General features: G+C 37.5%; 39 protein-coding genes and 1 tRNA gene (1 of these 40 only partly in view). 14 read left to right on the top strand and 26 right to left on the bottom strand.

Features of this window, described 5'->3' with window-relative positions:
• Positions 1-198 carry the 5' portion of a hypothetical protein gene (locus BMX24_RS09055; RefSeq protein WP_089791746.1) on the bottom strand. Its footprint begins 6 nt before the window's first position, so the window shows 198 of its 204 coding nt (coding positions 1-198); it begins with the start codon at positions 196-198; the stop codon falls past the left edge of the window.
• 614 nt (positions 199-812) lie between these two features.
• Here BMX24_RS09055 and mobC point away from each other — a divergent pair.
• From mobC to BMX24_RS09080, 5 genes are all read left to right on the top strand, one after another.
• Positions 813-2,813, top strand: a complete 2,001-nt coding sequence (gene mobC / locus BMX24_RS09060) for a conjugal transfer protein MobC (protein WP_089791747.1) — start codon at positions 813-815, stop codon at positions 2,811-2,813.
• A gap of 333 nt (positions 2,814-3,146) precedes the next feature.
• On the top strand, positions 3,147-6,143 hold the full coding sequence (locus BMX24_RS09065; protein ID WP_089791749.1) for a type I restriction endonuclease subunit R: 2,997 nt from the start codon (positions 3,147-3,149) through the stop codon (positions 6,141-6,143).
• On the top strand, positions 6,136-7,416 hold the full coding sequence (locus BMX24_RS09070) for a restriction endonuclease subunit S (RefSeq protein WP_089791751.1): 1,281 nt from the start codon (positions 6,136-6,138) through the stop codon (positions 7,414-7,416). The genes BMX24_RS09065 and BMX24_RS09070 overlap by 8 nt, the downstream gene beginning before the upstream one ends.
• 3 nt (positions 7,417-7,419) lie before the next feature.
• Positions 7,420-8,565 (top strand): AAA family ATPase, encoded by a 1,146-nt coding sequence (locus tag BMX24_RS09075; protein ID WP_089791752.1) that lies wholly within the window; start codon positions 7,420-7,422, stop codon positions 8,563-8,565.
• On the top strand, positions 8,562-10,193 hold the full coding sequence (locus tag BMX24_RS09080; RefSeq protein ID WP_089791754.1) for a type I restriction-modification system subunit M: 1,632 nt from the start codon (positions 8,562-8,564) through the stop codon (positions 10,191-10,193). The genes BMX24_RS09075 and BMX24_RS09080 overlap by 4 nt, the downstream gene beginning before the upstream one ends.
• A gap of 113 nt (positions 10,194-10,306) precedes the next feature.
• On the opposite strand, the gene BMX24_RS09085 is transcribed toward BMX24_RS09080, so the two are convergent.
• The 9 genes from BMX24_RS09085 to BMX24_RS09120 all read right to left on the bottom strand — a co-directional run bounded on the left by BMX24_RS09085 (position 10,307) and on the right by BMX24_RS09120 (position 24,740).
• The gene (locus BMX24_RS09085) at positions 10,307-15,730 is read right to left on the bottom strand and encodes a helicase-related protein (protein WP_089791756.1); all 5,424 of its coding nucleotides are present in this window, start codon (positions 15,728-15,730) and stop codon (positions 10,307-10,309) included.
• Entirely contained in the window at positions 15,717-16,154 is a 438-nt protein-coding gene (locus BMX24_RS09090; protein WP_089791758.1) for a DUF1896 domain-containing protein, read from the bottom strand. The genes BMX24_RS09085 and BMX24_RS09090 overlap by 14 nt, the downstream gene beginning before the upstream one ends.
• A 146-nt stretch (positions 16,155-16,300) precedes the next feature.
• Positions 16,301-18,385 (bottom strand): type IA DNA topoisomerase, encoded by a 2,085-nt coding sequence (locus tag BMX24_RS09095; protein ID WP_089791760.1) that lies wholly within the window; start codon positions 18,383-18,385, stop codon positions 16,301-16,303.
• Positions 18,386-18,467: 82 nt separating this feature from the next.
• Positions 18,468-19,934 carry a DUF3945 domain-containing protein gene (locus BMX24_RS09100; RefSeq protein WP_089791762.1) on the bottom strand — a complete coding sequence of 489 codons (1,467 nt, stop codon included), beginning with the start codon at positions 19,932-19,934 and terminating at the stop codon, positions 18,468-18,470.
• 105 nt (positions 19,935-20,039) lie between these two features.
• Positions 20,040-20,318 (bottom strand): helix-turn-helix domain-containing protein, encoded by a 279-nt coding sequence (locus BMX24_RS09105; RefSeq protein WP_228404806.1) that lies wholly within the window; start codon positions 20,316-20,318, stop codon positions 20,040-20,042.
• Entirely contained in the window at positions 20,263-20,424 is a 162-nt protein-coding gene (locus tag BMX24_RS21175) for a hypothetical protein (RefSeq protein ID WP_170835628.1), read from the bottom strand. The genes BMX24_RS09105 and BMX24_RS21175 overlap by 56 nt, the downstream gene beginning before the upstream one ends.
• 256 nt (positions 20,425-20,680) lie before the next feature.
• Positions 20,681-21,523: an RteC domain-containing protein gene (locus BMX24_RS09110; protein ID WP_089791766.1), complete on the bottom strand. Its 843-nt coding sequence runs from the start codon at positions 21,521-21,523 to the stop codon at positions 20,681-20,683.
• Between the two features lie 337 nt (positions 21,524-21,860).
• Entirely contained in the window at positions 21,861-22,790 is a 930-nt protein-coding gene (locus tag BMX24_RS09115) for a UbiA family prenyltransferase (protein ID WP_089791768.1), read from the bottom strand.
• A 99-nt stretch (positions 22,791-22,889) separates the two neighbouring features.
• A complete protein-coding gene (locus tag BMX24_RS09120) occupies positions 22,890-24,740 on the bottom strand; it encodes an ATP-binding response regulator (protein ID WP_089791770.1) in 1,851 nt (616 codons plus the stop codon).
• Positions 24,741-25,366: 626 nt separating this feature from the next.
• Between BMX24_RS09120 and BMX24_RS21480 the strand changes: the two genes are divergently transcribed.
• Positions 25,367-25,492: a hypothetical protein gene (locus BMX24_RS21480; RefSeq protein WP_317040876.1), complete on the top strand. Its 126-nt coding sequence runs from the start codon at positions 25,367-25,369 to the stop codon at positions 25,490-25,492.
• A gap of 433 nt (positions 25,493-25,925) precedes the next feature.
• Here the strand turns inward: BMX24_RS21480 and BMX24_RS09135 are convergent, their stop codons facing one another.
• Both BMX24_RS09135 and BMX24_RS09140 read right to left on the bottom strand, forming a co-directional pair.
• A complete protein-coding gene (locus tag BMX24_RS09135) occupies positions 25,926-27,347 on the bottom strand; it encodes a site-specific integrase (RefSeq protein ID WP_089791776.1) in 1,422 nt (473 codons plus the stop codon).
• 274 nt (positions 27,348-27,621) lie between these two features.
• Positions 27,622-27,706, bottom strand: a tRNA-Ser gene (locus BMX24_RS09140).
• Positions 27,707-28,107: 401 nt separating this feature from the next.
• Between BMX24_RS09140 and BMX24_RS09145 the strand changes: the two genes are divergently transcribed.
• Together BMX24_RS09145 and BMX24_RS09150 are read left to right on the top strand one after the other, a co-directional pair.
• Positions 28,108-29,166, top strand: coding sequence for a 3-oxoacyl-ACP synthase III family protein (locus tag BMX24_RS09145; protein ID WP_089791778.1), 1,059 nt, complete (start codon positions 28,108-28,110; stop codon positions 29,164-29,166).
• 285 nt (positions 29,167-29,451) lie between these two features.
• The gene (locus BMX24_RS09150) at positions 29,452-29,646 is read left to right on the top strand and encodes a cold-shock protein (protein ID WP_089791780.1); all 195 of its coding nucleotides are present in this window, start codon (positions 29,452-29,454) and stop codon (positions 29,644-29,646) included.
• Between the two features lie 210 nt (positions 29,647-29,856).
• On the opposite strand, the gene BMX24_RS09155 is transcribed toward BMX24_RS09150, so the two are convergent.
• The 10 genes from BMX24_RS09155 to BMX24_RS09200 form a co-directional block, all read right to left on the bottom strand.
• Entirely contained in the window at positions 29,857-31,047 is a 1,191-nt protein-coding gene (locus BMX24_RS09155; protein ID WP_089791782.1) for a glycoside hydrolase family 88 protein, read from the bottom strand.
• Positions 31,048-31,159: 112 nt separating this feature from the next.
• Positions 31,160-32,152: an SDR family oxidoreductase gene (locus BMX24_RS09160; protein ID WP_089791785.1), complete on the bottom strand. Its 993-nt coding sequence runs from the start codon at positions 32,150-32,152 to the stop codon at positions 31,160-31,162.
• Between the two features lie 128 nt (positions 32,153-32,280).
• Positions 32,281-32,508 (bottom strand): glutathione synthase, encoded by a 228-nt coding sequence (locus tag BMX24_RS09165; protein ID WP_089791787.1) that lies wholly within the window; start codon positions 32,506-32,508, stop codon positions 32,281-32,283.
• 239 nt (positions 32,509-32,747) lie between these two features.
• Positions 32,748-33,026 (bottom strand): hypothetical protein, encoded by a 279-nt coding sequence (locus tag BMX24_RS09170; RefSeq protein WP_089791788.1) that lies wholly within the window; start codon positions 33,024-33,026, stop codon positions 32,748-32,750.
• Between the two features lie 21 nt (positions 33,027-33,047).
• Positions 33,048-34,397: a S41 family peptidase gene (locus tag BMX24_RS09175; RefSeq protein ID WP_089791790.1), complete on the bottom strand. Its 1,350-nt coding sequence runs from the start codon at positions 34,395-34,397 to the stop codon at positions 33,048-33,050.
• A 13-nt stretch (positions 34,398-34,410) separates the two neighbouring features.
• Positions 34,411-35,151, bottom strand: coding sequence for a hypothetical protein (locus BMX24_RS09180; RefSeq protein ID WP_228404761.1), 741 nt, complete (start codon positions 35,149-35,151; stop codon positions 34,411-34,413).
• Positions 35,152-35,338: 187 nt separating this feature from the next.
• The gene (locus BMX24_RS09185; protein WP_089791795.1) at positions 35,339-36,256 is read right to left on the bottom strand and encodes a T9SS-dependent choice-of-anchor J family protein; all 918 of its coding nucleotides are present in this window, start codon (positions 36,254-36,256) and stop codon (positions 35,339-35,341) included.
• Between the two features lie 72 nt (positions 36,257-36,328).
• Entirely contained in the window at positions 36,329-37,648 is a 1,320-nt protein-coding gene (locus BMX24_RS09190) for a hypothetical protein (protein WP_089791796.1), read from the bottom strand.
• A 301-nt stretch (positions 37,649-37,949) separates the two neighbouring features.
• A complete protein-coding gene (locus BMX24_RS09195) occupies positions 37,950-41,237 on the bottom strand; it encodes a TonB-dependent receptor (protein WP_089791799.1) in 3,288 nt (1,095 codons plus the stop codon).
• A 56-nt stretch (positions 41,238-41,293) separates the two neighbouring features.
• A complete protein-coding gene (locus BMX24_RS09200; protein ID WP_089791801.1) occupies positions 41,294-42,244 on the bottom strand; it encodes a FecR family protein in 951 nt (316 codons plus the stop codon).
• Between the two features lie 241 nt (positions 42,245-42,485).
• Here BMX24_RS09200 and BMX24_RS09205 point away from each other — a divergent pair, with 241 nt between their 5' ends.
• The 4 genes from BMX24_RS09205 to BMX24_RS09220 all read left to right on the top strand — a co-directional run bounded on the left by BMX24_RS09205 (position 42,486) and on the right by BMX24_RS09220 (position 48,253).
• Complete coding sequence (locus BMX24_RS09205) at positions 42,486-43,106, top strand: RNA polymerase sigma factor (RefSeq protein ID WP_089791803.1); 621 nt, start codon at positions 42,486-42,488, stop codon at positions 43,104-43,106.
• Positions 43,107-43,234: 128 nt separating this feature from the next.
• Positions 43,235-46,246, top strand: a complete 3,012-nt coding sequence (locus BMX24_RS09210) for a sensor histidine kinase (RefSeq protein ID WP_089791804.1) — start codon at positions 43,235-43,237, stop codon at positions 46,244-46,246.
• A complete protein-coding gene (locus BMX24_RS09215; RefSeq protein ID WP_089791806.1) occupies positions 46,243-46,857 on the top strand; it encodes a response regulator transcription factor in 615 nt (204 codons plus the stop codon). The genes BMX24_RS09210 and BMX24_RS09215 overlap by 4 nt, the downstream gene beginning before the upstream one ends.
• A gap of 268 nt (positions 46,858-47,125) precedes the next feature.
• Complete coding sequence (locus tag BMX24_RS09220) at positions 47,126-48,253, top strand: hypothetical protein (protein WP_089791808.1); 1,128 nt, start codon at positions 47,126-47,128, stop codon at positions 48,251-48,253.
• Positions 48,254-48,591: 338 nt separating this feature from the next.
• Here BMX24_RS09220 and BMX24_RS09225 read toward each other — a convergent pair whose 3' ends face one another.
• Positions 48,592-50,022 carry a tetratricopeptide repeat protein gene (locus BMX24_RS09225; protein WP_089791810.1) on the bottom strand — a complete coding sequence of 477 codons (1,431 nt, stop codon included), beginning with the start codon at positions 50,020-50,022 and terminating at the stop codon, positions 48,592-48,594.
• Positions 50,023-50,489: 467 nt separating this feature from the next.
• Between BMX24_RS09225 and BMX24_RS09230 the strand changes: the two genes are divergently transcribed.
• Together BMX24_RS09230 and BMX24_RS09240 are read left to right on the top strand one after the other, a co-directional pair.
• Positions 50,490-51,182: a hypothetical protein gene (locus BMX24_RS09230; RefSeq protein WP_089791812.1), complete on the top strand. Its 693-nt coding sequence runs from the start codon at positions 50,490-50,492 to the stop codon at positions 51,180-51,182.
• A gap of 413 nt (positions 51,183-51,595) precedes the next feature.
• Complete coding sequence (locus BMX24_RS09240) at positions 51,596-53,047, top strand: tetratricopeptide repeat protein (protein ID WP_089791816.1); 1,452 nt, start codon at positions 51,596-51,598, stop codon at positions 53,045-53,047.
• Positions 53,048-53,115: 68 nt separating this feature from the next.
• On the opposite strand, the gene BMX24_RS09245 is transcribed toward BMX24_RS09240, so the two are convergent.
• From BMX24_RS09245 to BMX24_RS09255, 3 genes are all read right to left on the bottom strand, one after another.
• Positions 53,116-55,911, bottom strand: a complete 2,796-nt coding sequence (locus BMX24_RS09245) for a M4 family metallopeptidase (RefSeq protein ID WP_089791818.1) — start codon at positions 55,909-55,911, stop codon at positions 53,116-53,118.
• Between the two features lie 470 nt (positions 55,912-56,381).
• Positions 56,382-57,065 carry a hypothetical protein gene (locus BMX24_RS09250; protein ID WP_089791820.1) on the bottom strand — a complete coding sequence of 228 codons (684 nt, stop codon included), beginning with the start codon at positions 57,063-57,065 and terminating at the stop codon, positions 56,382-56,384.
• A gap of 60 nt (positions 57,066-57,125) precedes the next feature.
• Positions 57,126-57,473, bottom strand: coding sequence for a transposase (locus BMX24_RS09255; protein WP_089791822.1), 348 nt, complete (start codon positions 57,471-57,473; stop codon positions 57,126-57,128).
• Positions 57,474-57,671: the final 198 nt, after the last annotated feature.

The raw sequence follows: 57,671 nt of genomic DNA on the forward strand, positions 1-57,671 counted from the left end.
CTTTACTTTTTTTGCAATATAGTGAATCACAAAAGCAACCGCTGCCAGGATAAAAATACCACGAATAACGCCTCCCGGATCATTATAGTATTCATGCTTAAATTCTTTACATCCTTCCCCCAACAGCAGGACTACACCAAATATGGCAAGGATTACTGCAATTACTATAAAACAGCCGCCGGAATCATTTGAACTCATGGTAAATTATATATTGATTTTCCCTAAAATTCTTGATTATTGCTACAGTCTTTACTGTGGTTTATGATGGCTAATTATCGTCAAACCAGTCAAACCAATCATCTCCATAACTTTGAATCAATCGACCGAACAAAGCCACTAAAAGTCCCATGCCTCCAAAGACGAGATGACGGGTTTCATGTATCTCGGGTTTTGTCATCATAAAATAAACTGTTAATCCACCCACTAATTGTAGGAAAACTCCCAGATTGCGATATTTTATCTCAGCTTTCAATTTTTTTGGGATATTATAAGAAGGTATTATTAAGCCTATGAGGTTCTTTGATTTTCTTCGAGGTTGTCAGTCACTTTGTTTCTTTACCCTGATCTTTTCGGTGGTGCTTATATCGAATATAACATAATTATAAAAAATAACAGGATCTCTTTCTGAAATAATATACATCAGCGCGTTTTATTGAGTTGTTGACTGGTTCTTTAAAAGATGCCAATCGATTGTAATCAGAAACTTAGATGCCATAGCGCCAAATACTACCCCTCAGTGCCAAAGACTTCCCCTTTCTAATACCCTATCTCTTTGACTTCTACATTGTCTTCTCACTTTCAATAATAAAATTATGCAAGGAGAAGACGATCTAAGAGGACTGGCCAAGATACTGGCGTTTATGCGTGCGGTAAGCATTCTGCTGTTACTGATGCATCTCTATTGGTATTGTTATAGTTTCTTTCTGGAAAAGAAATGGACACTCGAAATTATCGGGAAAATACTCACGGGATTTGACAGAACTGCGGGACTGTTTTCTCATCCGCTCTATACCAAAGTATTTGCTTTTGTACTACTCGCTTTAAGCTGTTTCGGAACGAAAGGAGTAAAAAATGAAAAGATAACCTGGACGAAAATTAATACCGTTCTTATGATCGGTTTTGTCCTGTTCTTTCTTAATACTCCGCTGTTGAAGCTTCACTCAGATACAGCAGCCTTTTTTTATATCCTGACATTGGGTTCAGGATACATTGCTCTGATGGTGTCAGGAACGTGGATGAGCAGGCTATTGAAGAATAACCTCATGGATGATGTTTTCAATAATGAGAACGAAAGCTTCATGCAGGAAACCAGATGCATCAACAATGAGTATTCCGTTAACCTGCCTACCCGGTTCTATTATAAAGGAAAATGGAACAAAGGATGGATTTCTGTAGTCAATGTTTTTAGAGCAACAATCGTCTTAGGGACACCCGGTTCCGGAAAATCCTATGCTATTGTTAATAATTATATCAAACAGCATATTGAGAAAGGTTTCGCAATATATATTTATGATTTCAAGTTCGACGACCTTTCTACCATCGCGTATAATCATTTACTGAAGCATACAGACAAATACAAAGTAAAGCCGAAATTTTATGTTATCAACTTTGATGATCCCCGCTTCAGCCATCGCTGTAATCCAATCAATCCTGATTTTATGACCGATATATCTGATGCCTATGAATCTGCCTACACTATCATGCTAAATCTCAATAAATCGTGGATTCTTAAGCAGGGGGATTTTTTCGTCGAGTCTCCAATTATACTCCTCGCCGCTATCATTTGGTTTCTGAAAATATATGATAACGGTAAGTATTGCACATTTCCCCATGCCATTGAGCTCCTGAATAAAAAATACGCAGATGTTTTCACCATTCTTACTTCATATCCAGAGCTCGAAAATTACCTGTCCCCATTCCTCGATGCATGGGAGGGAGGTGCGCAGGACCAGTTGCAGGGACAAATAGCGTCAGCTAAGATTCCATTATCCAGAATGATCTCACCACAACTCTACTATGTCATGTCAGGAGATGATTTTTCACTGGACATTAATAATCCCGAAGAACCAAAAGTGTTGTGTGTAGGCAATAACCCTGACCGTCAGAATATTTACAGTGCAGCATTGGGTTTGTACAACTCGCGTATTGTTAAACTCATTAATAAAAAGGGTCGGTTAAAAAGCTCAGTGATTATCGATGAATTACCTACTATTTATTTCAGGGGATTAGATAACTTGATCGCCACCGCACGAAGCAATAAAGTGGCCGTATGTCTGGGTTTTCAGGATTTTTCGCAGCTAACGCGTGATTATGGAGACAAGGAAAGTAAGGTCATACAAAATACGGTGGGAAATATATTCAGCGGACAAGTCGTTGGCGACACCGCTAAAAGTCTTTCGGAACGTTTCGGAAAAGTATTACAGAAACGCCAAAGCATGACCATTAACCGAAATGATAAATCTACCTCCATATCCACACAACTTGACAGCCTTATCCCTGCATCAAAAATATCGACCCTCACACAAGGAATGTTTGTAGGAGCTGTAGCAGATAACTTTGATGAGCGTATCGAGCAAAAGATATTCCATGCAGAAATAGTTGTAGACAATGATAAAGTAGCTGCTGAAACAAAAGCCTATAAAAAAATCCCTCAGATTCGTTCTTTTCTGAACGAAAACGAAGAGGATATCCTGAAACAGGAAATTGAAGCAAATTACAGGCAGATCAAACTGGATATTACCCAAATCATTGAAAAGGAAAAAGAGCGGATTAAAAATGATCCTAATCTGCAGCATTTAGTACAACAGAGATAAGTAATTCAGCTTTTTTTCATTAGCATTTTGAATTGTAAACATTTTATACCTCAAACATTGTGACTTATATACATTTATACTATCAATATTTAAGCCCTTTAATAGTGTATTTTTACTATATTTGACGGTACAAATGTAGCTAAGCTTTGGTTGTATTCGAACAAATGACATTGCAAAAGAGAACGCTATCTCACAAGCTTACCTTTTGAAATAATAAGGCAAAAGCTATAAAACAATTAATTAATATGTCCGGATTATGAATAACCTAATATTGAAGATGTGTCAGAACTATGAAATTCTGGAAATTAATGTATAAGATTTATTGAAAGAAGAATGAATAAAGAATACCAAATAGAAGATAATTTAATTGAACTGCTAAAAGGGCTTAAATATGTTTATCGACCTGATATTGTCGATAGGAAAACACTCGAACAAAACTTCAAAACTAAATTCGAAGCTCTTAATCGTGTTCGATTGACGGACAATGAATCTTTGAGGTTGCGTGAAGAGATAATAAATCCTGACGTTTTTGCTGCTTCTAAATTGTTGCGCGAAAGACAATACTTTCAGCGTGACGATGGAACGCCTTTGCATTATACTTTAGTTAATAACAGAGAATGGTGCAAGAATGACTTTGAAATCATCAATCAATTGCGAATCAATACTGAAAACAGCTATCAACGGTATGACGTTCTTTTGTTAATTAACGGAATACCTGTCGTGCAAATTGAATTAAAAAAAGGTGATATTTCACATCGGAAAGCGATGCAGCAAATTGTGGATTACAAAAATGAACCTGGCAATGGTTATGGCAATTCCTTACTTTGCTTTATGCAATTATTTATAGTAAGCAACGGAGGAAGAACTCTTTATTTTGCTAATAATAAAAATCAGCATTTTGCTTTTAACGCAGATGAACAATTCCTGCCGGTTTATGAATTAGCAGACATAGACAATAAAAAAATTAACCATTTACATGATTTTACCGAAAAGTTTTTGACCAAATGTACCTTAGCTGAAATGATTAGCAAGTACATGGTGCTTGTTGAGAGTGAACAAAAATTGCTTGTTATGAGACCATATCAAATTTATGCAGTAAAAGCAATTGTTAGCTGCATAAATGACAATAGAGGCAATGGCTATATATGGCATACTACGGGTAGTGGAAAAACATTGACTTCGTTTAAGGCATCAACATTGCTAAAAAACAATCCAGATATAGAAAAGTGTCTATTTGTTGTTGATAGAAAAGATCTTGACAGACAAACCAGAGAAGAATTTAACAAATTTCAGGAAGGAAGTGTAGAAGAAAATACGAATACCGAAACATTGGTAAAACGTTTGCTATCTACCGATTATGCCAATAAGGTAATTGTTACCACCATTCAAAAATTAGGATTGGCGTTGGATGGTACTCAAAAGAAAAATTATAAAGAGCGTTTAGAGCCTTTAAGAAATAAACGTATAATTTTCATCTTTGACGAATGCCACCGTTCGCAGTTTGGTGATAATCACAAAGCAATTAAAGAGTTTTTTCCTAATGCTCAGCTATTTGGTTTTACAGGTACGCCTATTTTTGGTGAAAATGCTACTTATAATATTAGGGAAGGAGAATATGGTTCATACAAAACCACCGAAAGTATTTTTGAAAAGCAACTGCATGCCTATACTATTACACATGCTATTGACGATAAAAATGTGTTGCGTTTTCACATTGATTATTTCAAAGGCAACCAGGATGCCAAACCTGGGGAAGCAATTGCTCAACAAGCCGTGGTGGAAGCTGTTTTGGAAAAGCATGACGTAGCTACTAATCAACGAAAGTTTAATGCGGTATTAGCGACAGCTTCTATCAACAACGCTATCGAATATTACCAACTTTTTAAAGAGGTTCAGAAAAAGAAACAAACTGAAAACCCAGCCTATCTCCCTTTTAATATTGCTTGCGTATTCTCACCTCCTGCCCAATTAATTGCCAAAGATGGTGATCAGCAGAGTCAGAAAAATGCGGCAGATATTAAACAGCTTCAAGAAGATCTGAATCAGGAAAAGGAAGATAACAAACAAAATCCTGAAGAAAAGAAAAAAGCATTAACAGAAATTATTGCCGACTACAATAAACAATTTAACACCAGTCATAGTATCAATGAATTTGACTTGTACTATCAGGATGTACAAACACGAATTAAAAACCAGAAATATAGTAATAAAGACTATCCACATAAAAATAAAATCGACATTACTATAGTGGTGGATATGCTGCTTACGGGTTTCGACAGCAAATACCTGAATACTTTGTACGTAGACAAAAATCTGAAATACCATGGACTAATACAAGCTTTTTCACGTACCAACCGTGTGCTGAACGATACCAAACCTTATGGCAATATTTTAGATTTTCGCTCACAACAGGAAACTGTTAACCAAGCAATTGGTCTTTTCTCAGGAGTGGACAAAGGACGTGCTAAAGAAATTTGGCTAGTAGATTCGGCACCTGTAGTGATGGATAAATTTAAAGAAGCTGTAGAAAAATTGTCCATTTTTATGCAGGAGCATAATTTGCTGAATAAGCCGCAGGAGGTGTATAATCTCAAAGGTGATGCAGCTCGAATTGCTTTTGTAAAAAATTTTAAAGAAGTACAAAGACTCAAAACTCAATTAGATCAATACACAGATCTGGAGGAAGAACAGAAAGAAAAAATTGAGGCCATTCTGCCAAGCCAAACTTTGCAAGCTTTCAGAAGCTCTTATATAGAAACAGCAAAACAATTACGGGAGAAACAGCAAAAAGAGGGCGATCAAGCATCACTCGAAATCCAGCAGTTAGATTTTGAATTTGTCTTGTTTGCTTCTGCAGTAATTGATTATGACTACATTATGAACCTCATTGCGGATAGTACGCAAAAAAAACCTGCTAAACAAAAAATGACCAAAACACAAGTAATCGGTTTATTGAGTGCCAATTCCAATCTAATGGATGAGCAGGAAAATTTAACTGAGTACATCAATAGTTTGGATTGGAACAGCGGTCAAGATGTTGACACTTTGCGCAAAGGTTATGAAACATTCAAAGACGATAAATACAACCAGGAATTAGCTGATATTGCTCACAAATATGGTTTACCAGCCACTGACCTAAAAACCTTTGTAGAAAAGATTATGAGCCGGATGATTTTTGATGGTGAAAAATTAACAGACTTACTAGAACCGTTAGAATTAAGCTGGAAAGAACGAAGAAAAAAAGAATTAGCATTAATGGAGGACTTAACACCACAATTAAAAAAATTAGCCCAAGGGCGTGAAATAGCAGGATTGGCAGCTTATGAATAACAAGAATAAATTAATACCGGAATTGCGTTTTCCAGAGTTCTCAGAAGTTCGGAAATGGGAGATGAAGAGAATTTCTGAGCTTGGTAAAATTATTAATGGATTGACCGGAAAAAGTGGCGAAGACTTCGGAACGGGTAAACCGTTCGTGACCTATAAGCAAGTTTTTGACAATTCTGTTATCGATTTTCAGAAGTGCGCAAGAGTCCAAATTGGTGAAAATGAAAATCAAAACTCATTGCAGAAAGGTGACATTCTATTTACTACCTCTTCCGAAACACCTAGTGAAGTGGGGTTCGCATCTGTTTTGATTGATTCACCGAAAGAGGAAACTTACTTGAATAGTTTTTGTTTTTCATTAAGACCATTTTCTTTAGAAGAAACTCAACCTCAATTTTCTCGGTATCTCTTTCATAGTTCTATTTTCCGAAAAGCCATCATTTCTCTAGCTCAAGGGAGTACTAGATACAATATTTCGAAAGCTGGATTTTTGAATATAATGGTCCCAGTCCCAAAATCCAAAGAACAACAAAAAATTGCTTCCTGCCTTTCATCTTTAGATGAGGTAATTGTAGCCCACAGCCGAAAGTTAGAATTACTCAAAGACCACAAAAAGGGCTTGATGCAAAGCCTTTTTCCGCAAGGGGGTGAGAAAGCACCTAAGTTTAGGTTTAAGGAGTTTGAGAAAGATGGGGAATGGATTGAGAGAAAATTGGAAGAATTAGCAAAAAGAGGATCTGGACATACACCAAATAAACAAGTCTCTAACTATTACAATGGGGGAATAAAATGGGTTTCACTCGCTGATTCAAACAAACTTGATAGTAGGTATGTATACGACACTAAAATTCAAATATCAAAAGAAGGAATTGAAAACTCTTCTGCCGTACTTCACCCCGCAGGTACTGTAATTCTTAGCCGTGACGCTGGAGTAGGCAAAAGTGCTATTCTGCATTCCGAAATGGCAGTAAGCCAGCATTTTATTGTATGGGTTTGTGATGAATCCAAACTATCAAATTGGTTCCTATATTACGTTTTTCAAATTTTAAAACCTGTGTTTGAAAGCATTGCTGTTGGAAGTACAATTAAGACTATTGGCCTACCATATTTCAAAGAATTATTAATTATAATTCCCTCAGTCAATGAGCAACTAAAAATCGCTTCCTGTCTTTTTTCTTTAGATGAACTTATCACAGCACAAGCAGAGAAAATAGAACAATTAAAACAGCATAAAAAAGGATTAATGCAAGGGTTGTTTCCAAAAATGAATGATTAGAAAATGAGTACAATAACTAATTTTGCCACCCTGGGAGAGATAGCCCAACACTTTCGAAAAGATTTAGTTGGCGATCATCGTCCAATGAAAGATTTGGTGCTATTCTTTGCTCACAACGGCACAGGTAAAACCAGGCTTTCCATGGAGTTTAAACAGGCAGGAAAAGTGTTTGATAGTGAAGGAAATGTAACTAGTAGGGATACTTTATATTTTAATGCTTTTACAGAAGATTTATTCTCTTGGAACAATGACCTAGAAAATGATACCAATAGAATACTTACACTAAATTCGGATTCTGCATTTTTTAATGGGTTACATGAATTAGATTTAGATGTCAAAATCGAATCTTTCTTTAGTAACTATGTCGATTTAAAATTTGACATTGATTATGATAAGTCAACCGTGGCTTTTTCAAGAAGTATAATTGTCGATGGCAATGAACAAACAATAGAAAATATTAAAATTTCTAGAGGTGAAGAAACTTTATTTATTTGGTGTTTTTTTCTTGCTATTTGCCAATTAGCTATTGACAAAGACCCGGCGTACAGTTGGGTAAAGTATATTTATATTGATGATCCAGTATCCTCGCTTGACGAAAACAATGCCATTTCTGTAGCATGTGATTTATGTAATTTGCTTACCGTTGAAGGGAACGATATCAAAACAGTAATCTCAACACATCACAGTCTATTTTTTAACGTACTCTACAATGAGTTCGGCAGAAAGGTTAAAAATAAGCGTTACTTTTTGCACTGTAAAAGTGCTAATAGATATGCTTTACAAGATACAAATGACACGCCTTTTTTTCATCATATAGCAATGTTAAGCGAACTTAAGAAAGTTGTTAAATCTAATAAAATCTATACATATCATTTTAATTCCCTGAGGAGTATTTTAGAAAAGACAGCAACTTTTTTTGGTTATGAAAAGATTGATAAATGTATCGATGGTTTAGAAGACGAAGTACTTTTTGAGCGAGCATTACAGCTATTTAGTCATGGAAAATATTCAGTATTTGACCCGGTAGAAATGGGTGATGATAACAAAGAACTTTTTAAACGAATCTTAGATGGATTTCTTAATAAGTATGAATTTTATTTTCCAGAAATATTTAATGAAGAAGTTCGAACAGAAACAGAATTAAGATGACACAAAAAGAACAACAACAATTAGGAAAAACCCTTTGGAATATAGCTAACGAGTTACGTGGAGCGATGAATGCGGACGACTTTCGCGACTATATGCTTTCTTTTCTTTTCTTGCGATATCTATCTTTTAATTATGAAGAAGCAGCAAAAAAAGAACTTGGATCAGATTATCCAAACTTAGCAAAAGATGATAGCAGAACGCCACTATCTGTATGGTATGACGCCAATCAAACCGATATCAAAGAGTTTGAAAAGCAAATGCGAAGAAAAGTACATTATGTAATTCAGCCGCAACATTTATGGAGCAATATTACAGAACTAGCACGTATACAAGATGATAAATTATTAAAAACTTTAGAAGAGGGATTCCGTTATATAGAAAACGAATCCTTTGATAGTGCATTCCAGGGGTTATTCTCTGAGATTAATTTAAATTCCGAGAAATTAGGTAAAACCAATACCGAAAGAAATAATAAGTTATGCACAATCATTAAGAAAATTGCAGATGGTATTGCTGATTTTACTACCGACTCAGATACCTTGGGTGATGCTTATGAATATCTGATTGGTCAATTTGCTGCCGGTTCCGGCAAAAAAGCAGGTGAGTTCTATACGCCTCAACAAATTTCAACCATATTGTCTAAAATTGTTACGTTGGACAGTCAAGACCCCACAACAGGACCGAAAAAAAAATTCGATAAAATCCTTGATTTTGCTTGTGGATCAGGTTCTTTACTATTAAATGTCAGGCATCGAATCAAAGACAATAATGGCGCTATAGGAAAAATTTATGGACAAGAAAAAAACATTACTACCTATAACCTTGCACGGATGAATATGCTGTTGCACGGAATGAAAGACACCGAGTTTGAGATATTTCACGGGGATACTTTGCTTAACCATTGGGAGCTGCTCAACGAAATGAATCCATCCAAAAAGATAGAGTTTGATGCTATTGTTGCTAATCCTCCTTTTAGTTTACGGTGGGAACCAAACGAAATTTTGGCAGAAGATTTTAGGTTCAATGGTTATGGTTTAGCACCTAAATCAGCTGCCGACTTTGCTTTTTTATTGCATGGTCTTCACTTCTTAGGAAAAGAAGGAACCATGGCTATTATTTTACCGCATGGTGTTTTATTTAGGGGTGGCACAGAGGCTCTTATTCGAGAGAAGTTGTTAAGAGATAATCATATTGACACCATAATTGGCTTACCATCTAATTTATTCTACTCTACAGGCATACCTGTCTGTATTTTAGTCTTGAAAAAATGTAAAAAGTATGATGATGTATTATTCATTAATGCTGTAGAACATTACAAACCAGGAAAAAGACAAAATACACTCCGAGAAGGAGAAGATGGAGAACCTAACGACATTCAAAAGATTGTAGATACCTATCAATTCAGACCAGCATATATTGAAAAGTATGCGCGTAGGGTTTCAATTGAAGAAATCGAAAAAAATGGTTATAACCTGAATATCGCTCGCTATGTTAGTATTGCACGAGATGAAGTACAAATTGACTTGAAAGAAGTAAATAAAAATTTAACCTCGATAAATGACAGCATTAAAACTTATACTGATAGACACAATAATTTTTTAAGAGAATTAGGTTTAGATCCCATTTAATGCAATATTAAATAATGTTTAAATTAGTATTTATTATGATACTCTAATAAAACCCTCTGAGTAATTATAGAGGGTTTTATTTTGTTCAATCAAAAGGTAGGAAATCACAAGAACTACAATATTCCTCTTGGCAAATGGATTCCTTTAACCCTAATAATATCCTCTGAAGAATTAGAACCTTGTTTCTGCTGTTTGTTCTCCTCGCTTTTCTCTTCTGTTGGAACTGGTGCCAGAGATAACTGAATTTTTCGCTCAACAGCCGTCAGCTCAGTTTTTAGTTCGCTGAGCTTATTCTCTTTTTTCCATACGCCGTTAATGACTTCCTGATACACAGGAATGTCTTTTTCAAGATCAGAAATTTTCTGCTGTTCTAGTTCGATAAATTCTGGCAGTTTATTAATGGCATTCAGAAAATTTAGAGAAGCTGTTTTAGGATCAGAAGCCATAATACCATTGTTATAGGTATACTTGATATTACCTTCACCCTGTACCATAAAACGGTTGATATATATATCATCCTGCCCGTCTTTTTGATATACACCTGTTTTAACGAGTAGGGTAAAACCATACAAACTCCCTATTTCTTCATAACTGCCTCCCGTCCGTGCGTGATCAACTAACTCACCTAGTTTTGCCCCGATCTGCTTCACGCTGGGGTCAGGTGATAATCCTATTAATTGGACCGGATTAACTATCGTACCATCCTGTTTTCTTTGGAGTCGTTTCTGAAAGTTATCCCAATCCAGTTGCATCCGATCAAGAAGGGATTTTGAAGATTCAAGTGACGTTAGACTATACTCTAATCTGTAATTAGAGGTTGCTTTGGAACGGTGAAAGGCCTGGCGTTCACTCTCCAGCCCTGCAATCAGTTTTTCGAGCTTAGCCTTATCCAACAAATCGGTATTACCTGATAAAATTGCCACATATTCAGAATAGCTCATCCCTGTTTTTTCATCCATGCTTCCTTCATCAATAGTTCGTTTACCCAAACTGTTAGTCTTCAATTGCTCGATAAACACCTGTTTGTTATAAAGTGTGTTGAATTTATAGCTGTCTAAGGATTTCTCAACAGCATATATGAAAATATCCACCTTATTATCCGCAAAGAACTTCGCAATCTCATTTCCGGTTCTTATTGCCCTGCCATCTCGCTGTGCAAGATCACTAGGGCGCCAAGGAATATCTAGGTGATGGATCGCAACCGCACGTTTTTGAGCATTAACACCAGTTCCCAGCATTTCAGTGGAACCAAACAGAACTCGAATCTTACCGTCATTGACAGCTTTAATCATCTCCTTACGCTGTTTCTCGTTCTTTGCTTCCTGGATAAAGCGGATCTCATTGGCAGCGATACCATAATCTTCTACAAGCTTACGCTTGATCTCTGAATAAATATTCCATTCGCCGGGTTTATAGGTACCTAGATCAGAAAAAACGAACTGTGTCCCTTTCTGGGCGTCGAACTTCTTATAATATTTCGCAATGTTGGCAGCACAATGGGAGGCTTTATTATCGGGATGATCTCCATACTTAGTACTGATCAGCCTCATATCGAGTGACATTTTGCGCGCATAGTCCGTTGCAATAAGCATCTTTGCCTTTTCTTCACTTTCTGAGAGCTTTGCTCTTCCGAGTAAAGTGGCATCACCGCTTTTGGCAAACTCCATCAACTTTTTTATAAAAACTTCCTGATCGGGAGTTGGGGGAATATGGTACAGGATTTCGTTTTTCTCAGGGCGGTCAATCCCGATACTTTTAGCCGTGCGATAGTCGGTTATTTCGGCATAGAACTGTGCCAGTTCGGGGACTTTGATAAAGTAGCGGAAGCGCTCTTTAGCTACTATGGTATTGGCAACTGAAAATTCGTAGTCTGTTGTTTTTCTCGCAAAGATCGCCGCCCAGGCATCAAAGCAGTTGATGCCCTGTTTTTCAAGGGCTTTGGGACGAAGGTATTTGAACAAGAGATATAACTCCGTAAGTGAATTACTGATAGTGGTTCCCGAAAGGAAGGTAGCCCCCAAATCCTTCCCCGACCTTTCTTGAATCGTGCGGATCGCAAACAGCAGGTTCATTGCTTTTTGACTACCTGCCATATTACCCAAACCTGCCACGCGGTCGTGGCGGGTATTAAACATCAGATTTTTAAAACGATGAGATTCATCTATAAATAGATGATCGATCCCCATCATCCTAAAGTCCACCATATCATCCTTGCGGTTTTCGATATCATGCTCCAGGGTTTTGAGCTTAACTTCCAGGTTCTGCTTACGAACAATAAGTCCTTTAAGCATCGCTCTGGAAACCTCTTTTCCCTGAGATTGGAGGACGGAAAGATTCTCCTCTACACTATCCAACTCTTCCTGCAGGATTTCTTTCTGCAGTTCCGGAGATTGCGGGATCATCCCAAACTGGTCATGGGTTAAGATCACACAATCCCAGTCATTGTTTTTAATATCCCCGAAAATTCTTGCTCTTTTTTGTGGCGTAAAATCTTCTTTGCCGGGATATAAGATCCTCGAATGTGGATAGGCTTTCCTGTAGGTTTCTGCTATTTCATGCACATTCGCCTTCAAGGCCAGGATCATCGGTTTGTGTGCGAACCCCAAACGTTTCATTTCCTGAGCCGCCGTACACATGATCAATGTCTTACCGGCGCCCACCTCATGGTCACAAATTCCCCCGCCATTCATTTTTATCATCCATACCGCATCTTTCTGGCTTGGATACAAATCTTCTATACCCAACGCCTTCCGATCAAGACCGGGGAATTTCTGATGGCTGCCGTCATATTGTGGCCGGACAAAACAATTGAAAGTATTGTTATAAGTGTCAGTAAGCTTCTCTTTAAACTCTTCATTCTGCTCATGCAACCAGTCGGTGAAAGCGGTTCTGATCTCATCGATTTTCGTACCCGCCATCTGGATCGCTTCCATATCCCTGACCTTGATCTCCTGATCGCCTATTTTTACTTTCTTTGTGATATCAGGAGTCGTATTAACCAGCGCATGTTTCAAAAGGGCAATCCCATCAAAAGTGCGGCTGTCGGATTTAATGGCATACTTTTCCGTGATATGGACATTCCAGCCTTTATTTTGTATGGAAAAATCATCCGTATTTTCAACATATTGAATACGGACTTCTGTTTGAAACAAATGAGAGGCAAAACGGCTGTAGATGTCAGCGGGTATCCACCGTTCCCCAAGGTTAAAATCCAGCTCTTCGAACCCGATGCGGATCGGTATGGATTCTTCCAAAGCCTTCAGGCTTTCTATTAATTCTTTATTATCGGAATTAGACGCCAAATAGCCCCTGACCTCTTCTGCTTTTTCAACCACATTTCCTGAGAGCCAGCGTTCTTTTATTTCATAGCTGTCTTCCAGTGGATTATAGTAAATACGACTGTGGAGTGCTTCTTTCAAGCCTTCAGAAGAGATACCGCTGATCTCAGACATAAATCCCAGGTTCACTGTCCCATAGGTATTAAGGGAAGCCGCCAATGCTTCATCTGGATTATCTGCTACAAGTGCAGAGGTTGAAAAACTTACGGGCTGATGGAAGATATCGGCTCTATGAATCACGCCACCCACCACCCGTTCCAAATAAGGAATTTCCTTCCCGGCACTGTCCGTTTTTATAAGTTTGATATTTTCCGCAGCATTCAGGTAACCATATTTTTTGACAAAGGCATCATAGAGAGTGTTCAGATTTTCCCTTTCTTGACGGTATTCCTTCCGGTATTCGGCTTCTTTTCCGTAAAGGTCATGATAGGTGTCACGGACGCCGATATAAGATGCCGCTCTTGCTTTCTGCGATGCATTAAGTGCAAGCGGTTGGAACATAGCCTGCCTTTTTTCGGACTCGATGATCTTTAGATACCCGACCTGCTCATTACAAACGACCAGACAGTTATCGCGGTGGAAAGGCTGCAAAGAGTAAGAATATGCTACCGGTTCAGTGATCGGATTGACAGTTTCCTTCAGTTCACCTGGTTCAGGATTTTCTGATCCTGAAAATAAATCACCGATAATTTCCTCCGGAGATTTGGCTTCGTTTTGAGGTTTAGAAACGGGCGGCAGATGCTCAGTAGGGATTTGTGGTCGTTGCAGTATGCCACTGAACAAATCACCCTGGTAACCTTTAACAGGCTTCTTCTGCTTGGTAGTTTGTTTTTTTGTTTTGGTGATAGCACGTGAGGCCGGAACTGGTAAGAGTTTTTCGGGAGATTCAAACAGATCGAAAATGCTCAGTTGCTTTTCTGCGTGGGGTTTATTATTAATGGTGACCTTGACTGATGAGGTTTGAACGGACTCCGATATGGGGGAAGGTTCGGCTTCAATTATTGTATTACTAGGCGAAACAAGAATTTGAAAGACGGATTTGTTGCTGTTTTTACCTAGATACAGTTCTTGATCCAGATGAACCAAAAAATCTTCTGCAAGCATCCGTTTAAGATCTCTGGCAATACCTGAAATACCACCCTCATGCTCAAAAATCATTGCGGGTTGTCCATATGGGTTAGTAGCTTTATAAGCTTTAGTATAAACGATAAGTCCGGGATTGTCCAACAGCAGGTTTTTCGATACACCATCACTATCTGTTAAGGATTTGCAAAAATCCTGTTCTCTGTGTGACATTGACTTTTTACCCAAATGCTTTTGCAATACAATAAGGTCACTGCCTACTTCCGTACCGGCATAATCAGTAAACAAGTTATTGGGAAGTCTTATCGCTGAGACGAGCTTATGATCCTTCATCAGTGCTTCTCGGATGATCTGGTTCGAAGGACTATTGAGAACACCCTGCGAAGTAATGAAAGCCAGTATTCCACCGTCACGAAGCGTGTCGCTTCCCTTTATGAAAAAGTAGTTGTGTATACTTCTAGCAGCACGTTCCCGAGCGGGATCTTTACTTCTGGAATAGGAGAGGTCAAAAACGGAAGTATCCCCGAAAGGGATATTGCTGGCAATGACGTCATAGCTTCCGAGTTCCCTGTCAGGGATTTCTTCAAATCCTTTAATCCGGATATCGCTATCAGGATAGAGGTTTCTGAGTATTTTCCCTGTCAACAGGTCTTTTTCGTAAGCTGTTGCCTGGATTTCACTACCTTCTGAAAACGACCGTATAAAGTCGCCGATTCCGCCGGAGGGCTCCAAGAATTTCTGAACAGAAACACCTCTTTCTTTTATCACACCGGATATAGTATCAATAATTTTAGGTGGTGTATAAAAGGCTGTGAGAACGGAGTTTCGCATACTGTCCACATACCGCCGGTACTCTTTTTCATCCACCGAATTATCACGTAACAACTGAAACAGCTCCCAGGTAAGCGAAAACAATTCCTTCTCCGACTTCCAGGACTTTATATCATCCAGATCTTCTGCACGGTTAAGAATTGACTTGAGCCCACCAAATCCACTGTACTGCTGTAATAGAAGCTTTTCACCAGTGGTTGCTTTTCGTTTCTCCTTTTCCAGTGTAAAAGCAATCCGAAGGGCATCGATGTTCTGTTGGAGGTGAAACCTCTTACTGAAGCCCATGATCTTCGATCCATAGTTGGATAGTACCGATCAGCTCCGTATACAGAAGATCGTAGTCCGTTGTATACGCAAAGTCATCGGTAAGTTCGTAACCACCGAAAACGGGTTCACATACAGACATCATTTTTAGGGCAAAAGGTCGCAGCTCTTCATCTGCCATGATTGTATCAAATTCTTCACACACCACCTGGAATATCGTATCAAATTTGGAAAAATGAAGTCCTTCAAATAAGACGAAATCAGCAACCATATCACATTGCTCTATCGAATTTCCTGATTTGAAAGCTTCCTGGTAGGTGAATGCAGCATCTTGGGACCGCTGGTCTATAAATCCTGTATTACCCCGTAGTTCAGGGTAACTGGTATCAAGTAGTTCCTGTAGTCGTAATCTGAAGTACGACAGCTCTTTTTTTTCTGTTTCCATAATGTATTATTGTATAATAAAAAGCTAAATTAGGATGTGTGCGAAAGGAATTCTTTTCTGGGGAAGGGATTGGCGCCGGAATGCCAGTATTTGGCTAGTGCCTGTTTTAAGCCAAGAGTCAATAAAAAATCACCGTCAATTATTTATTATTTCCTTCGCCCTTTGTTTTGCGGAAATTCAAAGGACGATTCTGCTTTTTCATTAAGAATAATATACGCATCGAACTTTTTGCCTGCTGCACTTTTCATTCCTTTAATAAGTGATGTTCTACCCCTTAAAACAAGAGATTCAATATCGGAAAGACTAATGCTAATGCCACAGATTTTTCGGTACTGTAACCAGCGGCAATCTTCACCCGGGCATTTCACAACAGTATCCCTTATAAGAAGTCTATGACCCTTGCATTTTGGGCAGGTGAGATCAGGCTGTAGATCAGTATGAATTGAAGCAGTCAGCAGTTCATGAGTAATACTATCGGTATATTGTTCAATATCCTTCTGAAACATTGACGCATCGGCTTCTCCATTTTCTATTTTTTGCAGAACCAGTTCCCACTCTGCTGTCATTGCTGCATTCGCAATCTTTTTGTCAGCAACCAGCTGGTACACCTGAAGCCCCTTTTCAGTAGGAATCAGGGATCTCTTTTCTCTTGTAATGTAATTCCTGGCAAAAAGTGTTTCTATTATAGCCGCCCTTGTGGCGGGTGTGCCGATCCCAATGTTTTGCAAGGCTTTACGTTCCTCTTCATTTTCGATTGCCTTGCCTGCAGTTTCCATAGCTGTGAGCAGTGCTGCTTCATCATACAAGACTGGAGGCTTGGTCTTTTTTTCTAGTACCTTGGCATTTTTTATCTTCAGTTCTTCACCCTTTTGAAACTTAGGAAGTTCTTGTACCAGTTCAGTAACTTCATCTGATGAACTTCCCTGAACACTGCGCCAGCCGGGTTGGATAGTTTTAGAACCTTTTACAATAAAATCGTAATGTAGCACCTGAACATGGGCTTGGGTAAGTTCTTTCAGACAAGGTTGTGATACGGCTTCAAGCAATCTCAGAGCGATCATATCGTAAATGGTATTCTCCCTGGCGGGTAAATCAGATGGTAGCTTTTCAGTGATGAGCAGCCCATGATGATCCGTTACTTTCAAATCATTGACAATGCGTTTATTAAAACGTCCCCACGGAATATCGTTCAAGGCCTCCTTGAAGGATTCTCTGTCTGTCAAAGTGCGAACAAGACCCGGTATCTCCGGCCACACGTCTTCAGAAATATAATTACTTCCGGTGCGGGGATAGGTTATGTACTGCTTTTCGTAAAGGCTTTGAGCGATTTCCAATGTTTCCTCCGCTGAGAGTCCGAGGCTTTTATTGGCTGCTTTCTGAAGACCCGTTAAATCAAATAACAAAGGTGGCTGCTCTGTAACAGCTTTTATCTCTACAGCAGTGATTGTGACTTTTTCTTCACGACCGATAACCCTCAGCGCATCCTCGGCCTGTTTTTTATTATCCCATCGGGTTTGGGAAAGGCTTTTAAATTCTGTATAGTCCTTTCGGTGGTCAAGTTCAATCTGAAAGTAATCTTTAACCGTAAAGTTCTTGTGATCAAAATATCGAGTACATATGAGTGCCAGTGTCGGGGTCTGTACTCTTCCAAGCGAATATGAGCCACTTCCGGCGGAAATAGAAAGCGCTTGTGAGGCATTGATCCCTACCAGCCAGTCAGCACGGCTCCGGCTTTCCGCTGCCCGATACAACCCTTCAAATTCACTTCCCGGTTTAAGATTCTCAAAACCTTTTCGGATAGCTTTCTCTGTCAGAGAGCTGATCCAAAGTCTTTCAAATGGTTTGTTGCATTTCAGATATTCGTATATGAAACGGAAGATAAGCTCACCTTCCCGACCTGCATCAGTTGCAACGATAATACTGTCTGCGCGATTAATTACCTGACCGATAATCTTCAGTTGTTTTAAAGCCGCCGGATCGGGTGCGTATGTTTTATCCTTTTTTAGTTTTCGTACTGTTAATATAAAGGGATCAGGCAGGATAGGCAGGTTTTCCTTTTGAAATCCAGATAATCCATAATCTATGGGCATCCCCAGTGCCACTAAATGGCCCAAAGCCCAGGTGATTAGATAACCATTTCCTTCCAGATACCCATCTTTTTTTTCCGAAGCACCCAGAAGGAAAGCTATTTCCCTTGCTACACTTGGTTTTTCTGCTATTACTGCTTTCATAGATTTATTATTTAGAGTTTTTACTGAATAGAAATGGAATGCCTAGGCATTCCACTTCTGAATACTTAAGTAGTATTTGTATTTAGAGTTTTTGTTTCACCTTATTACGAGGTTTTTCCTGCTTTTGTTGTTGCTTTTTGCTGTCAGGTTCAGTTTGACCGGTCTTTAGTGGTTCCTTTAGGTTTTTAGTTGCTTCATTCGTTTTTCCCTCTGAGTTCACGGCTACTTGCGTTTTATGCCCTTCAACAGGCACAACTTTCTCTTTCAGCATATTGGCATTCTTGAAAGAAAAATCAATATTGCCGGTTGCTTTATTAAATGTGATATACCCATCATACGATTTTCCTTTTTTGTCGGTAAGCCCCTCAACATAAACAGTCTGGCCGGTTTTAAACTTCTCATATTGCTCTTTATCAAGTTCCTTTTCTCTAAAGTACCTTGGGGCCACATATTCATCGCCAATCTTGACCTGCTCTCTTTTGGCAGCAGTCCTGTCGAAGAGGAACTCTACTAATCGTTTATCCGCATTGAATTGAATAGTAGCATCGAAGGGTTCTCCTTTTTTAGAAATCATATCTTTGACAAGAAGTGGCTCTCCTTTCATTAAACTTTGTTTCTGCTCATCATTAAGTTTCACCCCTTTTATCTCATCCGGAATTTTTATCCAGTCTGTTCTAAGTGCCACCAGTTCATTGGTCATCCGGTCAACGCTGATGATTGACGGAATTTTTTCTTTGGTCTTGGGATGTGTCAGGTCAACAACCCGACCCATATTGCCTGTGGCCTGGAGCTTTTCTTTGTCTTCAGGGGTAAATTCGTGACCAAAGAATGGATAGTTTAGGTTGGGCTCTTTGCGAATGCCATGGATTCCCATTACCACTTTTCCATCTCCACTTTCCTGCAAGGAGAGTCGCGCATCCAGGCGGATAATGGAACTCCCTAGATTGAGACTGACCGGAACCAGTTCATTCGTCTTATATCCCTTTAATAGGGGTTCCAGGAGATTCATCCTTTCCAATTTCTCCCTGTTTAACCCCAGATTAGACATCGTTTCCCAATCGATCTGTTCAGGTTTATAACGATATTCACTGGTTTCCTGCGTAACGGCAGCTTTCTGCGTAGTTTGAGTTGTTTCCATTGTATTTTGTGTTTGTTTTTGATCTTTTTTTTGAGTTTCCTCAGGAACTTTTACCTCATGATCTGCAAGAATCTTTTTATTTTTCTCATCAGGATTATCAACCTGCTTCTGCATTTTCCCAGCGGTTTCGACGGCTTCGGCTATCGGTACCTTAAAGAATGAGAAACGTGTAGGGTCTTTCAGCTGTCTAAAGAAATTCGAAAAGAAATTGGTAAACGCATCACCATTTAAGTCGATCTTCATAAATTGGTTCTGGTTCTTCTTTGTCGCATCTACAGTATTTAACTTACCGTCTTTATCGATACCTGTTACTGCCTGTATTTTGTTTTGTTGTTTGTCCAGCACCAGAAGGATTTCTGAGAGCTGCCCGTCTGCGGACACTCCTGCTTTTGGATTGATTTCTTCATTCATAACTTATTCTTTTTTTCTTCGAATGTATCAGAATGAAATACATGAGGCATCATCTTGTCGCATTGGTGAATACTTTGGCACGGTCTGGCACTAGGTCATAAGAAACTATCTCTTCACCGGATGCGAACATCTTTCGCGAACAAACTGCCGGACATCGGAAAGCTTGTAATAGAGCTTTCCACTTAATGTATAATAAGGAAGCTGCCCAGCACTACGAAACCGCTGTAAGGAACGGTTGCTTATTTTAAGCATCAAAAGCACATCCTGGTTATCTAAGAGTTGGTCTCCGTCCGAAATCGCACTGAACTTCTGCGATGATTTCATCTTTTCACTGATTATATCCAGCCGGTCCGTAATGCGTTTCATCCAGGAAAGGAATTCCATTCTGTCCACTGAGTCTAAATTCATTGTTTTCAGGTTTTGGGTTAGAGTACAAAGCTCGTTTCCCTGTACCTCGACTCCTACCCAGCTTCACCCATTGACTTTTCAACTTTTTTAATCCGACTAAAAGAGCTGCCAACACCTGAAAAATGGCGTTTGCAGCACAATGAAGAAAAATTATCCAATTACATCCACAGGCCTAAAGCCAATGGGCAGTCATGGGTATAGCAATGGCATAAAAAATGGCGTGAAAACGGATATATTTAAACCGCAAAGAATTAAGAGAAATATGGATCAAAAAATATGACAATAGGAAAATCCCTGCTATTGATCAATAGCAGGGATTTAAAGAGTTAATACAATTCTTATAAATGTTCAGAAATATAGGAATCCAGATCTGCTTTCAACCGGTCAAGGTAGGTAGGACCACTACGGTATTTCATACGATGGAAAGCATGGTGAATATCGCCAAACTGTACATCGAACATACGTTGGAATAAAGTAGCAATCTGCCGGATACCTAATTTTCCATGGCCCACTGATCTCGAAATATGAAGGGCATAGATCAACTCAATGAGTGCATTTTTAGATTCTGTCCATTGGATTTTATTATTGTTGGGATTTCTAATACTTGTTGCTTCAGTACTATTGCGAAAAGTTTCAATTCGATAATAAAGATATTCGTACAACAGGTCAAATGCCAAGATACGGGCCACTTCATAATCATAGTATGTAGAGAAGTGGATGTCAATTTCAAATACCCTGTTACTCAGTCCTTGTTCCCAGTCTATTTGACCTCTCATAAAGTAAATCGTATCCTTATTTCTACGACCGGATCGATAGTACCTGTAAAATTCGGAATCTGACAGTGCGCCCATATAGTTATTTTCTGCTTTTGTCAATTTTTCCTTAAAGTACTTTCTTGATACACTACCTAGTTCAGAAGGACGACCGGTTTCGATCCTGAATAATTTGTTGTAAAATAAAAGCTTGCTGCAGACAGAAGGTTTTATTTCTCTAAAAAATTCAATTTCATCATGGTCATTCTCAAATCCGTTTTTTTGAACATCGGCTTTTAAAAGCTGCAGCTGCTCATTTAAAAGAATGACCATGTTACGGGAATCTTCGACAACGGTTTCAACGCTCAGAGAAAGCTTCTCCTCCGCTTCTTTGATCTTAGTGCGGATAGTTCGGTAAAAGTTTTTCATAGTTATTTAGTAATTGGGGTTAGACAAACGGTTGATTGATACCGTTTTACTATTGACAACAAAAATATATATTTTTTTGCATAGAATCACTATGCTGAGGATGAATAATATATTGATTATCAAATGGTTATAAATAACCATTACTTATCAATACATAGTACTAAAAAAACAAGTAAACCACCTTCTTTCAACCCTATAATTACGATCTCTTTAAAAGCTATACAGCAATTTCTTTCTTATTCTGAATAACTTTTGACACCAATCAATTTTCGTACTGTTTCAGTTAATTTTCGCAGTTTATTTGGAAAATTTTGTGAGCAAATTTTTATCTGTATGATTAAATAATGCAGGCCAAGGGAATAGCTGACACAAAGAGAAGTACATAGATATGATACGTTTTATGGTCTTCCTTAGGAGATTTGTAAAGAAGTACCCGTATCGCAACAGTCCAGTGAACACCCATTTGAATGATGAAAATAATAAGGTCGGTCTGTTCTGTAAAAATATCCCGCAGAGAATCTACCGTAAGCATGATACATAAAAATAGGAGGGGTAAAAAAAACAAATACTCAATACTAAGCAGTATCCTGGCTTTATGATCACCAACAACAAGGGGAAGGGTTTTACGACCTGCCTGACGATCCCCTTCTATATCCCGAAGATCCTGGATAGGAAGTGCCAATCCGGCCCAGGCACTCATTAAAAAAAAATAATACTGAAGGTTAGTCGTGATTGAAGATTCGGGGGATAGTGCAATATGCCACTGTACATTAAACAGAATAAAAGTTCCTAGGGTCATTCCCACAAGGTTTTTTGTTGCCCAATGTTTACTTCCTCCCCATAGATTAAGGTAATAAGAAACCGCAATCCAGGCAACGGAAAACCAGAAGATACCTAGAACAAAACCATACAGCGCATAGATACTGTTATAGATATAAAATCTACTGTAAGTTGCCTTGATTGTGACCAAACCTGTCACAAGTGGACGGTAAGGTTTATTGATCCTATCTTCCTCGATTCCGTCCAGTTGATTGCCGATAGTGAATGTATATATATAGAGGACTGCATAGGAAAGCGAGATCACAAAATGGAGGGGCAATTCGCTCCATGACCGTCCCTGATAAATCCATCCCGTGAAGAAGATCATAAGAGATGGCAGTATGGTATCCCAAATGTCATTGTTGATAAACTCCCAGGTAATATGGAGTTCACGGATGACTGCCCTAAAGACAGTTAGGGCGGGATTTGAGGATGTAATGAGTGGCATGAGTCAACTCTCCTTGACATAAATGTACTCAGAAACACCTCATTTGTTTTAGGAGGAAGAGCTTTTTTGGACAAAAATTGAAAATGAAGAGATAATATTTTATGAAATAACGGAATGCTTTACCAATATATCCGATAAGGTTGCTATAAGTGAGGTATTGTTAAGGGGCTTCAGGACATAGCTCACAGCTCCAGCTTCGATAAAAGTTTTACAATGGTCTTTATCCGCACATGCGCTGGCAATGACAACCGGAATGGGAATAGACTGAAGTTGAATATATTCTAGCAATCCCATGCCTCCCATACCCGGCATGTTATGATCTGAGATAATAATGTCCGGACTGAAATCTGATAGATGAGCGATCGCTTCTTCCGCGCTTTTGGTTGTCAAAACTACCGCGCCTTCCTGAAGTAGAATCCTTTCCAACATGGCACAGCTCATAGGATCATCTTCAGCAATAAGTATTTTGACCTGATCAAATCGTTTATCTCCCAAGACTTGTATAGATTCATTAACAGTGGTGAATATTATTTCGTTTGGGACTGTTTGCTCTTTTTGAGTAATAGCTTTTGAGCTTATCTTCATCATAGCAGGCATATAGGGTAACCTAACCATAAAACTTGTATGAGCCCCGGCTCTATGTACAGTAACGGAACCTCCTAGTTGTTCTATTAATTTCTTTGTAATCACCAACCCTAATCCCGTACCGACAAATTGTGCATTTCTTTCAGAAACATACTCCTTAAAGAAAGAATCTGCTTTCTCTTTGGAAATGGTGCTGCAGTTCTTAAAATTGAATACTATATGACCATCTGTCAGCGTGGATGAAACAACAACTTCACTTCCTTCTTCTGTAAACTTAATCGCGTTGGATAAAAGATTGTTGACAATTTTAATGAGAAACAGTTCATCACTTTGGATATGATTTACCTGTTCATCATGATCAAAAACAATAGTTACATTTCTCCGTTTTGCAAAAGTGGTATTGTAATCGATACAGGTTTTAAAAACAGAAATAAGTGAAAACGATGTGATATATGTTTCATCAAATTTCCCGGCTTCTATTTTTGCCATATCAAGCTGATTGTTGATGATATCAGTCATGATTTTACCCGCAGCATTCACATCTGTAAGAATTTTCAGAAGGTCATCACCGTCTTTAAGGGATTGAAGCTGATCTTTGAAATCAAGCAGGAACTGTGAATTCCCTATAATCGAGTTTAATGGAGTCCTGAGTTCGTGTGAAGTCTCATTTAAATATTGAGTTTTATTCAGATTCGCTTTTTCCATTTCTTTCGTTAGCTTATCATTCTGACGGATCATACTAATAGTAACATAAACTATTAATGAAAGCATACCGCCACACGACAAAATCGTAAATAAGGGCAAATACTCCGATGGGAAATGCTGTACCGGAATGAATTGCACTGACCGGTTTACATATACGATCATCGACAAAACAATAGTGGCAGCAATAAATCCACATCGGGCTTTCCATGATTTGTAAGTCAGACAACTCGAACAGGTTAAGTAGATAAAGAGAAAAACAATAACCATGTCTACTGGAAGAGCTTCCCCTAACCAGGCTCCAAAATAGATGGCACTACAGGAATGAGCCGCATAAAGACCTACCTTGGCATATTCAAATTTTCCTCTGTGATTCAGATAAATGAGCATGGCAAAAGCACCGGTTTCAAGCAGCAGTGCGATGAGGAATGATGTAGAAGGCACCAATGAGTACATAATACCACCAAATACAATGACCATTATACCCATCAGCGCTGAACCTGTATTGAAATTGCGTAAAATCGGTCGCTCTTTCTCAGGTACAGAAGCTTCGCCTGCAGACCGTATGGCAATGAAAACATTTTTGAAGGTTACCGGAATTTTTGCGGCTAACTGATACAGTGGTAATAAGTATAAATGAAAAATCTTTTCTCCGTTTAGCATCAATGGGAGCGTTTTGGTTTGGAATTATTTTGAGTTTTCCGGGATTAACACCTCTTTCTATGATTTTCATAAACACCAAGCTCGCGGTATAGCCCTATGTCCGGGAATCGTTGTGCTGTTAACAATTTAGCACTTTTAGAAGTTTCAACAGTTAATGAGATGTTAATTATGATGCATAAGAATTTTTCTAATGTAATTCCTCGTTATTATTAAAATATTGGCTTCCTAGGCATTTTTATTTCCCATCATTATTTGTTTCATACTCTTAGATCATTAATCTCATTTATGTAAACTTACGATTGTCCATTTTAGCTTTTTTTATACCAGATTATTTCTTAACCTAACTGTGATTATCATTTTCTTCTTTAATTGTCGATCGCCGTTCTAAAGATGGGGATATAGATTTCGCCATACACTACTGCTTCCTGCCAAAGACTACACAATACTCAACCTGCCTCTTTTCAGTCTCTACTTTTGCGACATGAATTTAAAGAGAACAAAAAAATGGAACAGATTACGAAAGACGATTTACGGCAATTTAGGATGCTGTTATTAAATGACTTTGAGGAGATACTTAAAAAATTATCTGCGAGATCAGGTAATAAACCTGACGAAAAACCTCAGGAATGGCTTCGAAGCAAGTCAATCAGAAACATATTGAATATTTCACCGGCATCACTTGTAAACCTCCGTATATCAGGAAAGGTCCGCTTCAGGAAGCTGATGGGATCATATTATTACAACAGGTTTGACTTAGAAAAACTTTTTGAAGATGATACGAATTACTGAAACTCAGTGGATCAATTTTCTAAAGGATTTATCAAATGATTCACGATTGAATGTATGGCATCTGGCCTTGCTCTATGCTCTAGTACAGTTGGCCTACTCCCAGAATGAGACTAAAATCATACATGTCAGCGGAAGCAGACTTATGGCAATGGCACATATTAAAACGGAACCGACTTACTACAAGTATTTCAAACAGATTCAAGATTTTGGATACATCAAGTATACTCCTTCCTATCATCCAGGCTATCGAAGTACAGTAGAACTTTTGACTCTAAAAGAGTCATCTTCAATTTACACCAAGAAATAGGTTCAAAATATTTTAAAAGAAAGTCAAAAAATAGTGAAGGCTCTGATTAAATAAGAATCAGAGCCTTCACTGTTTATAAAATCAAAATTTTACTTGTCCATCGAGGCCCTCAGCTTTGTAATCTTCTGTTGAAGGGAATATAGCCCAACCTTTACACGATCTTTCCCTATTATCGATTGGTCTTTTTTAAGTTCCTTAAACTCTTTTTCAAGATTCTGAAACAATGTATCAATATCCTCTTCATCAGCGTTTTCAGTAGATAATTTTTGCTTAAGGACTGTCATCTCTTTGTTTATAGATTCCTGAGTTGTGGTTGCGTAATGCTCAGTTTGTTTTACTGAGCTATGCCCTAACAATTCTTTGACAACGTTGATTGGAACACCATTATTAAGGGTAACCGTACTTGCAAAAGTATGTCGTGCTTTATGCGTGGAAAGTTTACTGTTAATGCCGCACAGGGCAGCAATTTCTTTCAAATATCCATTCATGTTTTGGTTGGACTTGACTGGCAAGATTGATCCTCTTGGAGAGCATTCTGGATCGTCCTTATATTTATCCATAAGTTCCAACGCTTTCGGCAGCAGTGGGATATCAGTATTTACTCTGCATTTCTTTCTGCGATTCATAATCCACAATTTTCCATCTATTCCTTCTTTAATATCTGTCCTTTTTAAGCGGAAAATATCAATATAAGCTAGTCCCGTATAGCACTGAAACACGAATATATCACGTACCCTGGATAACCTGTCAGTGGAAAATTGCTTATTTTCAAGACTACGCAGCTCTGCCCATGTCAGAGGTCTATTTAAAATTTTAGTTTTCTTCCCTTTAAATTGTACAAAGGGATCACCAGGAATAATGCCTTTTTTGATAGCAATGCGAACAATCTTTTTAAAATTACTGATATATTTCAGCGTTGTATTATTAGCACAGTTTCTGACAGTTTTTAAGTAAAAGTCATAATCCTTAACAAACTCATAATTCAGCTCACGGAACTCCAGATCATCTCTCTTGTATTTGAACTGTATAAATTCCTGAACGTGACTTCGTGCGGTCACATATCGTTTCCAGGTGTCAAGGTCAAATCCCTTATTATCATCCTGCTCATTATCAATTTCTTTACTTTTCTTTCCCTTATTTCGTACTAAAGCATACATTTCATCATTATGCTTCTGAAATTCCTCAAGCACTTTAACTGTTGACTCATCATTACCATTTATGTAATTGATGACACACCTTGAGGTAATTATCTTATTTAAATTTTCCTCTTTGGTGATAAAGTTACTGACTTTATTAACCACTGAATCCAAATAGAAATTTAGAGTCCTTGCATCTTCCTTGGTACCAATAGCTCTTTGAACTTTCTGGTCCCATCTGCGTACATCCCATTTTTTCTTCGTTGACGTTTCCATTGGAATACCACCAATCTTTACTCTCACATGGACAGCTCTTAGCATGTCCCCTTTCTTTTTAGGGCTTTTTAAAAAAAATGTTAGCCTGTTCTTTACCATAATTCGACAATTTTTTTTGAGTTATTAAATGTCGAAATAGTATGCTCTTAAACCAAGTCCTTAAAGGATTTTAGTTGTTGATTATCAGATAGTTAAATAAATTTTGGTGGCATTTTTTTTTAATAAAAAGAAGCGCCACAAATGCGCCATAAACTTTTGGAGTATTTTTGAAAATTTTGAAATTCTTTCAGAAACAAAAAAAGCCTGCAATTTCAAAATTGCAGGCTTTATCGGCTTTAAATGCGCTTACAAGATAAGTTCTTTTACGCTCTCGCGGAGAGTGAGGGATTCGAACCCCCGGACCTGTTACAGTCAACAGTTTTCAAGACTGCCGCAATCGACCACTCTGCCAACTCTCCTGAATATCGACGCTACCGTCGTTTTCAGTGGTGCAAATATAGAAAGTTTTTTGATTCTGACAAAATATTTTCTTAACGATCTATAGAAAAAAATATTGATTTAAAATTTCAACACATGAAAATTCTGGAAGCACGAAATGAAGTTTATATAATACTGTAATATAGGAAGATAAAATTTCAGATTATTCATCTAAAAAATTCCTCACAAAAAATAAAATTTATACTTTATCAAAAAAAAATTAAATCTTATTAAAAACCTTTTATTGAAAACCAAATCTTATGCAAAACTTTATTAAATTTTCTTAACTTTTTCGTCATAAATACAATTATTAGCATTTTATGCCTATCTTTACTGAACAATTTCAGCTTAAAAAACACAACCCGCTGAAAATCAATAGTAAATGACAAGCAAAATCATCGGAGTAGGCAATTATATACCCTCAGAAACAATCACAAATTTATTTTTCGACCAACACATTTTCCTCAATTCAGAAGGAGATTTACTAAAAGAAAATAATGCATCGATCACCAATAAACTTCAGAAAATTACAGGTATCGTAGAAAGACGTTATGCAACTAGTGAGCAGGTGACTTCAGACCTTGGACTGATAGCCGCTCAGACAGCAATCGAAAACGCAGGAATCGACCCGGAAACTTTAGATTATATCATATTTGCACATAACTTTGGTGATGTAAAATTCGGTACGGTACAATCTGATACGGTTCCGAGCCTTGCTGCAAGAGTAAAACATTTATTAAAAATAAAAAATAATTTCTGTGTAGCATATGATGTCCTTTTCGGCTGTCCGGGATGGATAGAAGGTGTAATACAAGCCAATGCTTTCATCAGATCCGGCATTGCCAAAAGATGTCTGGTGATCGGAGCAGAAACTCTTTCGCGTGTCGTAGACATTCATGACAGAGACAGTATGATTTATGCAGACGGAGCCGGCGCTGTAGTCGTGGAGACCAGCAATGACGAATCGGGAATACAATCCCATTTGTCGGCATCATATACTTATAAGGAAAAAGATTATTTATATTTCGGAAAATCGTACAACAATGAAAGCTGTCCGGATACGAAATATATCAAAATGGATGGAAGAAAAATCTACGAATTTGCCCTTATTCACGTTCCTGAAGCTATGAAACAATGTCTTGACAACAGCGGATATTCTATCGATCAGCTAAGCAAAATCATTATTCACCAGGCAAATGAAAAAATGGATGAAGCCATTGTAGAAAGGTTCTACCAGCTCTACAACACTCCTCTTCCACCCAACATCATGCCGATGGTGATCGATAAGCTCGGTAACAGCAGTGTTGCTACGATCCCTACTCTATTGGCCATGATTTTAAAAGGTGAAATGGAGGCTCATAGCATCAAAAAAGATGATATCGTTTTATTTGCATCGGTAGGTGCGGGAATGAACATTAATGCGTTCGTTTATAAGTTTTAATGTCTTAAAAAACAACTCAATCTGAATAAATCGCAGCCATAAAAATAATTTTCTGACAATCAATTAATTAAAACCGCTTTTTATTCGTTTATTTAATGTATCTTTGCTTCATATATAATAAATAGGTTTCTGCCTTTGCGCTTCTGCTTTAGTTTAAAAATCACCATTTTTTTCCTTTCAGTACTGCTTTTTCAGCCGCCCAATTTTTTAGATAATTTAAAATAAATCAATTAAGATTTTTTTTAATAATAAATAAGTAATACAACAATTTTTAATATAATTACAATGCAAGAAGGCACAGTAAAATTTTTTAACGAAGCAAAAGGCTTCGGATTTATTTCTCCGGCAGACGGAGGAAAAGACGTATTCGTACATTCCTCAGGATTGATCTCAAGAACAATTCGTGAGAATGACAAAGTAGTTTTTGAAACACAGCGTGGAGAAAAAGGTTTAAATGCTATTAACGTAAAATTAGCATAGAATCCTTTTGAATGGATAAACTATAAAATCAATAGTTGAATATTCCATAAAAACTTTTAAATAGTAACAAGCAACTATCAAATCATTATTTATACAGTTCATCTGCTACAATTTTATTTAAAAGAACAATTTTTTGGAATATATTCAATTTTGAATAATTTAAAAAGTTTCGGCAAATCTTCGATTTGCCGAAACTTTTCTTTTATAGCATTACTGTAAATACCAGTCTTTATATCTCTTCAAAGCTTCCAGAAAATAATAATCTGCATAGATCAGCGGAACATCGATCTCAGAATTCAAAGGCAATCCTCCGGTACTGTGCATCAATAAAAATCCACCGTTTTCGTTCAGTTTTGCGTGATATTTTTCACCTGAAAGACTGACCAACATTTGTTTTGCTGCTTCTACACAAGTTTTCTTTTCATCACCATTTGTATATTGTCCCAATTCCAACAGCGCGGAAGCCATGATCGCAGCTGCGGAAGCATCTTTCGGGACATTGGGAATCTTCGGATCGTTGAAATCCCAGTACGGAATTTTATCTTCCGGCAGAGTCGGATTATTGAGAATAAATTTTGCAATATTTCGCGCCTGATCCAGGTATTCTTGATCTTTTGTAAAACGGTACATCATCGTATATCCGTACAAAGCCCAAGCCTGACCTCGCGCCCAAGCCGAAGAATCAGAATAGCCCTGAAATGTTTTTTTGCCAAGAACTTCCCCGGTATTCACATCATAATCAACAACATGATACGAACTGTAATCCGGTCTGAAATGATTTTCTATCGTTGTATTGGCGTGAGCAACAGCAATTTCCCTTATTTTTTGATCGCCTCCGTTTTGTGAAGCCCACATCAGCATTTCAAGATTCATCATATTATCGATAATGACAGGCCCTTTGAAATCCGCCATTTTATCCCACGACAGAATAGCCTGCATTCCCGGTCGAAACCTTGTAGAAAGGGACTTTGCTGAAGTGAGGATAATTTCTTTATATTTTGGATCTTTGGTGATTCTGTACGCATTTCCGAAACTGCAAAACATCATGAACCCCAGATCATGATCTCTCGTAAAAGTCTTGTTAGGCTCTATCAATGCAAGTCTTTTCTCTGCCTCTGCTTTTATTTCCGGATCATTGGTCTGCTCATAAATCATCCACAACGAACCCGGATAAAACCCGGAACACCACCACGAAATATCCCTTGTCACCAAACGATTTTCCGATGCATTGTAAGATTGTGGCATTTTATCCTTCGGAACAGATTTCATTAAAAAACGGTATTGCTTTTCAGCAAAATTAAATTCATTCCGAATCAAAGCGGACATTTCTTTTTTACTCTGTGCGTAAAAAGTGATATGTAAAACTGTAAAAACAGCAATGGAAAGCTTGTGCAAAGTCATCTGTTATGGATATTCTTTGTACAATTTATTAATTTTTATGTTTGTTATGGAAAAATTTAATCTAAAAAAGCTCAGGGATAATTATTTTTAATTTAAAACTAAATTTTACGGGTTATTTATTGGAATTTTTAGATCCTAAAAACATATACGCCAAACCCAGTCCCAATCCTGCCAACGCCGCCAGTTTCGTTTTTCTTGAAAGAACCGGAAGCATGGTTTCTCCGTAAATCCGGTGAGGTTCTGATGAGGGTTCCAGAACATTTCCCGGCTCAGAAGGTGCATTTTTCACTTTCATCATCAGTCTCATGGCTGCAGAAGCTGTATTGATAATCGGTTTTGGAAATAAACTGTAAATATTCACAAGGAATCTTGAGGCGATATCCGGGAATAAATCTTTTTTTGGATTTTTGGCTAATTCTACAATTTTTGCCGCCGTATCTCGTGGATCTGCTGCAAACGGAGGAATTTTAAAATCTAATCCTGAATATTTTGCAGAGTGCATATTTCCCGTTGAACGCTGAATCTGCGGGTAAAGATTACAAATATGAATATCCGGAAAATCGGAAATCTCACCATGAAGACATTCCATCATCCCGCGAATACCGAATTTTGTGGAAGAATATACCGCACTGTACGGCGCCGGCATAAAACCTCCGATAGAAACATTATTGATTAAAATACCTTCATTCTGTCGTTTAAAAATAGGCAAAACACTGTACGCTCCGTGCATATAACCGAAAAGATTCGTTTTGATAACCTGCTCGTTGAGCTCCATCGGGATTTCTTCAAATTTTCCGCTGGCCATTACTCCGGCATTGTTTACCCAGATATCAATCCGGCCGTTGAACTGCAGGGCTTTATTTGCAAGATTCTGAACATCGGAAGCTATGGAAACATCCGTTGGCACAGCCACCGCCGCCACTTCCAGATCCCTGCACAGCTGTACCGTCTCATCCAGTCCATCCTTTCCTCTCGCTGCAACTACAATATTGCACCCTTCCAAAGCAAATGCCTCGGCGATAGCTCTTCCTACTCCACTGCTTCCTCCTGTAATGACAACGGTTTTTCCTCTCAGGGTTCTTTGTAAATTATTATCTGATTTCATTTCGTGATGGTTTTGGTTAATAGTTTAAAGTCAACCTATTATTATGCCATAGGAATTATTTTCAGAATTAATTTCAATACAAAGAATAATTTTAATTCAAATTTAACTTTAATAAAAATCATTCGAATTTATTCATCAAATATCACTCTTCCGTCAAAGGGTTCGCTCCAGCAGACAAAAATACTTTTGTTGTGTCTTTTGATCTCGGCTGAAAGTACTTCGTAATCTCCGTCTTCTTTTTTTCTTTCAACGATCAGGTCGGAACCTTCGCCAATATTTCCTTCACGAAATTCCACTCTGTAATCTCCGGATGGATCTTGTACAAAATCCTCTTTTTTAAAATTCTGATGTGCCATGATTTTAAAATTTTTAAGTTATTTATACAACAGAATAAATTATGCCAAGATCGAATTTTATTATTTTTTCTTAAAAACTCTTAAATAACCTTAATAAATTTCTCTCAGGGAATTATTGGCACAATATTTTAATTACACAAAACAACTCATAGTTAATTTGAGTTTTCATGGTTATTAGTTTTTTATCCTCGGAAATTTCTGGGGATTTTTTATTTTATTTTTTAGTCACAAAAGACTATTCATTTAGTTTGATTTCTCGCTTTTTTCTTTACATCCCGCAGTTTTATAGTCAATGTTTTCCGGAGGTCGTCGTGAAAATCCTTATAGTTTTTGATGCTTTCCTGGAGTTTCTTTTTATTGCTTAAATAATCTTCGTAAAGCTCGCACAATTCAGAACCTTTCGCAATCACCTCACAAGACTCAATGTCTGATTCGTCGGTGGTTTTTTGCAATAAATACCTGTAATATTCCATGCGTTCCGTAAGGCTGTTATGAAATTTTGGTTCTATTCCCTGCATTGCTTACTATTTTATTTAAACTTAATTTGAAAAACCGATATACGGACTGTCGCTTTGATATAAAACTTTCACATCCTGAGGCTGTGTTCCATTGTATATTGATTTTGAATAAATTTGATGTAAAACCGACGAAAGCAAAACCTCATCGGGATCACCCAGAGTTCGCAGCGGCAAAGCAGAATATTCATTAACCTGAATTTGAGGAGCAATCCCGTTGGTGTAATTGCCTTCACCGCTCGCATTGAAAACTTTATAAATCACAGGATGCATCTGCCACGTAATTTTCTTCGGTTTTCTTCGGTCTTCCACCACAAATCCGGCCATATCTTTTCCTAATGTTGCATCACCAACCTGAATGACCTGCAGATAAGGCTTTAAATTATTAATAACAATTTCAGAAGCGGAAGCGGTACTTTTCGATGTGATGACGTATACTTTATTCAATCCTAACGAATTAGCATGCAAAACACTGAAATCAAGCGCGTTGGAATCATAGGAAATCTGTTGGGAAAATGTTCTTTTTACTTCACCCCCGTTTTTGTTTCCTTTGTAAATGATGAACGGCGAATTGGCAGAAATCCCTGCTGGAATCAAGGAACAAAGCGCGGCCGACGATGAAACAGAACCTCCGTAATTGTACCGAAGATCCAGGATCAGCTCCTGAACTCCTTCAGTTTTGAATTCTGCAAACTTCTGGTTCAGAGCAGAGGTCATTCCGTCCGGAAAATCATAGATATAGAGATAGGCTGTTTTTTTATTGTTTTGTTCGAAAATTTTGGACATTAAGGGCTGGTCAAGCGAATATCCGTAGTAGACCGTAATATTTTTTTCGTTAATAATCGAGCCGTTTTCCCAATTTCCAACGGTCAGTTGAATAACCGTCTGATCCGGAATCGCAGCCGTCAATTCTTCCGCATTGGAAGCTGTAATGGCCACTCCGTTGATTTTTTTTATGACCATTCCCCTTTCCAGTCCGGCATTCATAGCGGGGGAGTTTTTTAATACTAATTTTATCACCGTTACCACTTCACCATTTGCCAGCTGCAAAACAGTATAATCGAAACCATACATATTGCGCACCGAACGGGGATAGGAAGAAGAATCCGCTGTATTTACGATAAAAGAAAAACGATCCTGAGGAGCCAGTAAACTTTTAAAAAAATCCTTTGTCGGGAGATGATAATCGGGCTTTGCAGGCATCTGATCTGCCCAGTAATAATACCGCCTAATGCTGTCCTGAACCCAGACATTCACTGCTTCTGTGCTTCCTTCGGGAAAATCCGGGATTTCGTCGTCTGTACGGTTGCAGGAAATCATTAAAACCGATAAAAACAGTACCGCAAGTATTTGAATATTAAAAAAGTTCCTCATAAATTGTCATCTTTTATAAATAATCTGCAATATCAATATCCCCTTTTACGACCCATACTCCGTTCTCCATTTTCTCCTGAAGCACGATCATATTGGCTCCGATGTCCTGCTTTAAAGTTACTTTGATAGTATTCGATCCCGTGTAAGGTTCTGTGGTTCCCGGCTTGTATAATTCGAGATAAACGGGAGCCGTCGTGCTAAAGAAATTATAGATTTTCACGGAAGTGAAATCCTTTTTCCCGATGTTGTCAAATTCTGCCAGGACAAGTCCGTTTTCCCTTTTTAAAACACCTTTTACGCCGTCCAGCGAAGTGCCGGAAAACTCACCGAGATTCGGGAAAATAAATTCGAAGCCGACTTTTCCTAAATTCACCTGAGGTTTTATCGCATAAGTCTGCAGAAAAATCCCCGGAAGATTGAAAAAAGACACGTTTTTGTAATCTTCAAAATTGTTGTAGGTAATGGTATATTTTGCAATTTGAGTTCCTGTTTCGTTGTTATAGATGCCCAATTCATCGGTTTCGCCTTCATCGAGCACAAACATCAGCTGGGTTTCTATTTTGTCTGTATACGAATTTTTCCCATTGATTTCGATGGGTTTTCCGTTCAATCTCAACTGCAGAACATCCGGCTTGGAATATCCTTTTATATTGACTTCCGCAGCTTGCTGAGCCTTATCAAAACGCTCCATCGTACTGTTGTCTGTACAGGAAAATAGTATCGCAAACAGTATCATTGCTATGATCTTTTTCATTTAAAATTATTTTAAATAATAAAATTTAAAAATTGCCCCACCCTAAACTGCAGGGCAATCATTTTTATAAAAACTAAATCGGATATGTTTCTGTTTTCACAGATTGTATGTTTAAGCTATAAGCCTTACATTATTTTTAGAGTTTTCATGGAAATTTTTTTACAAACATCCTTGTGTTTAATGATGATTATTTTTTAATGAATTTTAATCTTTCTGTCAGAATACCGTCGCTTACCTCAGCAAAATAAGTTCCTGCTGAAAGCTCACTAACATTGATATTTCCTGAGTATTTGGTATTGATTATTTTTTGTCCGGCAGCATTGTAAACCGTCACTGTCGTATTGTTTTGTTTTAATTTCGGATTAAGCTGCAGCTGTAAAGAATTGGCTACAGGATTTTCCATTATTCTGGTAAGATTTTTTGTTTCTTTTATGTCTTTTGTTTTTAACACTGAAGCGAAAATCGTCATCTCATTAATATTAATATTTTGAGAATTGGATGCTGCTCCGGATGAGATTCTGTTTGACCAAAGTCCAATATAGATTTTCTTTCCTGCAAACGCTGAAATGTCTATCAAACATTCCGCATACTGATTAAGATCCGCAGGTAAATTAGCCGAAGTCGCATTGAATCTGTACGCAGCTCCATTGGAATTTTGTGCTTCTGTAGCCATTTGCTGGAAATCTGATAAATCCGGAACCTGCTTTTGAGGCGTACTTACAAAAATATATACATCTCTGCTTACCAAAACGTGCGTAGACCTCTGTCTTCCGATATATCCCGCCAGTGTAAGGGTTCCTCCCGCGCTGGTAAGATCGATTTGAGGCGAAATAATCCAGTCGTTTTCAGTAGCAAAACCCGTAGCATTTCCCGTAGGAACAAGATTGATCGAGTGGCGAAGAACTCCCGACGGACCATAAGCAAGCGCAGTACCGTTGTGGTAAATGTTTTGTCCCTGTACCCATCCGTTTCCATTGCCGTTCAGGTCATGGAACGTCCATCCCTGAAGATCAGCAGCAGTATCAAAAGAATTGCTCCAAACAGGATATTGTGCAAATATCGCCTGTGACAGAAGGACAACAGATAATAAAATTATTTTTTTCATAATACTAATTATTAATTTATTTTAAAAAAAAGTAAAAGCAGGGAAAGCAATCACCCTCCCTGCTATTAATTATTAATCTACAATTGAGAAGTCATATTTCGTCCAAGTACCCTGGAAGTTTCCACAGTTTCTTGGAGATACGTTCCAACCACCATTGTTGTAGAATGGCTGAGACATACCGAAAGCATTAGCAGTTGCTGAAACCACTAAGTTTGCCGCAGGAATTCCTGAAGTTCCCAAACCTGTAACAGCAGTCGTAAAGCCGTGTACTTTGATTGAGCTGTATGTAGATGCAGAAGACAATTCAGATCCTGAACCTTCTACTCTGATTCCTGTAGGATATCCTGTAATTACAGCATCATTTAACGTTAATTTTCCGTTTCTTCTGATGTGGATCCCGTTTTCATACTTTGGTCCTGTATAAGGTGACGGTGATGTGTACAACTGGTTCGTCTGAGTACCTACGATCGTAAGGTTATTGATTACCGGGTGTGTCAACAATGGCGTTGAAGTACCTCCAGCGTTGTTATCCAACTCGATACCGTTTGTATCAGAAACCTGTCCGCTTATAGTGTGCCCAGAATTGAAATCAGCCAAAGCCAATGCACAAGTAATTGTCCCTGTATATCCGTTATCAAAATCGAAGTTATCATCTTCCGCAGCGAAAGAAACCAAATTTGTAGCGTTTACAGTTCCTCCGAAAAATTCGAAAGAATCGTCCTGCCCGTAAGAAACCTGGATGTGATCCAACGTAGTACCGCTTCCAACACCAGCCAATGTCAAAGCATTCACCTCGTTTCCGGAATTAGCACCTACGAAATCATATCCTGCGAACTCGATACGAACGTATTTCATTGTTCCGGCGTTGTGAGCAGAGTTGCTTCCTCCAAAATAGAACATAGAATTCTGAGGAAGACCTTCTACAGTCGTCGTTGTAGGTACGTTTGTAGGAGCATCTCCCAATAGAATCACCCCTCCGAAATCTCCTGCTTCAGCAGTCGTATCTTCGTTTCCGTCTAATAAGTTGTAGCTTGTAAAGATAATTGGCTGAGATTCTGTACCTGTAGCGTTGATCTGACCTGTTTTTGTAATGATCAAAACACCTCTACCTTCTCCATCAGCGTTTGGTTTAGCTTTGATGAATGTTCCCGGAAGAATCGTTAAAGTAGCACCGTCTCTTACAGCAATATTACCGTCAAGCTCTACTACACCGCTCCATGTTGTGTTTGAAGTGATGTCGCTGTTTACAACCGTTACAGGAAGTGTAGAAGCTGTAATATATTCTGCAGAAGTAGACTTCATGTCGAAAGAGTTTGAAGAATCTGCTAAAGAATCATGTTGGCAAGCAGTAAGTGATAAAGCTGCAGCTGCGATTAAAGTTAATTTTCTCATTGTTAAAAGTTTTGAATCACCAGATCATTTTGTTTATGTTTCCAGACCTGATTTTTTTAATATTTAGAAATACCCGCCTCAGTATTTCTGCGATTTGGTTAGTTTTTTACTCAACCTTACATGAGGAGCTGTAGTGAAGAGTTCCCTGTTTACTTTCTGCTGACATTCGGGAAATATCGGCGTCGGTTTTTTCCGGAATCATACTGTGTTGCGCATCATCAGTATTGTTTTTGATTCATTTCAGGATACCGAAACCTGTACGTTGCATTACTGAGCTCTTTTCTATTTTTTATAATATTTTTTAAAAAGTATAGTTTACGCTTACTCCGAATATTCTCCCGCTGTAGGCTCGAAATAAGATCTTGTCAATATTCTTGTCATATTTATCGGTAGCTCCGGGAAGAAGCTCGAGCATTTCCCGCTCTGTCTGAAGATTTCCGCCTTTTGACACCGAATAGGAATTGTAATTGTTGTAAAACTCTTTTACCCTGTTGAAAAGGTTTCTTGCATTCAGCTTCACTTCTAAATTCCTGTCTTTAAGAAATTTATATGAAAGCTGCGCATCTGCGACTGCATAAGGTCTTTGTATTTCTTCCCCGTTGTAGCCATATCCTACTGTGATGTACTGATCGCCTTTTGCGTTGTATAAAAAGCTTATTCCCAACCTTTCCCCATCATACATTAACCCTAAATTATAAGCATACGGAGTCTGCCCGTAAAGCGGCCTGTCTACTTCGTAGGTTGCGTCCTGATCTGTTGTTTCCGATTTGTCTTTAAAAGCAATGACTTTGGTATCGTTATAGGTAAAATTTCCGCTGATAAAAAGCTTTTCAAGAAAAGTATCCGTTGCAATAAAACCGAGATTCTTTCTTACTTCAGCTTCAAAACCTTTTAGTTTTGCATTTTTAGAATTTCCGTTGTAGAGATGTAAGTTTCCTTCATTGGAAATATAGCCTTCCCTTTCAATCGGCCTGTCGATGTTTTTATAATACAATCCTGCAGAAAAAATCTCTCCCAAGCCGGGAAACCATTCAAATTTAAAATCGTAATTGTCGACTATTGATGAAACCATTTCCATATTATGAATCAACCCGTTGGCAATGGGATCGAAATAAGGTAATCCCGTTCTTTCATTAAACTGCGGGCGAATCGCCATTCTGTTGTAAGCCAGTCTCACGTTAATTTTATTGGTCGGGCTATACGTAAAGTTGGCAGAAGGCATAAATTGCCAGGGCTTATCTTCCACAGCGGTTTTGTATACATTTTGCGGATCACTCGGGTCGACCTGCTGGGAAATCAAATCATATTGAAAATACTCTGCCCTTAATCCCCAAACCAATCTCAGCTTATTTTTCCATCGATTATCAAACATGATAAATCCTGCATGCTGCTCAACTTTTCCTTTGTATTGCTCGTCACTATAAAGCGGTCTCGTCTGCCATCCTATCCCGCCGGGAACATAATGTGAACCATCAAACCAATCGGAAAGCGCTCCGGGCATGGGCAAAATTTTAGTTCCGGCCACTTTTTCATCTACCCGCAACAGAAATTTCTGCTGCAAGTTGGTATTACTCTTTGATGCCCCTGCATATCCTATTTTTATATCATTTTTAAAATTTCCGGCATCTAAACTAAATTTTAATGAAGCTCCGTAATTATAATCTGTCTCTCGGTTTTCTATGAACCCTCTTGCAAAATCACTTGATGAATTGTTTACCTGATGATAGGCAATCGTTTCATTTCCAATAAAATTATAGAAAGTCTGATGCAGCGTGTAATCTTTGGTATCGGATGCTACGCTTGTTCTTGCGGCAAACCAGTCGATATCTATATTTCCTATTTTATGGTTTCCTTCCAGTTTGTTCTGTAAAAGAGTCTGATAAACAGGATAATTGGCGTTGTCCGTATAAGGTCTGTCTAATGTTTTGATCTGTTCGGGATCATTGTTGGGGATAATTCCGTAATAGAAATAATTGTAGGCCAGTTCTGCATTGGCCGGCAAACCGCTTCCTCCTGAATATTCGTTCCAGCCTGTAATTCTTGTTACCGTATTGTCATAAATATGGGTATAAGAATTCCTGAACGAGAATCTGTTTTTTCCCAGCTGAAGCCCAAAGTTCATCATTCCTGCCACCGTCGAATTATAGGTGTATGAAGCCCCCTGATTTTTAAAATTGTAAAATTTCACGGGAGATTCTTGGTAATCTTCTGCTTCAGGACTGGTAAGATAAGTGGTATCGAGCCAGTTTCCCCTTCCTGTATGGTCGATCTGAAGCTTGTTTTGTTCGTTTCTCAGGACTAAAGCGCCTGCAAATCCCCATTTATTATTATTTTTAAGTTTAAATGTTCTTCCTAAAGCCAGCTGCATATTAGATCCCATATCTGCCTTAGTGCGGTAATTGGTAAAATTATCATTGGTAAACTGCTTCGATTGCTCAAAAAACAGAGGATTTTCCCAGTTCATTGCCTTGAGACCCATCGGGAAATCTCTTGTTCCGTCATCGTATCCGAAATAATCATATCTTCCTCTTTTGCGGGTCAGAAATTCTTTAAAAGTAGAAATATCATTATAAGAAGTTCCTAAAGTAACGGTCGTAAAATTCTCATTGGGAATATCTTTCGTTCTTACTTCCACATATCCTCCGGCGAAACTTGCGTTCATGTCGGGGGTTGCAGTTTTACTTACCACCACACTTTCTACCATTGAAGTCGGGATAATATCAAATGAAAAATTCTGATTGTACGCTTCGGTACTCGGAAGATTGATCCCGTCCATTGCGGCGGTATTCCAACGCTCCCCCATCGAACGGACTACGACGTATTTATTATCAATTGTGGTAATTCCCGTTACTCTTTTTAAAGTTCCTCCTACGTCGTTATCAGGTGTTTTAGAAATCTGTTCAGCGGAAATTCCGTCACTCATCTGCGCGGCTTTTTTTTGTTGAGCCAGTAATCCTGCCTGAGTATCTGCTTTGCGGGTTCCTGTGATCACCACTTCTTTAATGCTTGCCACGTTGTCTGAAACAGATTTCATGGCAAAAGAAACAGTGCGGGTTTCATTATTGTTTACCGCCAGTTTTTCTACGCGTAATGTATTGTATTTAGGTGCTTTTATGGTCAGCGTGTATACTCCGGATGGAAGTTCTATGACGAAATCTCCGTTATTATCCGTCACTGCATTTCTTCCTGCTGCGTTTACTTCGGCACCTGTCAAAGGATTTCCGATCTCATCCACAATTTTCCCGGAAATCTTACCGTTTCCCATGACAGAAACACCGGAACCTTCATATTTAATTGAAATAAGGTCACCACGAAGGCGATACACTACCGGCAGCCCATTTGTAAGGTCTTTCAGGCAGCTGTTCAGAGGAACATTATCACACTTTACACCTTTTACTTTTAATTCCTTGATATCTGCTTTAGAATAAGCCAGCCGCATCCCGGTTTTCCCGGCAAATTCTTCCAGTGCTTCAATTAACGGTTTTCCTCCCGGCACAGAAAACGATACTTTCTGTACCAATTCCTGTGCTTCTGCTGCTACAGTAAAGAAAATTGCCGCGACTGTAAGACCACATTTCAAACTTTTCATTTTACGCTCTTTAATTAAATTTTTTTTAATCTGATTATTAGTTTTTACCCTTAGTTTTATTTTTTAAGAATGTAGGTTGTCTCTTTTTCCTTTTTCACGTCCAGTCCGAGTATGAAAGCGAGAGCTTCAATATTTTCATCCGTGCTTCCACCTGTAAAATCGGCGGTGATTTTTTTATCTGCCACTTCTTTAGGATAAATAATGCTGATGTTGTAGTTTTTCTGAAAAATTTCAGCTACTTCCCTTACCGTCACATCATTAAAGCTTAAAGACAATAAAGACGGCAAATACTTTTTAGATTTATTTTCCATTTTAAATGAAATAATAGCTGCGGTACGACTCACCCCGAAATTCGTCCATTTCTGATGAGGTTTAAGATAAGTCACAGGAACTCCGGTGTAGGAAACCGCTACTTTCCCTTCATAAAGATCCACGGCTTTTTCTCTTCCTGACTGGGTAATTTTAAAAACGGTTCCCAACACTTTGGTACTGAAACCATCCGCTTTTACGATAAAAGGATGTTTTTTTGATTTAGCTACTGTGAAAATGGCATCCCCTTTCAGCTCCACCACTCTGGTATCGGCGGGAAAAGATTTTTCCACGGTCAATTCTGCGCCGGGAAATAAGGTCACTAAAGAACCGTCTGCCAGAAAAACCCTTTGATTTCCAGACTTTGCAAAGTAAACATCAGACTTAAAGAAAGTGTGGTAAGTGAAAACTCCTCCTAAGGTCATGAGAAGCAATATAGAGGCTGCGATTTGGTAGGTATACTTTCTAAAGCTGTTGGGATGGCTGATGATGGCAGCCTGGGGAAAGTAAGACTCCAGAGTAAACAAAACTCTTTTTTTGGATTCTCTCATATGGTCTCTGTCCAGGTTTTTTTCTACCTCAATTTTCCATTGTTGTAAAACTTCCGTTTCCTTTTCGGAAATTTTTTCTTCGGAAACTTCTCTTTGCCAAAGTCTGAAAACAAAAGCTTCAATATCTTTATATTTTAGGTTTTTCATAAAATACTTTAAAAATGTAAGTTCATCGTTCTATCTATAAGACTGTGAAAAAAGAAAACTTCCCTGGACCATTCTTAACATTCTATTCACATAAAAACCAACTCATTAACAGTTTCAGGATAATTTTCATCATTTCTCAACATTGGCTTCATATTCCGTCCCTGATTTTCAGAAATAATTAATTTTAAATGAGCTAAAGTTCACAAAAAGTTAATTTTGCATTAGGTAATTTTGTACCATCATGAACCCGACAGATTATACTTTATTGAAGAAAATAAAAACAGGCGACCGTACTGCTTTTATGACGCTGTATGAAAGGTACTGGGACAGTTTGTACAGCTTTGTTTTTGTGAGAACAAGGAACAAGGAGGTTGCGGAAGAGCTGCTGCAGAATCTTTGGGTAAAAATCCTTGAGAATACGGAAAGTATACAAACCGATGAACAGGAAACCGCAAAAGGCTACCTGCTGCGATACCTTCACTATAGGGTTCTCGATTATTATAACAGTTCTAAAATAACCTCTTCCAATATCAATATCGATGACTCGGAAGACCCGGTTGATATGATCGACACGGAGTACTTTGAAATTCTGGAGGAAAGTGAAATTTCAGCTTTGTTTACTATGATCGATCAGGTAGTTTCCCAGCTTTCCACGACGGAGCAGAAAGTATATGACATGAGAATCCGTAAAAATATGTCGGTCAATGAAACGGCTGAAGCCCTGGGAATAAGCAATAAAACGGTAAGTAATAAATTAAGTAAAACATTAAGCGAAATCCGTGAACAATTAAACCCAGAATATAAATCATCCAAAAAGCTTGTCGCATTGCTTTTATTCGTGGAAATGGTGGCGCAAGGTTGAAAATTAACTCCAATTTTTACTATATTTAAATCGGGGTGAAAATTTTTTAAGCATTTATATTCTTTTTAAATTAATATTTAGCCTTTATTTTTCTATATTCATTAATATATTTGCTAAAAAAATAAGATTTGCAAAAAAATATACTGTTTATATTCTTTATTGTTGTTTTTTTTACCGTTCGCAGTCAAAAGCTTAGCATTCAGTTTTTTAATACTGATAACGGGCTTCCTCAAAACAGCGTAAAAGATATCATAAAAGATAAATACGGCTTTATATGGATGACCACCGAAAACGGGATTGTAAGATATGACGGTACCAATTTTTTAGTCTACAAAAATTTTCCTCTTACCAGCCAGCGGTTTACCTATTTTTATGGACATCCGGAAAAAGACAGTGTCTATACAACCGGCGATTACGGAAAAACGATCTTATTGCACGATAAACTTCCAAAGGTTACAAAAATTGCAAAAAACACCTTATTTCTTATTAAGGACAACAGCGGACATCTTCTGTATTGCACCAATTATAGTGGTGGCGCTACTGCGGGTGTAAAATTTTTCATGAATTTTAAAAAAGGGAGATATTATTTAACGGATACGGGTTTAGGATATACCCATTTCGGCTCAAAGGGAGAGATAAATTTACCCATCAAACCGCTTCTTAACGCTGTTCCGCAGGTTTTTGCGCTTAATGAAATACTCTTTTACAGAGATATTCAATCGAAAAAAGTGGTAAAAATAGAAAAAGGGAAAATTACCGGTTCTTATCAGATTCCACTACTGACCGATCCTCACAGCAAAATCCTTTGGAGCCAGGCGAATAATCAGGTTTTTATCATGAATAAAAGCACCATGTATACCTGTGATTATGAAAATGGAGAATTAAAAGTATCCAGACTTTTTAAACTTGATAAAGTAAAGGATGAAAATTTCATCAGCGCTTATTATGACAAATCTTACAAAAAATTCTATCTCGGGAGCAGCATAGACGGCTTGCAGATCATCAGCTTACCCGATTTTACGACGGTCAGCAGACCGCCTTCAGAACCCGAATCCAATTTTTATGCTCTTCTTCCTTATAACAGTTCTTCCGTCATTACTACTTTTGGGGAAATCTATGACCGGAACGGTATGGTAGATAATAAGCATTTTAAAAATACAAGTTCATACTTTTTAAGCTATGATCATTCCGGAAATATCATGACACAAAAGACTGATGAGGTAATGGTCTATCAAAAAACATCTTCCTTCACCCATGCTATTCCTATAAAAGACATTGAGTTGTCTGATTTCTTCTTCGATGATCATCGGTATTACGGATTGCTTCAGGAATTTAAAAATGATAAAACACCCCGGTTCAACACCTTTCTTACGATCTATAAAGACAAATCTTTCCGATTTCCGGGGAAAAAAGTTTTTATCAACTCTGAACCGACAAAATTTGTAAGACTGGATCAAAATCACATCATCGTCGGAACCATAAAAGGTCTGTATAAGATCTCCTTAAAAACCAATACGATCTACGATCTGACGGGGAAAGATGAATTGCTCATCCGAAATATTATTAAATCAAAAGATGGAAATATTTGGGTAATGGCCTTAGGAAAAGGACTTTTTCTGTTGAAAAACAATCACCTTGTTAAAATGCCTTTGGATGTAAACAATAATATTTCTTCGGCACACGGAATTTTGGAAGATTCGAAAGGATTTTTCTGGATTCCCACCAACAACGGGCTGTATAAAGTTCCTGAGAGGCAACTTTTGCAATATGCCCGAAACAGAAAATCGAGGGTCGATTATTACCGTTTTGCCAAAGATTCAGGTTTTAATACCAATGAATTCAATGGTGGAAGTAACCTCTGCGGAAGCCAATTGGCCAATGGAGATTTTGTATTGCCTTCATTAAACGGGCTGGTTTTCTTTAATCCATTAAAAGTAAATACCTACTACCCCAAAAATATGTATATCGAAAGGGCTTCAATTGATAATAAACTGCAGTATTTTAAAGAAAATTTATATTTGGAACAGGAATTCAGCCGGGTGGATATTTTCATTGATGTGCCTTATTATTCTAATCCGGACAATCTTGTGATAGAAGCGAAACTCGACAGAATGACCAATGCAAAATGGGAACCCATCGGGAAAGACGGAAAATTTTCTATCTCGAATCTGGGCTATGGCAACCATACTTTTGTTGTAAAAATGCTGGTTTCCGACAGTGGAAAATTTATTTATAAAAAGATTAATGTCATTATTCCGCCTTATTTTTATCAGACATTATGGTTTAAAATATTTACCCTTTCCATTTCATTATTGCTGGTCTATTTGCTGATCCGATGGAGAATAAGCTTTCTGAAAAAGAAGAACCATGAACTGGAAGAAATTGTAAAATCCCGTACCAAAACCCTTTCGGACACGGTTGATAAATTAGAAATCACAAAAATAAAACTTCATAAAGAGGTCGAGCAGCAAAAAAAACTCATCGGTACGATTACCCATGACATTACCACGCCGGTGAAATTCATTGCTATGACCGCAAAAGAAATTTTGGACACCCATGATCTTTCGACGCCGCGTGCTGAAAAAATCCTGAACTCGATCTATAAATCTTCGGATCAATTGTATAATTTTACCATTACGTTAAAAGAATATGCCGATATATACACCCATCACAGATCAGATGAAAAGGAAATTTATTCGCTGTATCAACTGATAGAAGAGAAAAGAATACTTTTTAATGAAATAGCTGAGAAGAAGAATACCGTCATCCGCAACCATGCAGACCGGGCTTTATTGATCAACATCAGCAAAAATATCCTGTCTGCGATCGTTCACAATCTGATGGATAATTCTGTAAAATATACAGAAAACGGAATCATCACCATCGAAAGTCATGTTGAAGGTGAAAATATTAACCTATTAATTACAGATACCGGAATTGGTATGGACGACAAGAAAATAGAATATTACACAAAACTTCAGGATAATATCGAAAACGAAAAGCTATTATTACAAAAATACGGAATGGGGCTTCACCTTGTGCTGCAGCTGCTTCAGATGATCGAAGGGAAAATAATTTTTACAAAAAACCACAGCAAGGGAACTTCTTTCCGACTGATTTTAACAAATAAAAAAAGATGATTAAAAACATTCTTATTGCCGACGATCATGATATCGTACTCGTAGGAACAAGTATAATTCTGGAATCCAGAGTTCAGAATGCAGTGATAGATCAGGCGGAAGACTACCCCGAAACACTGGAAAAAATCGCAGTAAAAAAATACGATCTCGTCATCCTGGACATCAATATGCCGGAAAGTAAAAATAAAAAAATGATCTCCGAAATCAGGGCTATTGATCCGGACATCAAAATCCTGATATTTTCTGCTTATGAGGAGGAAATTGCCGTACAGTACATCAAGGAAGGCGCAAACGGATACGTCAGCAAACTGAGTAAATCCGAAGAAATATCCGACGCTGTGAACAAGGTCTTTTCCGACGGATATTACTACCCTTCCAGTATTGTAAGCCAGCTTTTCAACGAATCGCCGATGGATCTTATTAAAAATTTGTCTGAGAGAGAATATGAGATTTTCAACCTAATGGTGAAGGGCTATGGCAATCTTGAGATTTCAAATAAAATGGGAATCCAGATGCCGACCATCAGTACTTACAAAAAGAGAATCCACAAAAAACTTAAAACCAATAATATCGCAGATCTTATCAAACTTTACCATACTTATATGGCGTAATTACTTCTACAACATAATTCACATTGTGTAGAATTTTTTCTACACGGTTCTTTATTTTATTCTACAAAATAGATTATTCTCTGTAGAATAATTTCTATAATTTTACATTACCATTAAATAACAAACATTAATATTTGTTAATACTGCAATAAATTAGCAATAAAAGTTTAATATAAACTAAAAATCAGCAATTTAAAATTCATGCATTTCAATTGAATTTAAATGATCTTTTTGAATGAAAGTCTAAGCTATTAAAAACAAAAAACAAATGTCTAAAAATTTTACTAAAGTATGGCAGGCTGTGGCACTGCTGAGTTCTTCTATTGCCTTTGCACAAGCGGGAAACATAGGAGTGAATACCGCAAATCCCGGATCTACAATGGATATCAACGGATCTGTGGCCGCAAAGTACAACGCTGTAACGGCGGCACTTTATAACCTGACTGCAACAGATTTCCATGTTTCGTACAACGGGACGGCCAATGCGACGTTCAACCTTCCTGCAGCCATCAGCGGAAACGGAAATTTCAAGGGACGATTGTATACAATTAAGAATAATACCAATTTTACCATAACCGTAAACTCTGCAGCACCTGAAACCATCAATGGAAATGCAAGTATTTCTGTACCAGCCAATCAGAGTGTACAATTGATCAATACTGGTCTTACGGGAGCTAACCCTACTTGGGAATTAGTATCAACAGGTTCCACTTCGACAACCAATAACATCACAGCAAGCAACGGTACTACCCTTTCCGGAACGGATGTGAGATTGGGCGGTACACTTTCCCAGGCTACCAATATTGATACCGCAGGAAATAACCTGAGTGTCAACGGAACAGGAAAAGTTTTGGTAGGTACAAACACGGTTCCTGCAGGAGCTTCAAACTCTAAGCTTGTTATCGATAACGGTACCACAAACGGAGCTTTACAAATTAAAGACGGAACACAGCAATTTGGTTATGTCCTTACGAGTGATGCCAATGGTTTAGCGACATGGTCATCTACGGTTACAACAGCATTTGCGAATAATTGGACCTCTTATACAGGAACATTAGTTAATCCTTTTACGGCAAGTCCAGGAGGCCTTCTTCAAACAGGAATTTCAGTGACAATTCCGGCAAAAGGATGGTATTTCTTCCGTTGTGGGGTGACAATACAATCAGGCTGTAACGATTATGGATTTTATATTGATGGTGTAGGTGAGATATGGAGGACTTACTGTAACGTTGCAGATGTTCAAATGATGTCACCAAGGGATCAAAACCGAGTACTTTATTTTTCTACTCCCGGTACTTATTCTATTGTAGCTGTAAAAACTAATGCGGTTGTACCAACAGGTTTTAATATAGGCAACCCTGCTTTTTACCTTGATTTTGTAAAATTCCAGAATTAAAAATATAAACTTACGATACAATTATTCCCCTTTTTTCTACAATCAATATTTTACGAATGATGAGAAAGAAGATTGTTCCCAATTCATTGCAAAAAGGGGATTTAATTTAAGTATGCTAAGTTTAAAATGTATTGTAAAAGGCCGAAGTTTTTGAAAACTTCGGCCACAATATTTTACCCTGTTTACCCTGAAATGAAAAAATATTAAAACTGTGCTGCTACGGGAATATTGCGATGCAAATTTGTAGCATTTCTTGCCTTCTACAAAAAAATCAGGTATGACACAGCTATAACAGTTAAAAAAAACCTGTTGAAATAAGGGTTGGCTGTTGAAAATTTTCATCTGATGATATTTTTCATCCAGATATAAATATCTTCTTCTGACGAAATATTAAGCTTTTTTCTCAGTCTGTTTTTCCTTGTTTGTACAGATTGCGGCTGTACAAATGTGTACTCTGCGATATCTTTAGTGGAAAAATTGAGAAATAATAAAGCACAGAATTTTAGCTCGCTGGTAAGCAGCTGGGGTTCTTTTTGCAATAGTTTTGGAAAAAAATCGGGATATACTTCCTGAAATCTGGCAGAAAACTCCGGATCGTTATTTTTTGCAAGCTGTACGACGTCTTCAAAAGCTTCGTTTATTTTTCTATTAAGAATTTTATTTTCCTCATTTTTTATATGCAACACTTTATTTTTTTTGCCTATTTTTTTAGCAACAAATAAAACAATAACAACCAGACCTATAGCTCCCAGAATAATAGCATAAAGTAAATATCTGTTTTTCTCTTCCAGAGGTTTTTGTTTATCCTTCACAAGAAGTTTTATGGTCTCGTTCAGGTTAGAAGCTTCAGTCTCACGTATGCTGTCATTAAGCTTGACAAACTTATTCAGGTATGCTTTTTCATTGCCGAATTCTTTCTTTTTACTGTAAGCATCGGAAATCAGAGAATACAACTCTGATAATTTTCTGGAGTTTTTTGCTTTCTGAGCAAGCTCTATTCCTTTTTTATAGTTGATAATTGCAGAATCATAGTTTTTCTTTGAGCTGTTGATCTGTCCCAAAAGCTTATACACGACAAACTCATTATACCCAAGATCTACCGGTAATGCCCGGCTTGCCTTGACGTAATATTCTGTAGAATCGACTTTATTTTCTTTGAATTTTATTCCTGCCAAATTCAATAATGCTATTTTCAGATTTACTCCAAGACAGGTATTCTTTATTTTTTGACCTTTAAGCTCCTGAATTGCTTTATAGACACAAAGTGTAGCCGAATCATACCGTTTTTTTTCGGTATAATTTGTCGCCATGTCTATCAGGCCTAAAGTTTTGATATATCTTCTTGTAGAATCTACGGTTACATTTTCAGATAGCCTGATATTTTCTTTAAGCTTGGTAATGGCTTCATCATACATTTTAATTCCAAAATAGTTATTACTATATAACACATTGGTACTGATACGGTTAAACTCATCTGCAGATTTATAATCATTTTCAGCTTCCATCATTTTTAAGTAACGAATACTTTTTTCATATTGATTAAGCCTGTTGAAAACATAAGCCAGGTTAAGACATACTTTGGCATTACCCTGAGAGTAACTTATAGACTTTGAATCTTCTAGAATGGATAGATTGGCTTTAATAAATTCATCTGCTTTACCGGAAATCATCAATATTTCGGCCTCTTTTAATCTTCCTTCAATATTTTCGGATGTTATTTTTTGCTGTGCGAATAAAAAAACAGAAAAAAATACAAGAATAAATTTCATCACAAATATTTCTTACTAAATTAATTATAATAAGCAGTATTTTAAACATATTTTCCATTAAAATCAGATCAATTCTGAAAGATATATTTCATTTTCAAAAATTATGTTTCATTTTTCTTAATTCAATCTTTTAAAAAATGAGAATTTTTTCATGATGACTGATTTTTCAGAAATCTTCCTTTTTCTTAAAAAAAATTACCCACTGTTTTCATTTGAATCCATATTATTTTAACACCATTTACTTCGAGCCAATAAAAAATTAAGTTTTAAAAACTTGATTCAGTTTTCTAAATCAATTTACAACATTCTGAAATTCAAATAATTAAACACATGTCATATCTATGTAATACAATGAAATTCTTTTTTAAGGCGATCTAGTAATTAATATTGCCATCGAATAATTCACTATTCACGGGCAAGTTTATCAGCCTGATTAAATACACAAATAATTTTAAAAAAAATATAGCATGAAAAATTTATTATTTTTATTATCAATTTCATTTCCGATTCTTTCTTATTCACAAGTAGGTATTAATACACCCACCCCAAAAAAAATGCTCCACGTGAATGGTTCGCTGCAGGTAACCAACGAATTGAGTGTTGGAGGAAATGCTTCTACAGCAGGCAGCGCAGGTACCTCAGGGCAGATTCTAGCCTCAACAGGACCAGGTACAGCCCCGGTTTGGAATTCTTCTAACGAATTAAAAGGAACAATCGCTGCTGCGTATTATGTACAAGGCAATGATGACTTAACTATTAATCAAGGAGATACAGGTGATGTTCCCGGGCTTACCCTTACCATTACAGTACCTGCCGGTAAAACACAGACTCTTTTATTTACCATTATCGGATATGCCATTCGATCTACAGTAACTGACGGAGAAGCTACACAAGGAGTATTCAGTCTGGTACAAAACAATGTAAAAATCTCATCTGCTTTCACCGCTTCGGGGGATTTCGGAGATCTGGATGCAGTACCTGCACCGGTAACTTTCTTAAAATCTGTAACCTTAGCAGCGGGAACATATACTTTTAAAGTAAGGTACACTCCATGGAAAGACCAGCAGATTGTAAATTTTGATCCTACCGGCTATTCAGGATATAATGGAGATACCGAAGCAATGCTCAGCAAAATGCAGGTATTGGTCTATAATAATTAATCTCCCTCAGCAAGATATAATTGAGTCAGAAAAAAAATGATTCTAAACACACAAATGTCCTTAAAAAAATAATGCAGAACGATCGTTCTGCATTGTATTTGCAACTCACGGATACATAGACCAGAATATGTTTTAAAGAAAATCCAGTTAAATTTTTCAATTAACTTCTGAAAATAACTGTATTGGCTGCTTCAGCGACTTTTTATGACTCCTGAAGTCATAGCTATGTAATACCTGTTCCCTATTACTGTCTGTACTCAAACTCTTATCATTGTTTTTAATTGTATCGTATTTATCATCGTACCATTGAAAAACCACTGGCAACAAAAGAGAATTATCAGCACCATATTTTGCCGGAAATATCAGCATTTTAATTAAAAATTAATACTCAGCTTATATTGATTTAGCATATTATGAAAATCCTATTTTTTTTATTTCCCCTCTTTTTATTGGCACAACAAAAAATTACGCCTCGGTATATTGATTCGCAAATCAAAAAAATTGAAACTCTGGGCAGAGAAGGAAAATCTGATCAGTATATCAAAGGAAACACCCTCCTATTAAAGCATTCGAAACTTATCAAATATTCCCGTGGCATTGCATTAGGATATTTAAATCTTTCTTACAGCCTTTTTTTTGCAGGAAATTACAAGAAAAGCATGGAATATCTAAAATTGGCAAGAAAAGAAGAGTTTGCACAAAACGATTTTACCTCACAATTGAGGATAAAAAGACTTTTCAGTTACAATTATATCTCTGTCGGGTTATATCAGCAAGCTATTTCCGAACTCAGGGAAATTGCCCTGTTGTCGGATGATGCCCCCATAGATTCTGTAAGATTGCAGGCAAAGACTTCCTCTTACATCGATATCGGGCTTATTCATCAGGAAAAAAAACAGTTTGATTCTGCCACGATTTATATAAAAAAGGGAATCAATGCATTACAAAATTGCCGGAAACTTACCCCAAGATTAAAAGTAATCCTGGCTTGGGGAAAACTGACCTTGATAGAACTGAAAATCGATGAGAAAAAAATAGATTCTGCTAAAATATACCTTAAACAATTGGAAAACTGCGCAGAAAAATTACCCGGAAATTATAATTTTAAACTCTTTCTTGCCAAAGGTAAAGTCTGTGAAGAGACCGGAAATTATCAGCAGGCCGTCAGGAATTATGCAAAATCCGTAAAACTTGTGCAAGAAACTAAAAACATTGTCGCTTTAAGAGATCTTTATCAATCGCTTTCAAAAGCTTACAGCAAAAACGGAAATCCGGATTCTGCCACCATTTATCTTAAAAAATTTGACGCCATTACTGATACCTTAACCAGCCTTTCACCACCCGCCATAGAAAGCACGGTACAGGAACTTGTAACACAGAAAGAGAATGAAATTAATTCTAAAACCCGCTACTTCATGTACTTTTTGTATGCCACAGCGGTGATCGTCATTATGTTTTTTCTCGTTCTTTTCGGGAAAATCCGCAGGGAAAGAAAAATTGTCATGGAAAAAGAGTTTGAAACCATGATATTAAGTCAAAAAGTGAATGCAGCATTTAATGAAGTCGTACAATTAGCCAAAAAAAACGACCCTGAATTTCTCACCAGATTTCAGGAAGTATATCCCAATATTTTTCCAAGATTATTAGAGATAGAACCTCTGCTCCTGGCCAGCGAACTGAAATTCTGTGCTTTATTATTTCTCAATTTTTCATCTAAAGATATCGCCGAATATACTTTCGTAAAACCCGAATCCGTACAAACCAGGAAAAACAGACTGAGAAAAAAATTAAATATCTCCTCAGATGAAGACCTCTATATCTGGATGAAAAATATCAACAACAGCAGAATACATTCTTTGTCATAAAAATAGCCGTGAAGTAGATTTCACGGCTGTCATTGTAAATTAATTAATAAAAAATATCCAAAAAAAAGTTACTTTTTAATAATTTTTTGGGTCACTTTTTCTTTTCCATTGTCCAGTGACAGAATGTAAACTCCTTCAAGCAGCGATTCTACGTTGATCGTTTGAGCGCTTGTTTCTCCGGAAAGCACTACTTTTCCAAGTACATCAATTAGCTGATATTTAAATTCTGAATCAGAAGATGAATTAATTTTAATCACATCTTTTACCGGATTAGGATAAATGCTGATTGCTTTGGTACCTCCTGAAACCTCACTAATTAAGCTATTGAAAGCTCCCGCTGAAGTTATTTTTAATGTATAATCTTCTACCTGTCCGTAAGAAATCGTTCCACATGGTGAAGTCGGCACCGAATTATACTTCAGGATCACTCTCATTCTTACATTTCCGGTAACAGCCGTAGCCGGAATCGTTATATTTCCTGTAACGGGAGATGTCGTACTTCCTGCTTTCGACCATGCTAATTCTCCACCATCCGTAAAGTCTCCATCTCCATTGAAATCTATATAAACAGCGTATGCTTCACTAAATTTTATCAGCGGCCAGTTTGGCGTAATCGTAAGAGGGTAAGTTGTACCTTTTACTACATTTCCGATGATGGACGTAAAGTTTTCATATCCTGCTATACCTGTAGAACTGTTATTGATGTTTGCAAATTTCACATTGCCGATATTTTCATCTGCTGCAGAGCTGGCTGATAATGAACAGTAGCTTACTCCTGTTCCCGCGGCCTGGGTTGTTACGTTCACGGCATTGCTTGCGACAGAGATATTTCCCGCTGCATCTTTTGCCTTTACAGTAAAGCTGTAGGAAGTTGCGGGTGATAAACCTGTCGCGGTATAAGTACTTGCCGAAGTAGTTCCTAATAAAGTGATCCCTCTATAGACATCATAGCTTGCTACCGCTACATTATCCGTAGCTCCGTTCCATGATAATACCGTAGAATTCTGAGTCGTGGAAGATGCGGATAACTGAGGAGCTGTCGGTGCCTGCGTATCGGTCACCGGGTTTCCTCCTCCTGCATATGCCTGTCCTAATCCTACTGCATAAAATGCATTCTGAGTAGCTATATGCTCCGGCGAATCTACCCCATAAAGATCTTTTACAGCAAGAATTCCGTAAGCTGTAAGGTCACTATAAGTCGAATTTGCTGAAAGATATGATGTTTCGATACGGTAAACGATTTTCGCAGCCTTTTCAAACCCTATTCCTGAAACATTATAGCTGCTGCCGATATCATTGGTACCGGAACCTCCCATTACCAGAAGGTAAAACCAATGATTCAGTACACCGCTGTTGTAATGAACACCGCAGGAATCGTTATAACCGGGGCTATTTGGATTATTGTTTGGAATACACGTACTGCTTGCATTTTTCCAGAAAGTGCCTTTATACGTGTCCGGCTGGCTGGACAAACCGGAATTGGGATTGCTCATAGATCTTAAATAATACGGTGAAACCTTCACTATATCTTCTCCTATGGTAAAGTTTTGCTTTTCAGGGGCAAATGTATTTTCTACCACGGCTCCCCAAATATCGGAAAGCCCTTCATTAATGGCTCCCGGCTCTTTCTGATATACCAATCCGGCTTCTTCCTGACAGATGGCATGTCCCAATTCGTGGGCAGTAACATCAAACGCAGTAAGCGGTTTGAAGGTACCATTACCATCTCCGTATATCATTTCACTTCCCGTCCAGGCAGCATTTGCGTAAGAACCCGGAGCCTGAGGATCCTGTACATGGATGTAACTTTCAAGAACAGCACCCTGATTATCATAGCTGTTTCTATTGAATGTATTTTTGAAATAATCATATGTTTTTTCTACACCCCAGTGTACATCCAGAGCAACGTCATTTCCGTTGGCAGAATGTTCTGCAGTCGTCCAGTTATTATCCGTATCGCTGATATTCGTTTTTACAAGATTGGTGTAAAATCCATTATTATTGTTATAGGTATTTACTCCACCTCCTCTTGTATCGTCTTTCAGTACATATTTATTATTTACCAGGGATGTCTCGATAGATTTCAGTCCGCTGTATCTTGTACTGGCATTTCCGGTTATGAAAATGGAAGGTAAATCTTGTTTTGGCTGATTTTCTGCCCCAATCATCGGAAGATTTTCCAATTCTTTTTCGTGGGCATGATCTCCTGCATGTTTCATGATCGGATTATCAAGCAATATCTCTCCTGATTTTGCATCTACATAAATATAGGATCTCAGGAAAGGTTCAGCAGAAAAAACATCAAATTTATAAGACAATAAAAGCCTATAATGATCACCGGCTGTTTGCACAGGAATTAAAAGAAGTTCACCTTTTGGCTGATAACCAATTTCTTTTCCGTGTTGGGTTTTAGACATTAAAACCTTTACTCCGGCATACTTTACGGCATTATTAAGAGCTTCGGATTCTGTAATATCGGGTTGTGTATTTACGTCGCTGGTATCGTACATTTCGCCATTCATGCTTACCAGATTGCCTTTTATATAATGCAGTGTATAATTGGCAAATTCTACTTTGAGCCCGTTGTGGTAAAGCTGATACTTTTCATCAGCAAAATCGGAAAATAGTTTTGCCGACTTGGTTTTAACCATTTTAGAACCCAAAGGAAGACTAAAAATTTCTGAAAAGAATTTTTCGTTATCGGATGCAGCCAAATCTTTGGCCGCTGACCCGGGTTTGAATGTAATGAGAGATGATCTTCCATTCTCAATAGTAATTCTTTGGTCGATAAACCGTTGGGCATTTACGCAAACACCACTTACCAGAAGCGGAATAAAAATTGCAAAAATTAATTTGTTTTTCATAATGATCTTTGTTTGGTTTGATTGTTTTGGGTTGATTAATCAACTATATATTTACTAATTAGTCTGAGGAAAGCCGTGCTGATGAAGCACTTCCAGTTTCATAAAAGCCTCTGTAACAGAATACATCACTTTTATCGTATCACTGACATCACAAGTATACCATTTAATTTATTATTCACACAAAAGTGAAGATATTACACAGCTATTACATAAAATTAAAACACTTTAAATCAAACAGATATATCAGTTAAATTTCAAATCTGAATTTAATTTATGTCTTTTCGAAATAGGAATGTAAGAGCTGGATGCATCATTTCAAATGTCATTATCACTAATATGAAAACTCATGGAATTTAAATACAATCAAACCGGCTTTACATGAAGTGTAAAATTTAATGATTGACAATTAAAATTTCCTGTAAAAATTGTCTATTTTAAATTACACAATGATGCAAGCCGGGTTGATTGTATTACTTCATTCGCCAGATTGTAAAAGTCGCTTTAGAATTATTAAATAAGCTTATATCCGCTAAAGGAATTTTTATTCCAAAAACAATTTTATCTCCTGCATCCAGCTTTACGATGGTTTGCGTTTTTCTTACAGGCGAAGAGACGTTTATGGATAAAACACTTACATTCAGGAAAGATTCTTCGGAAATTAAAACAGCTGTATTGGTTCCGGATTTTATCTTAAAAATTCCTGCTCCCAAAGTGGAGGCCGACAGTAAAGATGCCATTTCTATATTAAAATAAATATGGTAAATTCCTTTTTCCAGGGCTGTAAATTCTTGTGTTGATGTGTTAAAATTCAGGCCTTCGTCAATTTCAAGAGTGGGAAAAGAAACTTTTTGCCAACCATTCAAGAGACTCAGGGAAAGAACGGAAAATCCGGTTCCACCGGTTCCTTTTATAATGGTATTTGCTGTGGGTGCCCTTTCAAAAATGTTGTTCAGGTCTGTTGTATTCACCACATTTTCATCATCGAGCACCATGACTTTTACATCCTGTGCTGAAGGTAAAACAGTGGCTGTCCGTATTCTGACGTTTCCGTTGACATCCAGTGAAGCTTTTGGGTCTTCTGTATTTATCCCAACCTGTCCATAAATAACCGAGCTTATCAGCCCCATTACAATAAATAAAAATTTTGTGTTCATAACTATTTTTTGATGGTTAAAATTTTAAATAAAAGTTTGTAGAGTGCAAAAATTTAAGATTTAGAAAAGATCTTTTTGTTTTTTCCATTTTGCAATGGTATTCCGGCTTAGTTTGAAATGTGTGGCTAATTGAGAATTATTAAGCTTATTATTAACCTGATACTCCAATATCTGACTGATCGCCAGTGGATCATAGGATCTGTGCTGCTGATTAAACAAAGTTCTTTTCCGGCAGTCTTTATTGAAAAGTAAATTGTTGAGCCTGATGATATCTAAAAATGATAATTTTTTTTTCGACAATATAGGGTTGCATAGTCGCATTTTTTCAGGATATTTCCTGGTGATAATGTCTATATAAATACGTTTGTAATCTGGCGAAGACGTAATGTTTTGTGCTTGGTTGCTCATCGTTAAAATTATTTATACTAAAAATGTTTAAACCCTGATAATTTTTGATAGGGTAAAGAGACTTACTGATCTGCCGACAAAATTGTTGCATTTATTTCTTTATAAAAAAGCAACAGGTATGACTTGGATATTACATTAATTTGAAATGATAAGCTAGTAAAGAAGGGCCTACTGAATCAACCAATTTTTTATTTTCCC

This window comes from Chryseobacterium wanjuense, from assembly GCF_900111495.1.
In the GTDB taxonomy this organism is placed as follows: Bacteria; Bacteroidota; Bacteroidia; order Flavobacteriales; family Weeksellaceae; genus Chryseobacterium; species Chryseobacterium wanjuense.

Bases quoted from the DNA above. Each gene is read 5' to 3' on its own strand.
- BMX24_RS09160 (WP_089791785.1), bottom strand. From the start codon at position 32,152: ATGAAATCAGATAATAATTTACAAAGAACCCTGAGAGGAAAAACCGTT.
- BMX24_RS09175 (WP_089791790.1), bottom strand. From the start codon at position 34,397: ATGAGGAACTTTTTTAATATTCAAATACTTGCGGTACTGTTTTTATCG.
- BMX24_RS09155 (WP_089791782.1), bottom strand. From the start codon at position 31,047: ATGACTTTGCACAAGCTTTCCATTGCTGTTTTTACAGTTTTACATATC.
- BMX24_RS09080 (WP_089791754.1), top strand. From the start codon at position 8,562: ATGACACAAAAAGAACAACAACAATTAGGAAAAACCCTTTGGAATATA.
- BMX24_RS09110 (WP_089791766.1), bottom strand. From the start codon at position 21,523: ATGAAAAACTTTTACCGAACTATCCGCACTAAGATCAAAGAAGCGGAG.
- BMX24_RS09205 (WP_089791803.1), top strand. From the start codon at position 42,486: ATGAACCCGACAGATTATACTTTATTGAAGAAAATAAAAACAGGCGAC.
- BMX24_RS09180 (WP_228404761.1), bottom strand. From the start codon at position 35,151: ATGAAAAAGATCATAGCAATGATACTGTTTGCGATACTATTTTCCTGT.
- BMX24_RS09215 (WP_089791806.1), top strand. From the start codon at position 46,243: ATGATTAAAAACATTCTTATTGCCGACGATCATGATATCGTACTCGTA.
- BMX24_RS09200 (WP_089791801.1), bottom strand. From the start codon at position 42,244: ATGAAAAACCTAAAATATAAAGATATTGAAGCTTTTGTTTTCAGACTT.
- BMX24_RS09240 (WP_089791816.1), top strand. From the start codon at position 51,596: ATGAAAATCCTATTTTTTTTATTTCCCCTCTTTTTATTGGCACAACAA.
- mobC (WP_089791747.1), top strand. From the start codon at position 813: ATGCAAGGAGAAGACGATCTAAGAGGACTGGCCAAGATACTGGCGTTT.
- BMX24_RS09100 (WP_089791762.1), bottom strand. From the start codon at position 19,934: ATGAATGAAGAAATCAATCCAAAAGCAGGAGTGTCCGCAGACGGGCAG.
- BMX24_RS09065 (WP_089791749.1), top strand. From the start codon at position 3,147: ATGAATAAAGAATACCAAATAGAAGATAATTTAATTGAACTGCTAAAA.
- BMX24_RS09195 (WP_089791799.1), bottom strand. From the start codon at position 41,237: ATGAAAAGTTTGAAATGTGGTCTTACAGTCGCGGCAATTTTCTTTACT.
- BMX24_RS09250 (WP_089791820.1), bottom strand. From the start codon at position 57,065: ATGAACACAAAATTTTTATTTATTGTAATGGGGCTGATAAGCTCGGTT.
- BMX24_RS21480 (WP_317040876.1), top strand. From the start codon at position 25,367: ATGGCTTCGAAGCAAGTCAATCAGAAACATATTGAATATTTCACCGGC.
- BMX24_RS09090 (WP_089791758.1), bottom strand. From the start codon at position 16,154: ATGGAAACAGAAAAAAAAGAGCTGTCGTACTTCAGATTACGACTACAG.
- BMX24_RS09135 (WP_089791776.1), bottom strand. From the start codon at position 27,347: ATGGTAAAGAACAGGCTAACATTTTTTTTAAAAAGCCCTAAAAAGAAA.
- BMX24_RS09230 (WP_089791812.1), top strand. From the start codon at position 50,490: ATGAAAAATTTATTATTTTTATTATCAATTTCATTTCCGATTCTTTCT.
- BMX24_RS09120 (WP_089791770.1), bottom strand. From the start codon at position 24,740: ATGCTAAACGGAGAAAAGATTTTTCATTTATACTTATTACCACTGTAT.
- BMX24_RS09165 (WP_089791787.1), bottom strand. From the start codon at position 32,508: ATGGCACATCAGAATTTTAAAAAAGAGGATTTTGTACAAGATCCATCC.
- BMX24_RS09085 (WP_089791756.1), bottom strand. From the start codon at position 15,730: ATGGGCTTCAGTAAGAGGTTTCACCTCCAACAGAACATCGATGCCCTT.
- BMX24_RS09220 (WP_089791808.1), top strand. From the start codon at position 47,126: ATGTCTAAAAATTTTACTAAAGTATGGCAGGCTGTGGCACTGCTGAGT.
- BMX24_RS09170 (WP_089791788.1), bottom strand. From the start codon at position 33,026: ATGCAGGGAATAGAACCAAAATTTCATAACAGCCTTACGGAACGCATG.
- BMX24_RS09225 (WP_089791810.1), bottom strand. From the start codon at position 50,022: ATGAAATTTATTCTTGTATTTTTTTCTGTTTTTTTATTCGCACAGCAA.
- BMX24_RS09095 (WP_089791760.1), bottom strand. From the start codon at position 18,385: ATGAAAGCAGTAATAGCAGAAAAACCAAGTGTAGCAAGGGAAATAGCT.
- BMX24_RS09070 (WP_089791751.1), top strand. From the start codon at position 6,136: ATGAATAACAAGAATAAATTAATACCGGAATTGCGTTTTCCAGAGTTC.
- BMX24_RS09245 (WP_089791818.1), bottom strand. From the start codon at position 55,911: ATGAAAAACAAATTAATTTTTGCAATTTTTATTCCGCTTCTGGTAAGT.
- BMX24_RS09105 (WP_228404806.1), bottom strand. From the start codon at position 20,318: ATGGAATTCCTTTCCTGGATGAAACGCATTACGGACCGGCTGGATATA.
- BMX24_RS09190 (WP_089791796.1), bottom strand. From the start codon at position 37,648: ATGAGAAAATTAACTTTAATCGCAGCTGCAGCTTTATCACTTACTGCT.
- BMX24_RS09075 (WP_089791752.1), top strand. From the start codon at position 7,420: ATGAGTACAATAACTAATTTTGCCACCCTGGGAGAGATAGCCCAACAC.
- BMX24_RS09115 (WP_089791768.1), bottom strand. From the start codon at position 22,790: ATGCCACTCATTACATCCTCAAATCCCGCCCTAACTGTCTTTAGGGCA.
- BMX24_RS09145 (WP_089791778.1), top strand. From the start codon at position 28,108: ATGACAAGCAAAATCATCGGAGTAGGCAATTATATACCCTCAGAAACA.
- BMX24_RS09185 (WP_089791795.1), bottom strand. From the start codon at position 36,256: ATGAAAAAAATAATTTTATTATCTGTTGTCCTTCTGTCACAGGCGATA.
- BMX24_RS09150 (WP_089791780.1), top strand. From the start codon at position 29,452: ATGCAAGAAGGCACAGTAAAATTTTTTAACGAAGCAAAAGGCTTCGGA.
- BMX24_RS09255 (WP_089791822.1), bottom strand. From the start codon at position 57,473: ATGAGCAACCAAGCACAAAACATTACGTCTTCGCCAGATTACAAACGT.